Source organism: uncultured Agrobacterium sp. (genome assembly GCF_913777885.1).
GTDB lineage: Bacteria > Pseudomonadota > Alphaproteobacteria > Rhizobiales > Rhizobiaceae > Agrobacterium.
Window position 1 is genome coordinate 115344 of sequence record NZ_CAJYTV010000003.1, and the last position, 54065, is coordinate 169408.

General features: G+C 59.1%; 56 protein-coding genes, 1 other RNA gene and 1 pseudogene (1 of these 58 only partly in view). 33 read left to right on the plus strand and 25 right to left on the minus strand.

The window, feature by feature from the left end; translation table 11 throughout:
- Nucleotides 1–92 precede the first annotated feature (92 nt).
- Nucleotides 93–1538, minus strand: a complete 1446-nt coding sequence (locus QZ869_RS01500; RefSeq protein ID WP_296102155.1) for a homospermidine synthase — start codon at nt 1536–1538, stop codon at nt 93–95.
- 239 nt (nt 1539–1777) lie between these two features.
- Between QZ869_RS01500 and QZ869_RS01505 the strand changes: the two genes are divergently transcribed.
- Nucleotides 1778–2686, plus strand: coding sequence for a sensor domain-containing diguanylate cyclase (locus tag QZ869_RS01505; RefSeq protein WP_296102157.1), 909 nt, complete (start codon nt 1778–1780; stop codon nt 2684–2686).
- Nucleotides 2687–2737: 51 nt separating this feature from the next.
- On the opposite strand, the gene QZ869_RS01510 is transcribed toward QZ869_RS01505, so the two are convergent.
- Nucleotides 2738–3373, minus strand: coding sequence for an aminotransferase class IV family protein (locus QZ869_RS01510; protein ID WP_296016633.1), 636 nt, complete (start codon nt 3371–3373; stop codon nt 2738–2740).
- A gap of 198 nt (nt 3374–3571) precedes the next feature.
- On the minus strand, nt 3572–5422 hold the full coding sequence (locus QZ869_RS01515; protein WP_296102158.1) for a M3 family oligoendopeptidase: 1851 nt from the start codon (nt 5420–5422) through the stop codon (nt 3572–3574).
- Nucleotides 5423–5592: 170 nt separating this feature from the next.
- On the opposite strand from QZ869_RS01515, the gene QZ869_RS01520 reads away from it, so the two are divergent.
- Nucleotides 5593–7155, plus strand: coding sequence for a sigma-54 dependent transcriptional regulator (locus QZ869_RS01520; RefSeq protein WP_296102159.1), 1563 nt, complete (start codon nt 5593–5595; stop codon nt 7153–7155).
- A gap of 315 nt (nt 7156–7470) precedes the next feature.
- On the plus strand, nt 7471–9243 hold the full coding sequence (locus QZ869_RS01525; protein ID WP_296038421.1) for a DUF882 domain-containing protein: 1773 nt from the start codon (nt 7471–7473) through the stop codon (nt 9241–9243).
- Here QZ869_RS01525 and QZ869_RS01530 read toward each other — a convergent pair.
- Nucleotides 9230–9832, minus strand: coding sequence for a hypothetical protein (locus QZ869_RS01530; protein ID WP_296102160.1), 603 nt, complete (start codon nt 9830–9832; stop codon nt 9230–9232). The two genes, QZ869_RS01525 and QZ869_RS01530, sit on opposite strands and share 14 nt — an antisense overlap.
- On the opposite strand from QZ869_RS01530, the gene QZ869_RS01535 reads away from it, so the two are divergent.
- Nucleotides 9831–11627, plus strand: a complete 1797-nt coding sequence (locus tag QZ869_RS01535; RefSeq protein WP_296102161.1) for a hypothetical protein — start codon at nt 9831–9833, stop codon at nt 11625–11627. The genes QZ869_RS01530 and QZ869_RS01535 overlap by 2 nt on opposite strands.
- Before the next feature lie 391 nt (nt 11628–12018).
- Here the strand turns inward: QZ869_RS01535 and pyk are convergent, their stop codons facing one another.
- The gene (pyk, locus tag QZ869_RS01540; protein WP_296016489.1) at nt 12019–13458 is read right to left on the minus strand and encodes a pyruvate kinase; all 1440 of its coding nucleotides are present in this window, start codon (nt 13456–13458) and stop codon (nt 12019–12021) included.
- Nucleotides 13458–13940, minus strand: coding sequence for a DUF1036 domain-containing protein (locus QZ869_RS01545; protein WP_296016490.1), 483 nt, complete (start codon nt 13938–13940; stop codon nt 13458–13460). Before QZ869_RS01545 ends, pyk begins: the two co-directional genes overlap by 1 nt.
- A 206-nt stretch (nt 13941–14146) precedes the next feature.
- Here QZ869_RS01545 and QZ869_RS01550 point away from each other — a divergent pair, with 206 nt between their 5' ends.
- The 3 genes from QZ869_RS01550 to QZ869_RS01560 all read left to right on the plus strand — a co-directional run bounded on the left by QZ869_RS01550 (nt 14147) and on the right by QZ869_RS01560 (nt 15661).
- Nucleotides 14147–14935 carry an N-formylglutamate amidohydrolase gene (locus tag QZ869_RS01550; RefSeq protein WP_296102163.1) on the plus strand — a complete coding sequence of 263 codons (789 nt, stop codon included), beginning with the start codon at nt 14147–14149 and terminating at the stop codon, nt 14933–14935.
- 14 nt (nt 14936–14949) lie between these two features.
- Nucleotides 14950–15255: a DUF1244 domain-containing protein gene (locus QZ869_RS01555; protein WP_296016496.1), complete on the plus strand. Its 306-nt coding sequence runs from the start codon at nt 14950–14952 to the stop codon at nt 15253–15255.
- Nucleotides 15256–15406: 151 nt separating this feature from the next.
- Complete coding sequence (locus QZ869_RS01560; protein ID WP_296016498.1) at nt 15407–15661, plus strand: DUF2312 domain-containing protein; 255 nt, start codon at nt 15407–15409, stop codon at nt 15659–15661.
- A 353-nt stretch (nt 15662–16014) separates the two neighbouring features.
- Here the strand turns inward: QZ869_RS01560 and QZ869_RS01565 are convergent, their stop codons facing one another.
- From QZ869_RS01565 to QZ869_RS01585, 5 genes are all read right to left on the minus strand, one after another.
- Nucleotides 16015–16620 carry a hypothetical protein gene (locus tag QZ869_RS01565; RefSeq protein WP_296102165.1) on the minus strand — a complete coding sequence of 202 codons (606 nt, stop codon included), beginning with the start codon at nt 16618–16620 and terminating at the stop codon, nt 16015–16017.
- Between the two features lie 100 nt (nt 16621–16720).
- On the minus strand, nt 16721–16846 hold the full coding sequence (gene ykgO, locus QZ869_RS01570; RefSeq protein WP_003497670.1) for a type B 50S ribosomal protein L36: 126 nt from the start codon (nt 16844–16846) through the stop codon (nt 16721–16723).
- A gap of 134 nt (nt 16847–16980) precedes the next feature.
- Complete coding sequence (locus QZ869_RS01575) at nt 16981–18060, minus strand: 5-(carboxyamino)imidazole ribonucleotide synthase (protein WP_296096857.1); 1080 nt, start codon at nt 18058–18060, stop codon at nt 16981–16983.
- The gene (gene purE / locus QZ869_RS01580; protein ID WP_296102167.1) at nt 18057–18557 is read right to left on the minus strand and encodes a 5-(carboxyamino)imidazole ribonucleotide mutase; all 501 of its coding nucleotides are present in this window, start codon (nt 18555–18557) and stop codon (nt 18057–18059) included. The genes QZ869_RS01575 and purE overlap by 4 nt, the downstream gene beginning before the upstream one ends.
- 41 nt (nt 18558–18598) lie before the next feature.
- Complete coding sequence (locus tag QZ869_RS01585) at nt 18599–18802, minus strand: DUF465 domain-containing protein (protein ID WP_296016511.1); 204 nt, start codon at nt 18800–18802, stop codon at nt 18599–18601.
- 236 nt (nt 18803–19038) lie between these two features.
- Between QZ869_RS01585 and QZ869_RS01590 the strand changes: the two genes are divergently transcribed.
- A complete protein-coding gene (locus QZ869_RS01590) occupies nt 19039–19215 on the plus strand; it encodes a DUF465 domain-containing protein (protein WP_296016512.1) in 177 nt (58 codons plus the stop codon).
- Nucleotides 19216–19358: 143 nt separating this feature from the next.
- On the opposite strand, the gene QZ869_RS01595 is transcribed toward QZ869_RS01590, so the two are convergent.
- Nucleotides 19359–20123 carry a sulfite exporter TauE/SafE family protein gene (locus QZ869_RS01595; RefSeq protein ID WP_296102169.1) on the minus strand — a complete coding sequence of 255 codons (765 nt, stop codon included), beginning with the start codon at nt 20121–20123 and terminating at the stop codon, nt 19359–19361.
- Nucleotides 20124–20305: 182 nt separating this feature from the next.
- On the opposite strand from QZ869_RS01595, the gene QZ869_RS01600 reads away from it, so the two are divergent.
- From QZ869_RS01600 to QZ869_RS01620, 5 genes are all read left to right on the plus strand, one after another.
- Entirely contained in the window at nt 20306–20959 is a 654-nt protein-coding gene (locus tag QZ869_RS01600) for a thiamine phosphate synthase (protein WP_296102171.1), read from the plus strand.
- Between the two features lie 8 nt (nt 20960–20967).
- Nucleotides 20968–22257 (plus strand): tetratricopeptide repeat protein, encoded by a 1290-nt coding sequence (locus QZ869_RS01605; RefSeq protein ID WP_296038396.1) that lies wholly within the window; start codon nt 20968–20970, stop codon nt 22255–22257.
- 209 nt (nt 22258–22466) lie between these two features.
- Nucleotides 22467–23267 (plus strand): inositol monophosphatase family protein, encoded by an 801-nt coding sequence (locus tag QZ869_RS01610; RefSeq protein ID WP_296102172.1) that lies wholly within the window; start codon nt 22467–22469, stop codon nt 23265–23267.
- A 371-nt stretch (nt 23268–23638) separates the two neighbouring features.
- Nucleotides 23639–24664 carry a flagellar motor protein MotA gene (locus tag QZ869_RS01615; RefSeq protein ID WP_296102174.1) on the plus strand — a complete coding sequence of 342 codons (1026 nt, stop codon included), beginning with the start codon at nt 23639–23641 and terminating at the stop codon, nt 24662–24664.
- A gap of 2 nt (nt 24665–24666) precedes the next feature.
- Nucleotides 24667–25698 (plus strand): peptidoglycan -binding protein, encoded by a 1032-nt coding sequence (locus tag QZ869_RS01620; RefSeq protein ID WP_296038398.1) that lies wholly within the window; start codon nt 24667–24669, stop codon nt 25696–25698.
- 33 nt (nt 25699–25731) lie between these two features.
- On the opposite strand, the gene QZ869_RS01625 is transcribed toward QZ869_RS01620, so the two are convergent.
- The gene (locus tag QZ869_RS01625; protein ID WP_296096852.1) at nt 25732–27540 is read right to left on the minus strand and encodes an ABC transporter transmembrane domain-containing protein; all 1809 of its coding nucleotides are present in this window, start codon (nt 27538–27540) and stop codon (nt 25732–25734) included.
- A gap of 237 nt (nt 27541–27777) precedes the next feature.
- Here QZ869_RS01625 and rpmE point away from each other — a divergent pair, with 237 nt between their 5' ends.
- Nucleotides 27778–27999, plus strand: coding sequence for a 50S ribosomal protein L31 (rpmE, locus tag QZ869_RS01630; protein WP_093004267.1), 222 nt, complete (start codon nt 27778–27780; stop codon nt 27997–27999).
- 1469 nt (nt 28000–29468) lie between these two features.
- Nucleotides 29469–29612 (plus strand): hypothetical protein, encoded by a 144-nt coding sequence (locus QZ869_RS01635; protein ID WP_296016543.1) that lies wholly within the window; start codon nt 29469–29471, stop codon nt 29610–29612.
- Between the two features lie 511 nt (nt 29613–30123).
- On the opposite strand, the gene QZ869_RS01640 is transcribed toward QZ869_RS01635, so the two are convergent.
- From QZ869_RS01640 to QZ869_RS01650, 3 genes are all read right to left on the minus strand, one after another.
- Complete coding sequence (locus QZ869_RS01640) at nt 30124–30636, minus strand: DUF1465 family protein (protein ID WP_296016545.1); 513 nt, start codon at nt 30634–30636, stop codon at nt 30124–30126.
- 352 nt (nt 30637–30988) lie between these two features.
- Nucleotides 30989–31186, minus strand: coding sequence for a DUF1192 domain-containing protein (locus QZ869_RS01645; protein WP_296038401.1), 198 nt, complete (start codon nt 31184–31186; stop codon nt 30989–30991).
- On the minus strand, nt 31183–32466 hold the full coding sequence (locus QZ869_RS01650) for an MFS transporter (protein ID WP_296016549.1): 1284 nt from the start codon (nt 32464–32466) through the stop codon (nt 31183–31185). The genes QZ869_RS01645 and QZ869_RS01650 overlap by 4 nt, the downstream gene beginning before the upstream one ends.
- 250 nt (nt 32467–32716) lie before the next feature.
- On the opposite strand from QZ869_RS01650, the gene QZ869_RS01655 reads away from it, so the two are divergent.
- Nucleotides 32717–32872 (plus strand): hypothetical protein, encoded by a 156-nt coding sequence (locus QZ869_RS01655; RefSeq protein ID WP_165457088.1) that lies wholly within the window; start codon nt 32717–32719, stop codon nt 32870–32872.
- A 112-nt stretch (nt 32873–32984) separates the two neighbouring features.
- Here the strand turns inward: QZ869_RS01655 and QZ869_RS01660 are convergent.
- From QZ869_RS01660 to QZ869_RS01670, 3 genes and pseudogenes are all read right to left on the minus strand, one after another.
- Nucleotides 32985–33275 (minus strand): annotated as a pseudogene (locus QZ869_RS01660) (2TM domain-containing protein).
- Nucleotides 33276–33328: 53 nt separating this feature from the next.
- Nucleotides 33329–33457 (minus strand): helix-turn-helix domain-containing protein, encoded by a 129-nt coding sequence (locus tag QZ869_RS01665; protein WP_296016552.1) that lies wholly within the window; start codon nt 33455–33457, stop codon nt 33329–33331.
- Between the two features lie 213 nt (nt 33458–33670).
- Complete coding sequence (locus QZ869_RS01670) at nt 33671–34696, minus strand: class I fructose-bisphosphate aldolase (RefSeq protein ID WP_296102176.1); 1026 nt, start codon at nt 34694–34696, stop codon at nt 33671–33673.
- Nucleotides 34697–34849: 153 nt separating this feature from the next.
- Here QZ869_RS01670 and QZ869_RS01675 point away from each other — a divergent pair, with 153 nt between their 5' ends.
- Nucleotides 34850–34978 carry a hypothetical protein gene (locus tag QZ869_RS01675; protein ID WP_296038403.1) on the plus strand — a complete coding sequence of 43 codons (129 nt, stop codon included), beginning with the start codon at nt 34850–34852 and terminating at the stop codon, nt 34976–34978.
- 135 nt (nt 34979–35113) lie between these two features.
- On the opposite strand, the gene pgk is transcribed toward QZ869_RS01675, so the two are convergent.
- The 4 genes from pgk to tkt all read right to left on the minus strand — a co-directional run bounded on the left by pgk (nt 35114) and on the right by tkt (nt 41562).
- Entirely contained in the window at nt 35114–36316 is a 1203-nt protein-coding gene (pgk, locus tag QZ869_RS01680) for a phosphoglycerate kinase (protein ID WP_296102178.1), read from the minus strand.
- A gap of 101 nt (nt 36317–36417) precedes the next feature.
- Nucleotides 36418–38235: a potassium/proton antiporter gene (locus tag QZ869_RS01685; protein ID WP_296082997.1), complete on the minus strand. Its 1818-nt coding sequence runs from the start codon at nt 38233–38235 to the stop codon at nt 36418–36420.
- A 194-nt stretch (nt 38236–38429) separates the two neighbouring features.
- The gene (gap, locus tag QZ869_RS01690; protein ID WP_296102180.1) at nt 38430–39440 is read right to left on the minus strand and encodes a type I glyceraldehyde-3-phosphate dehydrogenase; all 1011 of its coding nucleotides are present in this window, start codon (nt 39438–39440) and stop codon (nt 38430–38432) included.
- 139 nt (nt 39441–39579) lie between these two features.
- Nucleotides 39580–41562: a transketolase gene (gene tkt, locus QZ869_RS01695; protein WP_296016566.1), complete on the minus strand. Its 1983-nt coding sequence runs from the start codon at nt 41560–41562 to the stop codon at nt 39580–39582.
- Nucleotides 41563–41927: 365 nt separating this feature from the next.
- Between tkt and QZ869_RS01700 the strand changes: the two genes are divergently transcribed.
- The 7 genes from QZ869_RS01700 to QZ869_RS01730 all read left to right on the plus strand — a co-directional run bounded on the left by QZ869_RS01700 (nt 41928) and on the right by QZ869_RS01730 (nt 46747).
- Nucleotides 41928–42200 (plus strand): DUF4164 domain-containing protein, encoded by a 273-nt coding sequence (locus tag QZ869_RS01700; protein WP_296016568.1) that lies wholly within the window; start codon nt 41928–41930, stop codon nt 42198–42200.
- Nucleotides 42201–42213: 13 nt separating this feature from the next.
- Nucleotides 42214–42591, plus strand: coding sequence for a cell division protein ZapA (locus tag QZ869_RS01705; protein WP_062427933.1), 378 nt, complete (start codon nt 42214–42216; stop codon nt 42589–42591).
- 82 nt (nt 42592–42673) lie between these two features.
- Nucleotides 42674–42831, plus strand: a non-coding RNA gene (ssrS, locus tag QZ869_RS01710) — 6S RNA.
- 279 nt (nt 42832–43110) lie between these two features.
- Entirely contained in the window at nt 43111–44373 is a 1263-nt protein-coding gene (locus QZ869_RS01715) for a hemolysin family protein (protein WP_363315090.1), read from the plus strand.
- Nucleotides 44373–44969: a 5-formyltetrahydrofolate cyclo-ligase gene (locus QZ869_RS01720; protein ID WP_296083000.1), complete on the plus strand. Its 597-nt coding sequence runs from the start codon at nt 44373–44375 to the stop codon at nt 44967–44969. Before QZ869_RS01715 ends, QZ869_RS01720 begins: the two co-directional genes overlap by 1 nt.
- Nucleotides 44966–45790 (plus strand): TIGR00282 family metallophosphoesterase, encoded by an 825-nt coding sequence (locus QZ869_RS01725; RefSeq protein WP_296016576.1) that lies wholly within the window; start codon nt 44966–44968, stop codon nt 45788–45790. Before QZ869_RS01720 ends, QZ869_RS01725 begins: the two co-directional genes overlap by 4 nt.
- 117 nt (nt 45791–45907) lie before the next feature.
- A complete protein-coding gene (locus QZ869_RS01730; RefSeq protein ID WP_296102181.1) occupies nt 45908–46747 on the plus strand; it encodes an MBL fold metallo-hydrolase in 840 nt (279 codons plus the stop codon).
- Nucleotides 46748–46849: 102 nt separating this feature from the next.
- On the opposite strand, the gene QZ869_RS01735 is transcribed toward QZ869_RS01730, so the two are convergent.
- Entirely contained in the window at nt 46850–47353 is a 504-nt protein-coding gene (locus QZ869_RS01735; RefSeq protein ID WP_296016580.1) for a pyridoxamine 5'-phosphate oxidase family protein, read from the minus strand.
- 205 nt (nt 47354–47558) lie between these two features.
- Between QZ869_RS01735 and QZ869_RS01740 the strand changes: the two genes are divergently transcribed.
- On the plus strand, nt 47559–48305 hold the full coding sequence (locus tag QZ869_RS01740; protein WP_296102184.1) for a YebC/PmpR family DNA-binding transcriptional regulator: 747 nt from the start codon (nt 47559–47561) through the stop codon (nt 48303–48305).
- A 132-nt stretch (nt 48306–48437) separates the two neighbouring features.
- Here the strand turns inward: QZ869_RS01740 and QZ869_RS01745 are convergent, their stop codons facing one another.
- Nucleotides 48438–49439 carry an LLM class flavin-dependent oxidoreductase gene (locus tag QZ869_RS01745; RefSeq protein WP_296102185.1) on the minus strand — a complete coding sequence of 334 codons (1002 nt, stop codon included), beginning with the start codon at nt 49437–49439 and terminating at the stop codon, nt 48438–48440.
- A gap of 212 nt (nt 49440–49651) precedes the next feature.
- Here QZ869_RS01745 and ruvC point away from each other — a divergent pair, with 212 nt between their 5' ends.
- From ruvC to QZ869_RS01785, 8 genes are all read left to right on the plus strand, one after another.
- Nucleotides 49652–50164, plus strand: a complete 513-nt coding sequence (gene ruvC, locus QZ869_RS01750; RefSeq protein ID WP_296102187.1) for a crossover junction endodeoxyribonuclease RuvC — start codon at nt 49652–49654, stop codon at nt 50162–50164.
- Between the two features lie 52 nt (nt 50165–50216).
- Nucleotides 50217–50834: a Holliday junction branch migration protein RuvA gene (gene ruvA, locus QZ869_RS01755; protein ID WP_296083007.1), complete on the plus strand. Its 618-nt coding sequence runs from the start codon at nt 50217–50219 to the stop codon at nt 50832–50834.
- 75 nt (nt 50835–50909) lie between these two features.
- Nucleotides 50910–51191 (plus strand): AbrB/MazE/SpoVT family DNA-binding domain-containing protein, encoded by a 282-nt coding sequence (locus QZ869_RS01760; RefSeq protein ID WP_296078588.1) that lies wholly within the window; start codon nt 50910–50912, stop codon nt 51189–51191.
- Nucleotides 51188–51592 carry a PIN domain-containing protein gene (locus QZ869_RS01765; RefSeq protein ID WP_296102189.1) on the plus strand — a complete coding sequence of 135 codons (405 nt, stop codon included), beginning with the start codon at nt 51188–51190 and terminating at the stop codon, nt 51590–51592. Before QZ869_RS01760 ends, QZ869_RS01765 begins: the two co-directional genes overlap by 4 nt.
- Nucleotides 51589–52629, plus strand: coding sequence for a Holliday junction branch migration DNA helicase RuvB (gene ruvB / locus QZ869_RS01770; RefSeq protein ID WP_062598848.1), 1041 nt, complete (start codon nt 51589–51591; stop codon nt 52627–52629). The genes QZ869_RS01765 and ruvB overlap by 4 nt, the downstream gene beginning before the upstream one ends.
- 2 nt (nt 52630–52631) lie before the next feature.
- Nucleotides 52632–53525, plus strand: a complete 894-nt coding sequence (locus QZ869_RS01775; protein WP_296102191.1) for a metallophosphoesterase — start codon at nt 52632–52634, stop codon at nt 53523–53525.
- A gap of 54 nt (nt 53526–53579) precedes the next feature.
- Nucleotides 53580–53798: a DUF2945 domain-containing protein gene (locus tag QZ869_RS01780; RefSeq protein ID WP_296020594.1), complete on the plus strand. Its 219-nt coding sequence runs from the start codon at nt 53580–53582 to the stop codon at nt 53796–53798.
- A gap of 86 nt (nt 53799–53884) precedes the next feature.
- A protein-coding gene (locus QZ869_RS01785) for a DinB family protein (RefSeq protein ID WP_296096823.1) crosses the window boundary here: on the plus strand, nt 53885–54065 show its 5' end (the start). It continues 386 nt past the right edge of the window; the window shows 181 of its 567 coding nt (coding positions 1–181); it begins with the start codon at nt 53885–53887; its stop codon lies beyond the right edge, outside the window.

A 54065-nucleotide genomic window follows, 5' to 3' on the forward strand; every position in this document is an offset into this window, starting at 1 on the left:
GGACTCACAAAAGCGCAAGCGTGGCAAAACTGCATCAATCGACAGCGTAAAGGGCTCAGGTTTCGCCTGAGCGCCTTCTTTTCGTTTGCGGCTCAGCGCACCAGAATGTTGCGGAACTGCCAGGGATCATCCTTGTCGATATCGTCCGGGAAAAAGCCGGGGCGGCCGTCCAGCGGCGTCCAGTCCGTATAGTGTCCCTCTACAGGGCCGAGATAGGGTTTCTGGATTTCGAGGCAGCGGCGGTAATCCATTTCATCCGCCTCGACGATGCCCACTTGCGGGTTCTCCAACGCCCAGACCATGCCGGCCAGAACCGCGGAGCTGACCTGAAGGCCGGTGGCGTTCTGATTTGGAGCAAGCTTGCGCGCCTGTTCGAGCGTCAGGCGCGAGCCGTACCAATAGGCATTCTTCTCATGGCCATAGAGCAGCACGCCGAGTTCATCGGCGCCATCCACCAGTTCCTCTTCCGTCAGAACATGCTGCACGCTTTGAGCCTGTCCGCCATTGCCGAACATCTCGTAGAGAGACAGCACCGCGTCGTTGCAGGGGTGGTAGGCATAGTGGCAGGTGGGGCGGAAGGCGACTTTGCCATCCTCGTCGCGCACAGTGAAGTAATCGGCAATCGAGATCGCCTCGTTGTGGGTAACGAGCAGGCCATATTGCGCCCCGTGCGTCGGACACCAGGTGCGCACGCGGGTGTCGGCACCGGGCTGTTCCAGAAAGATTGCGGCTTTCGATCCCTTTTTGTGCTTTCTGGCGTTCTTCGGCTTCCACTTTTCGTGGCTACCCCAGCCAAGCTCTGCGGGCTGCAGGCCTTCGGCGATGAAGCCTTCCACCGACCATGTGTTCCAGAAAGTGCCGAATGGTTTAGGCTCGCGGGCGCGCTGCGTGTCGCGCTCCGCCACATGCACGCCCTTGACGCCGAGTGTGTGCATCAGCTTCGCCCAGCCCTCGCGGTCGCCCGTTGCCGGCTCTTCGATTTCGAGCTTGAGATCTTTCGCCAGATTGACGAGCGCCTGCTTGACGAACCAGGAAACCATGCCGGGATTGGCGCCGCAGGTGGAAACGGCGGTCGTACCGCCGGGGTGCTTCTTCCGCGCCTTCAACATGGTCTGTCGGAGGTGATAATTGGTGCGGGCGGAATTGTCTGCCTCTCCGTCGAAATAGAAGCCGGGCCAAGGCTCCACGACGGTATCGATATAAAGCATCCCATGCTTGCGGCACAGCTTCATCAGATCCACCGAGGAGGCATCGACCGATAGATTGACGCAGAAGCCCTGACCGTCGACGCCTTCTACCAGCGGGGTCATCACGTCCTTGTAGTTATCCTCGGTCAGATGGGTGCGGATATGACGGATGTTTCTCTCGGCCAGATAATCGGCGATGTCTTCGCGCGGATCGATGACCACCAGTTTCGTCCAGTCGAAGGTGAAATGCCGCTCGATCAAAGGAAGCGTGCCACGGCCGATGGAGCCGAAACCGATCATGATGATGGGGCCGGTGATGTCCCCGTAGATCGGGTATGCTGCTTCCGTCATTTACAATGTCCTTCCAAGACAGGTTTCGAACCAGATTATTCATTCGTATCAATAAAATACAACCACATGACGCGGATATGAAGCCTAACTTCATTCTCTCTTTACTATGGAGAATGACGCATCGTTTTTTGTAATCGTAATTTTGCCATGAGAGATATAATATCATGACTATAAGCGCCCATGATGGACGCTGGCCGGATTTCAGGTGACGAATGTTCCGTCATGATCAGCAGACTTACATGGATAGTCTTCTGGAGCGCGTGTCAGCGCTGCAAGATTTTACCCCCGTCCTCATTGCACTTTACGACACGGAAGACCGCGTGCGCTACGCCAACCGCGCTTTCCGCGAAGCCTTTCATCTTTCCGAAGACAGCTTTCCCACATGGGTCGACATTATTCGGATGAACCATCGCGACCGTGTAGGGCTTATCATTAACACGAAGGATTTCGAAGCCTGGCTTTTGTCGGCGCAATCCCGGCGCGGCAAGCAGCCTTTTCGCGGTCTCGAACTCGACATGCATGACGGTCGCTGGATCTGGATGACGGAGACGGTGGAAACCGATGGCTGGATGCTGTGCGTGGGCAGCGATATTACCGCCCTTCGCCAGAATCAGCGCAGCCTGAGACAGGATCTCGACCTTGCCATGCGTGCGGCACAGACCGACGAGCTGACGGGAACCTCCAATCGACGTTTCGTTTTCGCAAAACTCGCCTGTCACGCCGAAGCCGTCGACAAGGAGATGGAAATGCCCTTCGGCATCTGCATCATCGACATCGATCTCTTCAAAGGGATCAACGACCGTTTCGGTCACCGCGGCGGTGACGCGGTGTTGCGCGATTTCGTCAAGCTGGCGCATTCCACCATTCGCCGCCCGGATTATTTCGGCCGCATCGGCGGCGAGGAATTCATGCTGGTGATGCCGCGTACGGGGCTCGACGAGTGCGTTTCGATTGTCCGGCGCATTCTGGAAAAGGTGGCAGAGACACGCCCCTTTGCCGATTACCCGGATTTTTCCTACAGCTGTTCTGCCGGCGTTGCGCTTTACAAGGCGGGTGAGGGCGCCAACGAACTCTACCACCGCGCTGACCGCGCGCTCTATCTCGCCAAGCAGAATGGCCGCGCACGTCTGGAATCGGTCGTCGACTAGCGTTTTAACACGCTGTAGCCGACGATGCTGTGGGGATGACGCGCCGCAGGATCAGACCAGTTCAGCCGGAACAAGCCCATGCAGCGAATTTCCGACGAATATCTTACGACCTTGCAGATCTTCAGGCTTCAACGCCTGCCCGCGTGCCTTCCTCTCACGAATGAGGTCGGCGCGAAGCACGCCTGGCAAAATGCCGCTATCGAGCGGCGGAGTCAGCAATTGGCCATCCGGACCTTCGACGAAGAGGCTGGTAGCGGAGCCTTCGCAGATTTCGCCGCGCTCGTTGAGAAGCAGGACTTCGTCGGCTTCCTTGGGCGAAAATTCCGCGCGGGCGGCATCATAGGGCTCGCGGCGCGACGACTTGTGCCGGTAGAAGGTGTCGCTTGAATCCAGCCTGGTCTTTTGCGCTATCTTCAGCCGCCAGACAGCATCGGGGGCGACCGGAACGAAAGGCTCGGCTGCAATCTCCATCTCGCCCTTATAGTTCATCACCAATGCGACTTTCATCGGAACGTCGCCATTCACGGTCGTCTTCAGAGCGGAAGCCGGATCCTTCGGGGCGCGGAAACCCAGCGCATCGGCTGAACGCAGCAGGCGGCGCAGGTGTTGCTCCAGCCTCTGGAAGCCGCTTTGCGGCTCCCAGCGCAATGTTTCCCTCAAGGTCAAATCTGCGGGCTTGCGCTTCATGCTCATCGTCCGTCTTCAGCGGATGGCGATCATATCGATCGACCCGTCACGCTTGCGTTTGTGTTATGCCGACTGTCGAGAGTGAGAGCCGCGTGGGCACCCTTGTGTGGCGCGTGTCTCGAACCTCGATTCCAATCAGGTATAAAAACCGGCGAAGCTTGTCCGAAATGGGAGCGTCGCCGGTTTTCGTCGCATAAATTACTTGGCCGCCTCGTCCAGCGCTTCCAGTTCGTCGATCAGGCCTTCGATCATAGACAGACCCTTGCTCCAGAAGGAGGGGTCTGCGGCGTCCAGCCCGAAGGGCTTCAGAAGCTCCGAATGGTGCTTGGTGCCGCCTGCCTTCAGAAGCTCGAAGTACTTTGCCTGGAAGCCCTCGTCGGCATTCTGGTAGACGGCGTAGAGCGAGTTCACCAGGCAGTCGCCAAAGGCATAGGCATAGACGTAAAAGGGCGAGTGAATGAAGTGGGGGATATAGGTCCACCAGGTCTCGTAGCCTTCCGAAATGCGGATGGCCGGTCCGAGGCTTTCTTCCTGTACCGAGAGCCACAATTCTCCAATCTGCTCGGAGGTCAGTTCACCTTCCTTGCGGGCGGTATGAACCTTGCGCTCGAATTCGTAGAAAGCGATTTGGCGGACCACGGTGTTGATCATGTCCTCCACCTTGCGCGCCAGCATGGCCTTGCGCTCGCGCGGATCGGTGGTGGCTTCCAGAAGCTTGCGGAAGGTCAGCATCTCGCCGAAGACGGAGGCCGTCTCGGCAAGGGTCAGTGGCGTGGCGCACATCAGCGCACCCTGCTCACCGGCCAGAACCTGATGCACGCCGTGGCCGAGTTCATGGGCAAGCGTCATCACATCACGCGGCTTGCCGAGGTAATTGACCAGAACGTAGGGGTGAGCGGATGGCACGGTCGGATGGGCGAAGGCACCCGGCGCCTTGCCTGGGCGGGCCGGTGCATCGATCCATTCCTCGTCGAAGAAGCGGCGGGCAATATCGGCCATTTCCGGGGCGAAGGCGCCATAGGCGGACAGCACCATGTCCTTGGCTTCACCCCAGGGGATAATGGCATTGGAGGTATCCGGGAGCGGCGCGTTGCGATCCCAGTAGTTCATCTGCTCCATGCCAAGCCACTTCGCCTTCATCTTATAATAGCGGTGCGACAGGCGGGGATAAGCCTCACGCACGGCAGCGGCCAGTGCATCCACGACCTCGCGTTCGACGCGGTTTGCCAGATGCCGGCTATCGGCAATGTCTTCGAACTTGCGCCAACGATCGGAAATCTCCTTGTCCTTGGCGAGCGTATTGGTGATCAGCGTGAAGACGCGCAGGTTGTCCTTGAAGGTGGCGCCGAGTGCTTCTGCCGCCTTGCGACGCGTCTCCGGGTCCGGCTCCTGTAGCATGTTGAGCGTGGGTTCCAGGGGCAAGCTTTCGCCGTCGATCTCGAAACGCAGATCGGTCATCGTCTCGTCGAAGAGGCGGTTGAAGGCCGCCGCACTCGTCATGGATTTTTCCAGGAATAGCTGCTCCATTCTGTCATCCAACTGGTGCGGCTTGTCCTTGCGCAGGTCCACCAGCCACGGCTTGTAGTGAGCGGCAAGCGCATCCTTTTCGAACGCCGCGTCGATCAGCGCATCGTCGATGCGGTTCAGTTCCAGCGGGAAGAACAAGAGATGCGAGGCGATGTCGGTAAGCTTTGCCTGGGCATCGCCATAGAGCTTGCCATTGGCCGGGTTGGACGTATCGGAGAAGTAGGTGAGGCCGGCAAAGGAGCCGATGCGGCCGAGAATATCGTCCAGCGCCTCATATTCCTTCAGTGCCGCGCCGATGCCCTCATCGCCGGAACGGCTGGCAGCGGTTTCCAGCTTGCCCTTCCACTTCGTCTCGAATGCCCTGGCATCGGTCTGCGCCTTTTGCAGGTCACTCTTGTATTCGGCGGACTCTGCTGAGGGGTAAAGATCGGAAAGCTTCCAGACCGGCAGGTCGCCAAGGGCAGCGCTACCGCTTTCGGCAGGCGAGAGGGCCGGGCTTTGGATCGATGTCTTCAAGGTCATGAAACGCGTCCTTCTTGTCTTCGTAACGAAGCATATGGGTGCCTCTGTTTCCCGCGGCAATGCTTAAAATGCAAGCAATTCTCAAAACCCGATGTTCAAATCTGCCGTGTCAAAGTCGATCCAAAGGGCCTGCATGATGCGGGTCCATAAACCGGAAACCGGAGATCGAAATGACCACGCATGTTCTCATCGTCGATGATGATCCCGTTCAGCGCCGCGTCTTGAAGCAATCCGTTGAGAGCAGCGGCTATCGGTGCCTTGCGGCTGAAAGTGCGAAGGCGGCGTTCGAGCTTTTGAAGACGCGCGGCGGCGAGATCGGCGTCGTCATCATCGATCTGACGATGCGCGGCATGGATGCCCAGTCCTTCATCCGGGGAACGCATGATCTCGGCATTGCCGTACCGGTGATCGTTGAAACCGGGCAGGGCGGTATCGATGTGGTCGTCGAGGCGATGCGTGTCGGGGCGGTCGATTTCGTCGTCAAGCCAGCCTCGCCGGAGCGCTTGGGCACGGCGATTGCGGGAGCGCTAAAATCCGGCGATCAGCCGGCTGTGCGCTCGCTCCGACGCGCCCGCCACAGTGCGCTTGCCCTATCCGATATCGTTTCGGCAAGCCCGGCCATGACGCGGGTGGTGGATCTTTCGAAGCGCGCCAGCCATTCCACAATTCCTGTGGTGCTGGAAGGCGAAGCGGGGGTGGGCAAGGAAACGATCGCCCGCGCCATCCACGCCTCAAGCGACAGGGCGGCCAAACCCTTCGTCATCTTCAATTGCTCTGCGATTTCGCCGGAACTGGTGGACAGCACGCTATTCGGCGGCGAGACGCCTGATTTTCGCGAGAGCGGCGAGCGTCAGACCGGAAAATTCCTTGAGGCCGATGGCGGCACACTGTTCATCGATGAGATCGGCGATCTGCCGCTCGACGTGCAGGTGAAGCTTCTGCGCGCCGTTCAAAGCGCAGAGATCGAGCCTGCAGGTGGGATCAAGACGACGGCCAAGCGTCGCAAGGTTAACGTTCGGCTGATCTCGGCCACCGCAAAGAACCTGATCGAGGAGGTGAAGGAGGGTCGCTTCCGCGAAGATCTCTATTACCGTCTGAATGTCTTTCCCATCACCGTTCCGGCTCTTCGCCGCCGCAGGGAAGACATTCCTTTCCTGGCGCGCGCTTTTGCCGAGCGCTTCTCCATCGAGCAGAAACTGCCTCATGTCCTCGGTTTCAGCGCGTCTGCGCTGGCGTTGCTCACCGCCTATGATTGGCCGGGCAATACACGCCAGCTGGAGAACGCCGTCTTTCGTGCCGCCGTGATGGCGCAGGGTCACGAACTGCTGCCGAGCGATTTCGCTCAGATCGTCAAGCAGGTCACTGGTTTCGGAGAGGGCGAAGAAGACAGGCGTGATCCTCACGCAGAACGGCATGCGATCGTTGACCCGCCCAAGATCGTCGCGGTCGAGCCCCAAGCTGCACCCGCTTCGGTCCCGGCAGCTGAGGTCGAGGCTGAGGTGGCGCATGACGGCGTCTTTCCGGGCGGCAGCCTGATTGCCAGCACCGATGAGACGGGCAACGTCCGCACCATTGCGCAAATCGAGGAGGAGCTGATCCGTTTTGCGCTGCGATTCTATCGTGGCCAGATGAGCCAGGTTGCCCGCAAACTCGGCATTGGGCGCTCCACTCTCTACCGAAAGTTGAAGGATTATGGCATTGATCCCGACGATCCGCTGCGTGATGCAGCGTGAATGCGGGTGCCGACGGCTAAATTAGCCGTTGGCATTTTTGTTAACTCCTGAGCAACGATATTCCCTTACCGTTCATAAACCTCTTGTTAGTTGTCTGTTCACTATATAGAGGAAGGTTGTATGTGTGTGGCAAATTTGCCATCGTGTCACCGTAATTGAGGTTCAAGTGGGACAATGTGACAAATTGTCTGCCAGGCGGGGATCGAATTGCCATATCTAAATCGGAATAACGCGCATGCGACCGAGCCTGCGCGCGGCTTGATCAAAGATATATGCACGAAGCTGTCGGCACGCGCTGTCACTGTCGCGTGCCTTATGCTGGCCGCACTGCCTTTCTTCGCGCTTTCAGCGGCGCAGGCCTCTGCCGAGACACGCAGTCTCAAGCTCTATTATATCCACACCAAAGAAAAAGCCGTCATCACATTCAAGAGAAACGGCAAGTACGATCAAAAGGGCCTGCAGGAGCTTAACCGTTTCTTGCGCGACTGGCGCCGCAACCAGCCCACCAAGATGGATCCGCGCCTTTTCGACCTCGTTTGGGAGGTCTATCGTCGCTCGGGCGCAACCGACTATATCAACGTCGTTTCCGCTTTCCGCTCGCCAGAGACCAACGGCATGCTGCGTTCGCGCACCAAGGGTGTCGCCAAGCATAGTCAGCACACGCTCGGCAAGGCCATGGACTTCTTCATTCCCGGCGTGAAGCTCGCCCGTTTGCGTGAGATCGGCATGCAGATGCAGATCGGCGGCGTTGGCTTCTACCCAACCTCCGGCTCGCCTTTCGTGCATATGGATGTCGGCAACGTTCGCGCCTGGCCACGGATGAGCCGCCAGGAGCTCGTTCGCATCTTCCCGAACGGCAACACCATTCACTTGCCTGCCGATGGCAAGCCGCTGCCGGGCTACGACCAGGCTCTGGCCGATTACAAGAAGCGCGTCAGCTCCTCTTCCATTCAGGTTGCCAGCACCGCTGGTTCTGGACCCGCCGCATCGTCTTCCGGCGGCAAGCGCAAGACGCTTCTCGCAGCGCTCTTTGGCGGTGGCGACGAGGACGAGGATTCCGAAGAAATCGCAACACCCGCAGCACCGGCTGGCCGCTCGCCTGCCCCTGCTGCTGTAGCGGAAGAGGCGGAAGAAGCTCCGGTTGCTGTTGCCTCTGCTGCGCCGGTTCCGAGTGCCGTCAACGCACCGCTTCCGACAGCACGCCCGGCTTTCCGCGGCGAAGAGGGTTCGAATGGCCTTGCGACGGCGCTTTATTCGCCGGGTCGCAGCGCCGCCCAGGATGCGCTTCAGGCCGCGACCACGCCGACACCGACAGCCGCACCGGCTGAACAGAAATTCGCCGATCTCGCAGAGGTCTCCGTTCCGGTTCCGACGCTTCTTGGACCACGCGGCATGCGCGGCGATGCTCAGGCTTCGGTCATGACCGCCTCGCTCGATCCTGAAAACGCTCCTGCCGATGCGCTGGTCGCTCATGTGCCGGTCCCTGCCAACCGTCCGGCTGTCGCCGAAGCGTTGCTTGCCTCGGCAAGTACCGAAGCGGAAGGACAGGACGACGAGGCTGACGCCCAAGCGTCGCTCTCTCCGACGGTGATTGCCGCGCTCGAACAGAGCGGACAGGATGCGCGCTCCGCCATCGCGACTGCCGGAATGCCGACAGCGGCACCATTCCCGGCATCGGCTTACGCTGCTCCGACGCCAAAGGAAGCTCCTCGCCAAGTGGCGAAGCTCGAACCGATGGTTGCTCCGAAGCAACAGACATTCGGTGACGAATTCGATCCGAAGCCTGCGGCCAACGCCAATAGCGGCCTCAATGCCGGTCTGCCGACCAAGGGCGGGCGCCCGAGCAAGCAGGATGCCGTCGTGTCGCAGCAGGCCATGGTCAGCGGTGGACGCCTGACACAGGAAGCGATTTCCGACTGGGCGCTTAGCCAGAACAAGGGTGCAACCGTTCGTGCGGTCAAGGCACCGCGTGTCAGCAACCGTATCCTTAGCCATGACATGTCGGCCTCTGCCGCCAATGCAAGTTTCCGCCAGGGCGCCAAGGCAATCGACTCCAGCCGCTTCAGTTCGCCAGTCAGAATGCCCTGAACCTAAGGCCCGCCCGGGCCTTGGAGTAAGGTCCGCGCAGACGCGTATCGCGGCTTAAAACAGCTGTGAAAATCATCAAAGCGTGTCGCGCGGATCGAAAAGATCGCGGCACGCTTTTTCCGTTGCGCACCCGATGCAGGATCGTTGCCACCGTTTCAATCTCATGTCTGCACACAGTCCGTATCTGAAGTCCGCGACACAAGGCTTGCGTGGAGCTGCCTGACGCGCTGAGGGCCACCTTGACGCCCATGCTCGGCGCTGTTAACCCTTCGTTAGTTGCTTTGGTCGTCGCGGCAAGAGTTGTGCGTTTATTGCCGCCTGCAACAGTGTTCACAGTTGGCGCAAAGGCAGTGGTCGGTTTGATCACAGCAGGCATGAAGCATTTTTCAATGCGCCGGTTCTGACGAGCCATGTCCCAGATAAATTCGCTGCTCGTGTTCGAGGTCGAGGTCGAGGTCGTGCCTGTAGGCGCCCTTGCGGCTGCCGTGTCCATCCGTTTTTTTCCGTCCATCGGCGGAGAACAGGCGTGTTCAGGCGACCACCGTGACATGAGCATGATCGATAAGTAATCGACGGTATTCGCGCTCATGACCATTATTGCCAATCTCGCCCCCCGGCAGATCGCCACGCTCTCCACCTCCGTCATTGCAGGCCTGTCCTCGGCCGATGTGGATCAGCTGAGTGCGGCCCAGATCAAGGCGCTGACGAGCGCCCAGATCGGTGCGCTCAATACGTCCGTTATTTCGAGCCTGTCTGCAAGCGAGGTCGGGGCGATCGCACCGAAGTCGATCACCGGCCTGACGCTTGGCCAATTGAGCGCGATTGGCACGGTGCAGCTGTCCGGCCTGACCGCACAGCAGGTCGCCGCGCTCTACACGAGCCAGATGGAGGGCCTCTCCTCGTTCCAGATCGCGGCGCTGGATACAAGGCAAGTTGCGGCTTTGACCGGCGCCCAGCTCGCGACATTGTCTTCCTCAGAACTGAACAGCTTCAGCGACGACGAACTGACCGTGATCAAGAAGGCCTCCATGTCCGGTCTTTCGACGGCTGCTCTTGCCGGTCTTTCCGCGGCAAAGATTGCCGTATTGACCACGCAGCAGATATCTTCGCTGACATCAGCGCAGATGGGGGCATTGACGAGCGCGCAGTTTTCCGCGCTGACGGCGGAGCAGTTCGGCGCGCTGACACCGAAGCTTATCACCGGTCTATCGACTGCCGTCATCGCCGCACTGCCAACGGAAAAGCTTGCAGCACTGACCACCCGTCAGGTCGCGGCGCTGACGACAACGCAGTTCAATGCATTGAGTTCTGCGAGCATCGCAGCCCTTGGCGCCGCACAGGTGGCGGGATTGACTGCGGGGCAGGCGGCGACGCTGTCTGCCGCCGAACTCAACAGCTTCAGCGCGGACGAAATCGCCTCGATCAAGAAGAACGTGATTGCGTCGCTGGGCACCTCCACCATTGCGGGACTGTCCACCGGTCTCCTTTCAGCCTTCACGACCGGACAAATCGGAGCGTTGTCCTCTGCTCAGTTGCAGGCCCTCACCGTCGCCCAGCTCTCGGCGCTCAGCGGTGAACAGCTCGCATCCCTGAAGGGACCGCAGATCGCCAGCCTTTCGACCGCCACCATTGCCGGACTGGACGACGATACTCTGGCGAGCCTGACCTCGCGGCAAATCGGTTCGCTGACCGCGGCACAGTTTCAGGCACTCAGCTCCGGCGACATTGCGTCGCTGAACGAGAGCCAGATTACCGGGCTTTCCGCGTTGCAGATGGCAACCTTCTCTGCGGAAGAGATCAACAGCTTCACCTCAGCGGAAATCGCCGCCTTGCAGAAGAGGGCGCTTCCCGGATTATCGACGGCGGCCATCGCCGGATTGTCCACCGGGCTTTTGACTGCGCTGACGACCAGCCAGATTTCGGCGCTGTCCACGGTGCAGATCAAGGCGTTGACCTCCCAGCAGCTCCAGGCGCTGACGCCTGCTCAATTCGCGGCTTTGTCGCCGCAGCAGGTCGCCGGTCTTTCCACCTCCGTCATTTCCAATCTGACGACACAAGTTCTGTCGGCCATGAGCACGAAGCAGATTGCGTCTCTGACGAGCGAGCAATTCGAAGCTCTCAGTTCCGGCAGCATCGAGGCGCTCACCCAAGCGCAGGTGGCTGCCCTGAATGCAAAACAACTGGCAACCCTTTCGGCCGCGGAACTGAACAGCTTCACCGCCGACGAGATCGCGTCCATCAAGAACGCAGCGCTCAAGGGGCTCAGCACGACATCGCTCAGCGGCATGGACTCCACCCACCTCTCAGCCTTTTCGGCAACGCAGCTTAGGTCGATGAGCACAGCGCAGGCCAATATTGTGATTGCAGCCTATCAGGAACATTGACCCATTGATGCGTGGTCTTACCATGCGCAATCGTCGCCAGGACGTTTTTCAGTCTTGGGAACGCGTGAAGCGGGCTCTGATTTTTTAAACCGATGCACCGTGTTTGCCGGAAGTGAGTCCGGCTCGGGCGGGTGTCGTCCCGCTGGGTAGCGCGTGGATATTCATCAAAAAAGCCAGCGTGTCGTGAGACGCGCTGGCTTTTTTGTTCGTTGCGGGCTCTCGGGCCTTCGCCGAGATATAAGCGGGAGGCTCGATCCTTTAGACGCTTGGCCTTGGAACGAAAGAGGGGTAGGCCGAGCTTACCCCTCCGATACCTGTTCAAAGAGTGAAGCGATCTTCGACGACAGCTTCCATCGCGAAAGCGTAGTCCCGCTTATCGCAGAATACGCTCTTAAACGCCGCTCTGGCCGTCCTGCCCGATATAGGCGATGCGAACCATGTTGGTAGCGCCGGGCGTGCCGAGCGGGACACCGGCCGAGATGATGATGCGGTCGCCGGGCTTGCCGAAGCCTTCCGCCACGACGATGCGGCATGCGCGGTTGACCATGTCGTCGAGATCGCTCGCGTCGCTCGTGACCACGCAGTGCAGGCCCCAGACGACAGAGAGACGGCGGGCCGTCTGGATGATCGGCGAGAGGGCGATGATCGGAACCTGCGGACGCTCGCGCGCAGCGCGAAGGCCGGTGGTGCCGGACGAGGTGTAGGTAACGATTGCGGAAAGACGCAGCGTTTCGGCAATCTGGCGGGCAGCAAGCGAAATGGCGTCCGCGCCGGTTGCTTCCGGCTGGGCGCGCTGCGCGTAGATGATGTTGGAATAGTGCGGATCCTGTTCCACGGTGCTGGCGATGGAGGCCATGGTGGAGACGGCTTCGACCGGGTAATCGCCGGACGCGGATTCGGCAGACAGCATGATCGCATCTGCGCCTTCGAAAACGGCGGTTGCAACGTCGGAGACTTCGGCGCGGGTCGGAACCGGGGCGGAAATCATCGATTCCAGCATCTGCGTGGCAACGACCACTGGCTTGCCGGCGCGGCGGCAGGCGCGGGTCAGCTGCTTCTGGATGCCGGGAACGGCTTCGAGCGGCATTTCGACGCCAAGGTCGCCGCGGGCCACCATCAACGCGTCGGACAGTTCGATGATCTCTTCGATGCGTTCGATGGCCTGCGGCTTTTCGATCTTCGACATCAGGCCGACGCGGTTGCCGGCAATCTTGCGCACTTCCGCCAGATCTTCAGGACGCTGGACGAAGGAAAGAGCGACCCAGTCGACTTCCTCGGTCGCCAGAACGGCGGCGAGGTCGGAACGGTCCTTGTCGGTCAGAACGCCTACGCCAAGCAGCGTGTCGGGCAGGCTGATGCCCTTGCGGTCGGAAATCTTGGTGCCGGAGACGACGGTAGTGACGATGCTCTTGCCGTCGCATTTTTCAGCGCGCAGATGCAGCTTGCCGTCATCGATGAGCAGCCGGTCGCCGGGCTTCACGGATTCGAGGATTTCCGGATGCGGCAGGAAGACGCGGTTCTTGTCGCCAGGGGCCTCGTTGTTGTCGAGCGTGAAGGTCTGACCAGCGACGAGGTCGACCTTGGTATCGGCAAACTTGCCAACGCGCAGCTTCGGTCCCTGCAAATCCGCCAGAATGCCGATCGGACGGCCGTTGCGGCTTTCAACAGAGCGAATACGCTGGATCAGCGTGCGCATCAGATCGTGGCTCGCATGGCTCATATTGATGCGGAAGAGATCGGCGCCGGCAAGATGAAGCTTCTCGATCATCGCCTCTTCTGCCGAAGCGGGGCCGAGAGTTGCAAGGATTTTGACTTTGCGGTTACGCTTCATCAGTTCTGACTTTCCTGTGTTCCTGGCGTGTCCGAAAGCTGGACCATCCAGCTTCCCTGCCTGCCCGTATCGTATTCCTTGAAGCCCATGCGCTGGAAGCTGCGGGCATAGCAATCATCGACACCGGTGATCTTGAATTCGTTTTCTGCCACGCACATGTTGACGTCGCCGGTCCAGCGACCGCCGCGGGCGGCATCTTCAGCGTAGAGGTAATAATAACGCGATTGCAGCTCACCCTCGATCAGGGTCGCGCATGTGGAAGCAGGCACCTGCCACCAGCCTTCGCTGACCCAGCCTTCCTTTGCGCGGTAACCAATGGCAACGCCCACAAGGTTTTGCGTGCTATTGCAGACGCGGAAATCCGCCCATGCCGGCTGCGCTGCGAGAAGGGGAGAAGAGAGGACGGCGGCTGCGGTAAGAGTGCGGATCGCGCGCCGGTGCTTCTTGAGGAGAGCGGAGAATGTGTATGTCACGGCGTCCATCCGGATTCCATGGTTATAGTGAAAACACTTCTAGGCGCGGAGGCCCAAGAATGTCAACGCGAGTTTAATCGATTATATTGTCAGGTGGGGTCTCTGGTGCGGTGCTGTCGATGGCCGTTTGTCCGTGCAAACTTGCGCGTGGCGTCAAGCCATGCCATCAAACGTCTCTCCCAATCGCTGTCCCAAATTCAATCCAGAAATCAATTATGCCAGACTTTCAGCCATACGAAATCATAGAAGGCGATTATGACAAAGGCATGGTTTTGCTAGCAGACCACGCCATGAACCTTCTTCCAGAAGCTTACGGCAATCTCGGTCTACCGCAATCCGCCTTCGAGCGCCATATTGCTTATGACATAGGTGTGGAAGGTTTGACGCGAATGCTGGCGGGAAGCCTTGGCGTGCCTGCCGTGATGGGCCGGTTTTCCCGCCTGCTGATCGATCCCAATCGCGGGGAAGACGATCCCACGCTGATCATGAAGATTTCCGATGGCGCGATCGTGCCGGGTAATCATCCGATCACCGACGAGGAGTGGCAGAAGCGGCTAAACTCCTATCACCGCCCCTATCACAATGCCGTGGACCGTGTGCTGACGAAGACAGCGGAAATGTCCGGCAAGGCGCCGCTGGTGTTTTCGCTGCACTCCTACACTCCGTTCTGGAAATCCGTTCCGCGTCCCTGGCACGCGGCTGTTCTGTGGGACACGGACCATCGTGCCGTTCATCCGCTGATTGATCATCTGAGATCCGGCGGCGACATTCTGGTGGGCGACAACGAGCCTTACGATGGCGCTCTGAAGGGCGACACCATGTATCGCCACTGCATGTTGAAAGGCATCCCGCACGCGCTTCTCGAAGTGCGCCAGGATCTGATCGGCGAGGAGGCGGGGATTGCTGCCTGGGCCGATCGCCTTGCTCCCATTTTCGCCGCAATGAATGACGATCCCACCCTGCACGAATATCAGCAGTTCGCTTCGCGGACTGGTCCTTATTGAAAGGCGACATCGATATGAGCGAGCTTGACGACAAGCAGAGAACCGAGTTCGAGGCGGCCGCCTTTCGCCGGCTGGTGAACCACCTGCGGGAGCGGCCCGAGGTGCAGAATATCGACCTGATGAACCTTGCTGGTTTCTGCCGCAACTGCCTGTCCAACTGGTATGCGGATGCAGCAAAGGATGCAGGCACCGATCTCAGCAAGGACGAGGCCCGTCAGATCATCTACGGCATGCCTTATGAGGACTGGAAGCGTCTGCATCAGCGCGAAGCAAGTGACGGCCAGAAAGCCGCCTTCGAGGAAAACCGCCCGAAGGAATAGCGGGCACGCACCGGAATCAGCTTGACGTGAGGCCTTTCCGCGGGCAGTTCACCAGCCGGGAAATTTGGCTGCCTTTCACGGGCAGCAGGCGGCCATGCCGCCGCACACCGAACGGGCTCCTGAACGAGCCGAGATATTAAAGGATCATCGAATGGACGATACACCCACAACCGAAACCGTCGCCGCCGCCGAACTGCGTCAATTCATCGAGCGTGTCGAGCGCCTCGAGGAAGAGAAAGCGGCAATCCAGGGCGATATCAAGGATGTCATGGGCGAGGCCAAGGGCCGTGGTTACGACACCAAGGCGATCCGCACCATCATTCGCCTTCGCAAGAAGGACGCCAATGAGCGTATCGAGGAAGAGACCATTCTTCAGACCTATATGGCAGCACTCGGCATGGAGTGAGCCTCGGGCTCAGCCATGGTTGATCTGTTAAATCGCCGCTTCTGCGGCGATTTTGCTTTGTGGCGTTGGTTTAGGCGAGAGAGTCGATCCTTACAGTCGGATCGTTGTGCGCGTGCTAACATTGCCCTCCGTCATGCTCGGGCCTGACCCGAGCATCCATCTATCTTCGATCTGCTGGCAGGCTATGCGTCGTCGGGTCAAGCCCTAGGATGACGCCGCGAATGGGGTCGATGTTGGTGTGATACGGCTAAGGTGCGGGCTCTGGGCAGTTGCCGCAAATCGGCAGTGAATGCGCAGATTGCCAAGCGGCCCTTAACGACACCTGACACAGCGCAGCAGAAGCACCAAGCCGGTTAACTCCGCGTACCCGCCAGCTTCTCCGAAAGCTCGCTCATTTCCTTCTGCGCGTCCTTATCCGCAGGATAAAGTGCCAGATAGCGCTCCCAGACTTTCATTGCCGTCTCATTGCGCTCGGAGCTTTCGAGAATATTGGCGAGGCCTGAAAGCGCAGGGAAGAATCGGGGTTCTTTTTCCAGCGTGCTGTTGAGGTCCGCCATAGCCTTGCGGGTGTCGCCGTCTGCCAGATGGACCATGGCGCGGCGGTACCAGGCGCCGGCGAAGTCGGGGTCGAGGAAGATGGCCTGATCCAGGAAGTCGTAAGCCGCAGCACTGCGCTTTTCGTCGCTGGCTTCCTCTGCCCATTTCATCAACAGGTTGATGGTGGGGCTGCCGGAATCGCTCCACTGGCCAACGATTTCGGTGGCGATGACGCGTGCCTTCTTGGCGTCGCGCTCCTTCTTCAGGTTGTTGAAGAGATCGCCGACGGGATCTTTGGGAGCAGGCTGCTCCGTTTGAGGCGTTGCCGCTACGGGCTCTGCGGCATGGGCGGTAAAGGCCGTGGCCGAGGCAAGCGGGCTGAGCGAAGCGAGGAGAAAGGCACAAAAACGAAATTGGCGCATGCGGATCACGATAATCCGTATGCGCCAATTAGGAAATCGAATTCTGTCTGCTATCAACAAAGTGAACCGCTTTTTCAGACGGAACACCTCAGAAACGCAATCAGCCCTGACGAGCCTTGAAGCGTGGGTTCTGCTTGTTGATGATGTAGACGCGGCCCTTGCGGCGAACCAGACGGTTGTCGCGGTGACGAGCCTTAAGCGCTTTGAGCGAGTTCTTGATCTTCATTTTTCTGGTCCGCAGTTTGGCGGGCTTTCGCACGCATAATCTAAACAATCAAAAGCGCGCAACGGGGCGCGCCTTTTTCGGTTGGCAGGCAGATACCCTGTCGGCACCGGCCTGTCAACACGCTACGCAAGCTTTTACCGGGAAAACCCCGGCTTTCCAGCGTTGGTGAGTTGCGTCACATGGCCCATCTTGCGGCCCGGACGGGCTTCCGTCTTGCCGTAAAGATGCACGAGACAGTCTTTTTGGGCAAGCCATTCTGGAACGCTGTCGATGTCGTCGCCAATCAGATTGGTCATCACACAATCGGAATGACGCTGAGTGCTGCCGGGCGCGAGCCCTGAGACTGCGCGGATATGCTGCTCGAACTGCGAAACCACACAAGCCGCTTCCGTCCAGTGGCCGGTATTGTGGACACGCGGCGCCATCTCATTGGCAACCAGCGAACCATCCGCCAGCACGAAGAACTCGATACCGACGACGCCGATATAGTTGAGCGCAGCAAGTAGCTTCTGCGCCGATTCCACCGCGACCGCCCTAGCCGCGTCAGAGAGATCGGCGGGGATCGTCGAGGTATGGAGAATGCCGTTCAGGTGAACGTTTTCGGCCGGATCGTAACAGGTGACGGTGCCATCCTGAAAACGCGCAGCGATGATGGAAATCTCACGCTCGAAAGCAACGAAGCTTTCCAGAATCAGCGGCACCTTGCCAAGCGCATCGAAGGCACCGGTCAGGTCTTCGCCGCCCTTGAAGACGCGCTGGCCCTTGCCGTCATAGCCCATGCGCCGGGTCTTCAGCACGCCTTTGCCGCCAAACTCCGCAAGTGCCGCTTCCAGGCCCGCCTGATCGTCGACGGCGCGGAAATCTGCTGTCGGAATGCCGCAACCATTGAGGAAGCGCTTTTCCGTCAGGCGATCCTGCGAGGCGCTCAGCGCCTCAGCCGGTGGATAGACCGGCACGGAGGCGGCAAGCGTTTCCGCGGCAACGACGGGCACGTTCTCAAATTCGTAGGTCACGACATCGCAGAGGCTTGCGAGTTCGGCCAAAGCCTTCTCGTCATCGTAAGCCGCGACGATCTGGCGATTACAGACCTGGGCCGCCGGGCAATCGGCCTGTGGCTCCAGCACGACGGTGCGGAAGTTGAGACGGGCGGCTGCCATGGCCAGCATGCGGCCAAGCTGGCCGCCGCCGATGATACCGATGGTGGAGGATTTCATTGCGGCGCGTCCATGGGGTATTCAGCAACGATCGCAGTCTGGCGGGCGCGGTAATTGTCCAGCCGGTCGGCCAAATCTTCATCCGAAAGCGCCAGCACGGCGGCAGCGAGAAGGGCTGCGTTGATGGCGCCTGCCTTGCCGATGGCAAGTGTGCCGACCGGAATACCTGCCGGCATCTGCACGATCGAATAGAGGCTGTCCTGACCGGACATGGTTTTCGACTGAACGGGCACGCCAAAGACCGGAAGAGGCGTGAGCGCCGCCGTCATGCCTGGCAGGTGGGCGGCACCGCCTGCACCGGCGATGATGACCTTGAAGCCTTCGTCTTTCGCATTCGTTGCGAAATCGAACATCCGTTCCGGCGTGCGGTGGGCGGACACGATGCGCGCCTCATATTCGATGTCGAGCGCGTCCAGCGTATCGGCGGCGTTCTTCATGGTTTCCCAGTCCGACTGGCTTCCCATGATGATGGCGACGGGCGGAATTTCGGTGGTCAAGCGGCCTCTCCTTGTCCAGAGACTTTGGGCGTCAGGGTTTATCAGGCGATGATATCCGGGATGATCTGATCTTCGATCTGGGTCATCTTGTCTTTGATCGCCAGCTTCTTCTTTTTCATTCTTTGAATTCTGAGCGCTTCGCAACTGGTCTGGATCATCGCGTTGATGGCCGCGTCGTAGTCCTCGTGCTCCTGCCTCAGCCTTGCCAGCGTAAGCCGGACGTCCGCCTGTTCCTGGTCGGGCATCTCGTCGTCCCCATTGTAATGAACCGGACCGCCATCCGGCATGTTTGTTATTCGTCCTCGTGCCTGTACCATCAAATGGCAGTAACGGGAAGTTTTCCTTGCCAGCATTTTTGCCGCACTATTGCCTCGATTTCGCCTTCGACAAACCTCGCTTTCCATGTCACATTGGTGTCGTAAACCTGAAACTCCAGCGATTGGAGAGCTGGAGGTAGGTTCAACTAGGAAGGACGTGCCGCATGACCATTCAGGCTCATATTGCATCGCTCGAAAAGAAACACGGTGCTCTGGAGGAGGAGCTCGAAAGTATTCTTGCTTCCCCATCTTCCGACGACCGGGAGATTGCAGACATTAAACGCAGAAAGCTGCGCCTGAAAGACGAGTTGCAGAGGCTGAAAGCGACCACGAAACATTGATTATCAATGATTATTGAGGCCGCAGGGCGCTGGCGGCGCCTGAGAAGCGGCAAAAGTTCGAGGCCCTGGTTGCATAGCGCGATCAGGGCCTTTTTGCTGGCGGCGTCTTAAAGAAAAAGGCGCTTTTTCCAGTCGCTGCACCATCAGGCAGCGAGGCCATCCCATAAGAGCTTCAGGGCAGCGATGAAGGCCATGCCGTACATCAGGGGGTAGAAGACGGCAGGCTTCATATATTTGACTACTTTGGCACCGGCAAATGTGGCAATCATCGCCACCGGCAGAAGCGTCGCGGAGGTGGTGAGGTTGGTGGAATCCAGCGCACCAAGTGCAAAATAGGGGATGAGTTTGACCGCGTTCATGATGGCGAAGAAACGCACGCTCATTCCGGTATAGGTCTTGGGGTCCAGTTTCAGCGGCAGCACATAGATCTGGAAGGGTGGGCCGCCCGCATGCGCCACGAAGCTGGCATAGCCGGAAAGGCTGGACCAGAGCGTCGCCGCTGCCGGTCGTTGCGGCTTTGGTGCAATCTCATGTCCGCCGCGCATGCGGTAGGATTCATAGAAATAGCGCAACACGAAGATGATGGTGACGGCGGCTACCACGAGCCGCATGGCATTGGGCGAAATCAGCGTCGAGGTGGCCCAGCCGAGCGCGATGCCCGCAAGGGCGCCCGGCAGCATCAAAAGCAGCGTCTTGCGGTGGTTATGGTGGCGCCATGCCCAGAGAGCCACCAGATCCATGACGATCAGGATGGGCAGGAAGATGGCTGCCGCCTGCACCGGCGGCACGGCAAGCGCCATCAGCGGTACGCCCATGAGAGCCAAGGCACCGCCAAGCCCGCCTTTCGACAGGCCGACCAGAATGACGGCGGGTATGGCAACAAGGAAGAAATGGAGATCGAGAGACATGGCTGAGACTTGATGAGCGAGGCGATGGGAGGTGAATTTCCAGGCGGGCAGGAGCGGAAAGACCGCAAAGAGTCCGGCGATCGACTGTTGATCCTTCGTGCAGTCCGGTTTATCGGAAAAGGGATGTGAAAACGAGTGCAGATTGGCGATGAAGCGTTCTTTCTGCGGGAAATGGAAAAATCATGGGTTCTCCTGAAGATCGCTGCCGCCTGGTTCTGATCGTGCCGCAAGGCGAAGATGCTGGCCTGCAAGCCAAGGCGCTGGAGGATGCCCTCAGGGGCGGCGATGTCGCCTCCGTCATCATTCCGCAATACGCGCTCGATGACGACAGGTTCCAGAAGCGTGCGGAAGTGCTAGTGCCGATCGTGCAGGCGGCAGGGGCGGCGGCATTGGTAGCCGGTGACAGCCGCGTGGCTGGCCGGGTGAAGGCCGACGGTCTGCATGTGGTGGGCGGCCTGGAGCCACTTGCCGAAGCTGTTGAAAAATTCACGCCAAAGCTGATCGTCGGCGGCGGCAATGCCGATGATCGGCACAAGGCGCTGGAGCAGGGCGAAGCGAACCCGGATTACATCTTCTTCGGCAAGCTGGAAGGCGATATCAAGCCCGAGCCGCACCCGAAAAACGTCGCACTTGGCGAATGGTGGGCGTCGATGATTGAAATTCCGGCGATCGTCATGGGCGGTTCGGATGTGGCTTCGGTGGTTGCGGTGGCCGAAAGCGGCGTTGAATTCGTGGCCCTGCGTCAGGCCGTCTTCGGCCATGCGGGTGGTGCGGCGCAGGCCGTTGCAGAAGCCAATGCATTGCTTGACGAAAAAGCGCCACGGTTTGGCGGTTGATACGGGCGATGATCCTTCGCTTGCTTCGCCTTTCCCGATCGGCCTCGCTTCTGGCCCTTGCTTCCGCCCTGATCGCGGCACCTGCCTTTGCGCAGGGGCAGGGCGATAGCCAGCAGCCCAAGCCACAGACACGTGCTGTCGGTCAGCAGCCAGCGCCGCAGCAAGGCCAGCCCCAAGGCCAGCCGCAGCCGAATGCCGATCTTCTGCCTGGTCTTCAGCCACAGGCAGGTGGGGGTGAGAGTGCAGGCGGCGAGGGTGCTAGTGACGAAGATACCGATTTCGGACCGGCGGCAAGCCAGGCACCGGACGTATTGTCCCGACCGGCTGACAAGGATGCCGACCCGCTGCGCAAAGGGCGCGTCACCGGTGGAGAGCAGAAGGATTTGCAGCCCTCCCAAGGTGTCACCGTTTATCAGCGCATGGGTGCGGAGCTTCCGCCACTGCCGGCGGAAAAGGAATTCAAGGGCAAGGTCGATGAGGCCTATGGTCATTATCAGCGCGGCGAATATGTGCAGGCTCTGGACAAGGCGCTGACCCGCGCGCAAGAGGGCGACGCGGCGGCGCAGACGCTGGTGGCGGAAATGATGAGCCGCGGCCTTGGCATCGCCCGCGATGAAAAGACTGCCGCCTTCTGGTACGAGCAGGCCGCCAAGAACGGCGATCCGGTCGCCATGTTCAAATACGCGCTGATCCTCATGGAAGGCAGGCTTGCCAAGCACGATAAGACGCTGGCGGACGACTACATGCGCCGCGCTGCCGAATCCGGAAATCCGGAGGCCGCCTTCAACTGGGCTCAGATACTCGTTTCGCAGACGCCAGGGCCAGCGGGTCTGATGGCGGCACTGCCTTTCTACGAAACCTCGGCGGAGAAGGGCGTGGCGGATGCGCAATATGCCGTTTCGCAAATCTACCTGAACGTACCCGAAGTGCCGAAGGACAAGAAGGCGAAAGCGCGCGAATGGCTGACGCGGGCGGCAAAGGCAGGCTTCGATACCGCGCAGGTCGATCTTGGCATCTGGCTGGTCAATGGTACGGGTGGTGAGCGCGATCTGGAGGAAGGTTTCCGCTGGCTCAACGGAGCCGCCCAGCGGGGCAATGTGGTGGCGCAGAACAAGGTCGCGCATCTCTACATCCAGGCGCTGGGAACCCGCCCGGACCCCGTCGAGGCAGCCAAGTGGTATGTGCTGTCGCGCCGCGCTGGCCTTAAAGACCCGGCACTGGAAGATTTCTATCTCGGCATCGAGGACGATCAGCAGAAGAAGGCGATCGATGCAGCCAACAAGTTCCGGCCCAACTGACGGCAAAACCGCCGCACAGTGTTTCGCGACATGCTTCGTCTCATCGCATGTGGTTACCGTAAAACCGACTCACACTTTTACGCGGCATGCTTTAGCCTTGAATTTCGGCGCGTTTTGTGGTCTTGAACCCGCAAACCTAAAATAGAAACCGATATGCCTGCCTGTCCGCTTCTGTCCGGCAGGTTCAGCCACCTTCCAGGAATGTTTTCATGGCCCGTTCAGCCCTTCTCAATGTCATGGTTCAGGCCGCCCTGAAGGCGGGAAAGTCTTTGGCGCGTGACTTCGGTGAAGTGCAGAACCTTCAGGTATCGGTCAAGGGACCGAGCGACTTCGTTTCTCAGGCCGATCTTAAGGCCGAAAAGATCGTTCGTGACGAGCTGATGAAGGCGCGTCCCACCTATGGCTTCCTCGGCGAAGAAGGCGGCGAGGAAATCGGCACCGATGGCGCGCATCGCTGGATCGTCGATCCGCTGGACGGCACCACCAACTTCCTGCATGGCATTCCGCAATTTGGCGTTTCCATCGGTCTGGAGCGTAGCGGCGAAATCGTCGCAGGCGTCATCTTCAACCCGGCAACGGATGAGCTCTACACCGCAGAGCGTGGCGGCGGGGCATTCCTCAATGACCGCCGCATTCGCGTGGCAGCCCGCAAGCAACTTTCCGACAGCGTCGTCTGCTGCGGCGTTCCGCATCTGGGGCGCGGCAACCACGGCAAGTTCCTCGTCGAGCTTCGCCACGTTATGGGCGAAACCGCGGGCGTGCGCCGCATGGGTGCGGCAGCGCTCGATCTCGCTTATGTCGCAGCTGGCCGCTTCGACGGCTTCTGGGAAGCGGAACTGTCGCCTTGGGATATTGCTGCGGGCATCGTTCTCATCCGTGAGGCTGGCGGTTTCGTCTCCGACATGGGCGGCGCCAACAGCATGTTCGAAAGCCGCAGTGTGGTTGCCGGCAACGAGTATATTCAGAAGGCTCTGCTGGAAGTGGTCAACCGCCCGGTTCCGGGTCGCTGATAGGGCTTAGAGTTGCCCCTGTGCCGAATTCCTGTGCTTGTCATAGGAATCCAGTCAGTCCAAGTCTTTGGTCTGGAGCAATGGTTACTCGTCGCGCCGACGCGCGACGGCCAGATTCCTGTGACAAGCACAGGAATGAGGGTGGTTGAGGAGACCTTGCTCTAACACTCGCCGCTTCCACCATGATGCCCATGCGTTCGATCTCGTACCTTATGATAGAACAATAGCTGAGCCTTCCTCTCAAAAAGCTTTGTTCTCTCAAGGCTTTTACACTTCAATTCGTCGTATTTTTACTCTAGCTTCCGCTCCGAACCATGCTGACGCCTCAAGTCCTGGGGCAATGGTCGTGGCAGCATCAGAGGAATGGGTTTATGGCGGATACGGAACTGCTCGATGTCGGCGTCGAGAAACCGCTGACGAAAGACTATCACCACAAGCTATCTAGTCCGACGCCGTTCCTGTGGACGATGCTGATCTTTCTCATCATCGTGGCCTTCATCGCTGCCATTTTGTTCCGCCAGGCAGAAGCGGCCTTCATGAGCAATCCGGGCCTCAACGGTTTCATTCTCGGCGTTCTCGCCATCGGCGTCATTCTGGTGTTCACGCAGATCTTCAACCTGCGTCCCGAAGTGCGCTGGTTCAATAATTTCCAGGCTGCCGGAAGCGTCGACAAGGCGGGCCGTCCGCCAAAACTTCTAGCGCCCATGCGCACGTTGATCGGCAAGCGCGGCGAAGTGCGCGTGTCTGCCGTCACTCAGCGCTCGATCCTCGATTCCATCGCCACGCGCCTGGATGAGCAGCGCGATACGTCGCGTTATATGATCGGTCTACTGGTCTTTCTCGGTCTGCTCGGCACCTTCTGGGGTTTGATCGGCACGATTGGTGCCATTAGTGGTGTTATTCAGGGGTTGGACCCGAGTTCCGGCGACAGCTCCGATATCCTATCGTCGCTGAAATCCGGCCTGACTGCGCCACTCTCGGGTATGGGCACGGCGTTTTCGTCCTCGCTGCTCGGTCTTTCCGGCTCGCTCATCCTCGGTTTTCTCGATCTGCAGGCCGGTCGTGCGCAGAACCGGTTCTATACGCAGCTGGAAAACTGGCTGTCTTCCGTCACCGATACCGGCGCCGATCTTCTCGTCGATGGCAAGCGTGCCGCAGCCAGCAGCGTGGTTGGCACCGAGCGTTCGGTTGCCGCCATGCATAATCTTGCCGAAGGCATTCAAGGGCTAGTCAAGAATATGCGCGGCGAGCAGCAGATGCTGCGCGACTGGATCGAAGCGCAGCAGGAGGAATCGAAGGCGCTGCGCCGTACGCTCGACCGTCTGACCGCACGCATTGATGCCGACCAGAAGGCGGCGTCCAAACGTTCCCTCCCGCACGATAACGGGAGCGATTGACCATGGCGCTTGCGCGCAACCGCCGCCGCGACAGAGGCGTGGATTACTGGCCAGGCTTCGTCGATGCGCTGTCGACGCTTTTGATGGCGATCATGTTCCTGCTCACCGTCTTCGTGCTGGCGCAGTTCGTGCTTTCGCGCGAAATTTCCGGCAAGGATGAGGTTCTGACCCGCCTTAACAGTCAGATTGCCGAACTGACCGAGTTGCTGGCGCTGGAAAAGGGCAGCAAGCAAGATATTGAAGACACCCTTGCCAATCTGCAATCGACACTGGCCGCATCCGAAAGCGAGCGCTCGCGCCTGCAGGCGCTGCTCGATGCCGGTGCCGGAAACAGTTCCGCTGCCAATGCCCGCGTCGGTCAGTTGACGAATGAGCTGGAGGATGCGCGCGAGGCCGGTGCGAGAGCATCGTCACAGATCGAATTGCTGAACCAGCAGATTGCAGCGCTCAGAGCCCAGATCGCCTCGGTGGAAGCCGCCTTGCAGGCGTCGGAGGCCAAGGATGCCTCATCTCAGGTCAAGATTGCCGATCTAGGCCGCCGCCTCAATGTGGCGCTGGCGCAGCGCGTGCAGGAATTGAACCGCTACCGCTCGGACTTCTTCGGGCGCCTGCGTGAAATCCTCTCCGACCGCGAGAACATCCGCATCGTCGGCGACCGCTTCGTCTTCCAGTCCGAAGTTCTGTTCCCATCGGGCGGAACGGATCTCAATCCGGAAGGGCAGGTGGAGATGGCAAAGCTTGCCACGGCGCTCATCGATCTTGCCAAGGAAATCCCGCCGGAAATCAACTGGGTGCTGCGGGTAGACGGTCATACCGACAATGTGCCGTTGTCAGGCTCCGGACGCTTCCGCGACAACTGGGAGCTTTCGTCGGCCCGAGCCACATCGGTGGTCAAGTTTCTGATTTCCAAGGGTGTGCCGGCCAACCGTCTGGTCGCAGCAGGCTTTGGCGAATATCAGCCGCTGGCGGAAGGCGACACACCGGACGCGCGTTCGCAGAACCGTCGCATCGAGTTGAAACTGACCGAGCGCTGAGCGGGGATCAAGAGGGAGCGCGCCTGCGCGCTCTCAGACGGACTTCGCCAATGGAATGTCGTCGTTGACGCCTGTGTTGAATTGCAGGCGCGCAAGCTTGGCATAAAGACCGCCCTGGCGGATCAGGCTTTGATGGGTGCCTTCCTCGATGATGCGGCCTTCATCCATCACCAGAATGCGGTCGGCCTTCAGCACGGTCGCAAGCCGATGGGCGATGACGATGGTGGTGCGCTTGGCGATGAGCTCATCCAGCGCCTTCTGCACCAGTGTTTCGCTTTCGGCATCGAGTGCCGAGGTTGCTTCATCGAGGAGCAGGATCGGCGCGTCGCGCAGAATGGCGCGGGCAATGGCGATGCGCTGGCGTTGGCCGCCGGAAAGTGTGACGCCACGTTCGCCCACCACGGTATCGTAGCTTTCGGGCAATCTTGCAATGAAGCCATCGGCCTGGGCGGCTTTCGCAGCAGCCTGAACCTGCTCACGCGTCGCATCGGGTCTGCCGAAGGCAATATTGTCGTGAATGGAAGAGGCGAAGATCGCGACATCCTGCGGGACGATGGCCAGCCTGGAGCGCAAGTCTTTCAGCGTGACAGTGCGGATATCGGTACCGTCGATGGTGATGAGACCCGATTGAGGATCGTAGAAGCGCATCAAAAGCGAAAAGACAGTGCTTTTTCCTGCACCCGAAGGCCCGACAATCGCCACGGTTTCCCCGGAGGCGACCCGGAAGGAGAGGTCCGAGATGATGGGCTTGCCGCCGCCTTTCGGATAATGAAACGCCACGTGCTCGAAGCTTGCCTCGCCCCGTGGCGGAACGGGAAGCGACACGGGTGCAGCGGGTTCTTCGACCGGAGACCTTTCTTCCAGCAATTCGGACAGGCGCTCGGCGGCACCACCTGCCTGCGACAGCTCACCCCAGACTTCGGAAAGCTGACCGAGCGAGCTTGCGGCGATGACCGAATAGAGCACGAACTGGCTGAGCGTGCCGCCGGAGATCGCGCCGCTCAAAACACTCTGCGCGCCATACCAGAGGATCGCAACGACGCTGCCGAAGACGAGACTGATGGCGACAGCCGTCAGAATGGCGCGGGCGCTGATTGCAGCACGCGCACCTTGATAGGCCTTTTCCACTGCCGCATCGTAACGGCTGTTTGCCAGTTGCTCGGCATTGAAGGACTGGATGGTGCGGCTTGCCGCAATCGTTTCGGAGGCGAAGGCGGAGGACGCGGCTAGCGTATCCTGCGTGTTTCTGGAGCGTAAGCGCACCGACCGGCCAAAGGCAATCAGCGGAAAGACAATGAAGGGGATGGCCAGCAGCGCAAGACCTGCAAGCTTCGGACTGGTATAGACCATCATCGCGACCGCCCCGAGACAGAGCAGCGTGTTGCGCAGCGCCACAGATGCAGACGAGCCAAAAGCGGAGCGGATCTGCACAGTATCGGCGGTCAGGCGCGAGGTCAGCTCGCCGGAATGGTTCGTATCGAAGAAGGCCTGCGACAAGGAGGTGAGGTGGGCAAAGACATCACGGCGCAGATCGGTGACGACACGCTCGCCGATAATCATCACATAATAATAGCGCATGGCGCTGGCGAGCGCGAGAACGATGGCGATCGCCAAAAGCATGGCGAAATAGTTGTTGATCATCGCGCCGTCGGTGGCTTCAAAGCCGTGATCGATAATGCGGCGAACGGCAAGCGGCAGGGCAAGCGTAGTGGCGGAAGACAGAACGAGTGCGCAAAGTGCGGCGGCAACCAGTCCGCGGTAGCGCTTGAGATAGGGAAAGAGGCTCGCCAGAGGTTTCAAGGTTCTGCGCCCTGCCGGCTTCTGTGCCTCAATGTCTGCCACGTCCATCACTCCTTCATGCCGCAGAGGCGGTAACGCCCGGCGGCAACGCTTTTTTCGCGTCTTGATATGTGTCTTGCCGTGACCGGCAGGCACTTGTTATCTCGGCGCCCTTCATGTATAGGCTCCGCATCAAATTGGGAAGCCATGGCCGAAAGGCTCATGGTTTCATTTATTGAATCGGCTCAGTTGACGCAATTGCGGCAAATGGTCCGCACCCACTTACGCAGGAAGATTGTCATGAAGGCTGAAATCCATCCCGACTATCACATGATCAAAGTTGTCATGACCGATGGTACCGAATACGAAACCCGTTCGACCTGGGGTTCCGAGGGCGCAGTTATGAACCTCGAAATCGATCCCAAGTCCCATCCGGCCTGGACTGGTGGCAACCAGCAGCTGATGGACCGCGGCGGTCGCGTTTCCAAGTTCAACAAGCGTTTCGGCGGCCTCGGCCTCTAATCCGTTTGACTATGGACTACAAAACAACCTCGGAGCGATCCGGGGTTTTTTGTTGCCTGCAGTATCGGCCTGAAAATTGGAATCGATTTCCATAAAGCACGGTGCGTCGATCAAAGACGATAGAGAACTGTGCGTCTGATGGGAGGACAAGCAGAGCTTCGGAAACCGGACGTTTTGCTTTCGGCGGCACGATCCGTTTGCGCACCCTCATTGGCCTTGCGCGACGACCATTTCGACGCGGGAGCCGTGAGCTATACCGAAGGAGCGGTTTCAGCACTTGGGACTATTGTGGCCCTGCTGATATCGCCGCCGCCCTCGTTGCGGTGGCGGGCGTCGTGATGGTGATGACGGCTTTCGGCAGCGGAGGGAGTTCGCAAAGTCATCGAAGCACGTGCCGGCCAATCACTGTAGCGAAGGGACAAGTGTTCCAAGCCAATCTTGGTCCGGCGCTTCCGGTAACACGGAGAGATGGCTCACTCCGTCCACTGTCATGCGATGCATCGAGGGGAGAGGAGACTGGGGCCTTTCAGAACGTGATCCTGAAAGGCAAATCCTCTGAGCGGTGGTGACTTCAAGCTTGCGCGTAATAAACTTCAATCAGACTCTGTTTTGGTTCTTCCTTGCTGTCATGTGATAGCAAGTTGCTTTGGCCGGTCGACGGGTTCATGGCGTCGATAAGCCCTCGTAGAATGCGGTCTCTTTGAACCTCGACTGCTCGGTTATATGCTGCGGTCTCTGCGGCATCCTCCTGAGCGGCAAGGGCGCGCTGTGACGATCTCGATTTGATAATGTCGACGCCGTAAACATCCTCAGCTTTATCGGACAAAGCGGCCGTCGCAGGTCGTCTCGCTGGCACTTGAGAGGATGGTGCCGTTGTAGCGGGAGAGCTTGTGCGTGGCGGCAAGTCTCTGCCTGTCTGAGATTGAGAAGAAGGGCTGGCGTCTTTGTTCTCAACCTGCGCCGAAGAACTGGGGCGGCTACCCGCTTCGCCGCTGACTGGCGTTTCAGTTGCAACTGGCTGGGAATTGTCGCTCTCTGGCTGTTGTTGTGCGCCGGTCGGTGCGGCCTCGCTGTTTTGAACAGGAGCATCTGACGGAGCCGGCTGGGAGCTGGAATTATTGTTCTCTACAGCCGAGGGGGCATCCTCATCACCTGCCTGGCCCTGAGCAGGGGATGGTTCCTCTGCGGCTGGCTGAGACGGCGTAGGAGAATACGTGGCGTCGTCGGTATCGGTGTCATTGTCTTCGGCGGGAGCAGGGGTGCTCGCCATTGGCTGGGAATTGTCGCTCTCTGGCTGTTGTTGTGCGCCGGTCGGTGCGGCCTCGCTGTTTTGAACAGGAGCATTTGACGGGGCCGGCTGGGAGCCGGAATTATTGTTCTCTACAGCCGAGGGTGCATCCTCATCGCCTGCCTGGCCCTGAGCAGGGGATGGTTCCTCTGCTACTGGCTGAGACGGCGTAGGAGAATACGTGCCATCGTCGGTATCGGTGTCATTGTGTTCGGCGGGAGCAGGGGTGCTCGCCGTTGGCTGGGCAGAGGAACTCTGGCTGGTGGGGGTGGATGATGACGGAGCTTCGCTCTTCGCCGGCCCGGATGTGCCGGTGGCGGACTGAGCGCCTGACGATCCAGAAGTGGAGCTTTTCGTAGAAGATGCGGGAGACGGAGGGAGTAATGCTTCTAACACTGCGGCACACCAAGTTAATATTGGACCGATAGCTAGGCCGCACCCCCACAAATTTCAGTATATTTTCGAGTTAAGATTTTAATCAATGAAGTCAGCTTGCCGAAAGACGCTCCGCTATCGTTGACAACTCCTTAATGCGGCTTCGGCTCGAAATCTGGCCTATCTCGGAAACTTAAGATGCGCCGGGTGATCGCTTCGTCAGACGTGGCGGCAACCAACCTGTTGGCTATCGCATCGCGCGTGTCCGGAACGTTTTGATTCAACACAAAACAACAGATCCAGGATGGTACCCGGTACTTTACGAAGCCGCCCAATGAGAGGTTGGCACGCGGCCTCCGGCTCAGAACGGTGGGTAGCTGCGAGCGAGCTTTAAACTGCGGCCAAACAAAAAAGCAGGCCGGAGCCTGCTTCTTCAAAATCATGCGATAGGAATTGCGCGATCAGTTGCTGTTGAAAGCGGTGCGCAGCAGGTTGAGCTGGGCCTGAACGCTGTTCTCGTTGTCGGGAACCTTCGCCTCGGTGGGGCGGTAGATTTCGCGGTCGAGAAGGGCAACGCGGTTCTGGAGGCGCAACGAGCGCTCGACCAGATCGCGGAAGGATTCCGGCAGATCGTTCCAGCCTGGGGCGTTGCGGTCGACGTTAAAGTTGTCGAGGCGCACCTTGTTCTTTTCGTTCAGAACCTGATCGCGGGTCATTTCGCCATTGTTGACGGCGCGCTGCAGCAGCAGCCACGATGCCATCTGCATCAAGCGGGTGGTGAGGCGCATAGATTCTGCGGCGTAGAGAACCGAAGCCATGCGCGGGAGAACCTTGGATGCCGCGCGACCGGAGCCGTCGAGGTAGCTTGCCGTTTCTTCCACCAAGCCCATGCCCTCGGCATAGAGAGTCTTGAACTGGTTCGAGGCTGCGGCGCGGCCGGCGAAGCTGATGGTATTCAAAACCTGTTCCGACATTTCTTTAATCCCTGCTTACGCATGATACGGTGAGGCAACGGAGTTAGCGGGTAAATTGTTCCGGCCTTTGTATTTTCAGGATGATACCAATAGCTGAAATGCGCAAGCTGATTATTAAAGAAAGGTTAATACCCACAGTTTTGCAGGTTTTCCAACAAGATAAAAAAAGAGCCGCAAAAGCGGCTCTCAAGGTAAAACAGGGAGAAAAATCAGACCAATTCGCCGATAGGAGAAACTGCCTGAGGTTCAGCAGAACTGAACATGTACAGTAATCTCTCAGAAAGCTTAATATTTGGTTAATGGTAAATGAAAAACTGTCGCTCTCCGTAACGTTTGTCGGCCGCATTGGCTTTCATCTGGCGCTAAACAGACTTTCAGCCGCCTTGCGACCCGCGGACTTCTTCTCTCGCTCCTGTTCCAGCCGTTCGATCTCGCCGGTCAGAATGTTGATGCGGGCGGTCAGTTCGTCCACGGAAAGCAGCGTCAGATCACTGCCGACAATGTGGGTCGCGCCTTGCTTTTGCGGAAGATCCTCATCGAAAATACTCATATTCCTGCTCCCTTTTGCAAATCTGCTTCCTCTTCAGGATATTGCGGGGCTCTCGGATCAAGCGAGGCACTTTCGGGTGTCAACAGCGGTGCAGGTGCTGTCGGCATAGTGGAGAAGTTGTCCTTCTCCTCGGTCGTCAGTGCCGCGCGCTTGCGTGAGCGGAAGATAGAATAGGCGGTTATCATCAGATGTGAAGTCGCCGTTACAAGGAACAGCGCATAGGGTCCGAAATAGGTCATGATCGGACCGCCAAGGGTCGGGCCGATGATGGTGCCGATGCCGTAGAGCAGCAGCAGGCCGCCCGAGACCTTGACGAAATCTTCGGAGGACGCAAAGTCATTGGCGTGCGCGACCGCGATTGGGTAGAGCGCATTGGCCGCCGCACCATAGACCGCAATCATGCCGATCAGCACATAGACATGCGATGGCTGGACTGTGGCGATCGCGAGGCCTGCGACAGCGCAAAGCGCCGCCAGCCCCGCCAGCACGAAGCGGCGGTCGATACGGTCGGAAAGCTTGCCAGCCGGAAACTGGGCGAGCGCACCGATGAATATGGTGGAGCTGACCATGATGGCGATGGTGGTGGGGTCAAGACCGGCGCGCGCGCCGAAGACCGCCGACAGTGTACCATAGGCGCCGTTGGCGATGCCGATCAGCAGGATGCCGACGAAGGAGACGGGCGAATTGCGATAGAGCGCCGGCAGATCGAGTTTCACCTTCTTCAAAGGCTGCGGGCTCTCCGCCTTGGAGAGCATGGCAGGCAGAATGGCAACGCAATAGATGATGGCGCAGACCATAAAGAGCGAAGTGTTGCCGACATGGCCAAAGGGAATGACCAACTGACCTGCGACCACGCCGAACAGCGTGATAGCGATATAGAGCGAGAAGATCGCGCCGCGGCTTTCGTTGGTGGCGCGCTCGTTAAGCCAGCTTTCGATGATCATGGACGTGCCGGCGGTACAAAAGCCGGTAAGTGCGCGCAGGCCCACCCAGGCGACGTCATCGATGAAAAGCCCGGTTAACAGCACGGTAAGGCAAATCAGCGCCACGAAACTGCCGAAGGCGCGGATGTGTCCCGCACGGCGAACGATCGCGGGTGCCACGAAGCAGCCGATGACGAAGCCCGTTGCCCACGACGTGCCGAGAAAACCGAGAACCTCGTTGGAGTAACCCTCCGCAGAACCGCGCACCGGCAGAAGCAGGCCTTGAAGGCCGTTTCCGAGAAAAAGGAAGAGGGTGCTGGTCAGGAGAGCGAATACGGGAAGAATATTTCTGCTCATAAAGTCACTCTCATGCCGATGCTATTGCGGGTATCACGTGCCAGTGGATTCGCTTTGGAGGCCGTTATGGTGAGCATAAAAATGTCCGCTCTGTGACGACGTCGAAATGAGTTTGACATTTGGCTTGCGGATGCTGCAAGCCCTTAAACAGACATTTGCGAGTGAACTGTCAGCGCTTGCCGGCGGTTCCCGCAGAACATGGCAGAAACGGCGGCGCGGTGCTTGCCGGATTGAGCCAAAAGGTTGCGCGATGACGAAGGCGATCGGCCTTTTGCTACTTCTTGCCATGGGCATCCAGCTTATCCGCCCGCTCGGTTTCCCGGGTTTTAGACGACGTGCCGATTTCTGGAAGATCGCCGTGGTGGCCTTCGTGTTGTGGACGCTGGTGCTGCTTTTGCGGCCTTAAACTCATGCCGGCTACCCGCACCCCTGCCGGCTGGCAGGGGCGTGGCAGTCCATCCAGTCAACGCGATTAGCTAAGGCGCCGACGGCAATTTTCGAACAGGCTGTGAGGCGGATCAGAGTTCGCGGCCGAAATGTTCTTCGACCTTCTTCTTTTCCCATGCGGCATTGAGGAAGGGGACGAGGTCGAAGGTGGTCAGCCCGTTCAGAGCCAGGGCAACGCCCCAGCCGAGTGCCGGCCAGATGGCCCGGAACTAATGAGGGCTGGTGACGAGATTGATCACGACCAGCATGGCGATGACCACGACATATTGCGCCACGTGCAGATAGAATTTCTTGATCTTTCGCACGCGTTCGAATGCGATGGCTTCCTCGGCTTCTCTTGCGTTGACAGCAATGCTTTGCATGTCCGTTTCCTTTTCCACGGTCAGTTGCGACACGTCGATCTTGAAGACGGATGTTAGAGCGTTTCGAGGCTCGCCGATTGGCCGCGTTCGATGCGCTGGATGGTACGCACGCTGAGCCCACTGACGGTTGCCAATTGCTCTTGCGACCAGCCGCGCTGCAGCCTGAGTTTCTGTACCAGCATCATTCTCTCCAAGGTTCGACGAGGCCAACATTCACGCAAACCGCCGCCGGACACCACGTCATCCGCCCGACTGTCGGGTTGCTGTCGGGACGGTGACGGGCTTGTTATGGCGCATAGTGCGACGGGCGGTGCGAAATTTGAAGAGAGTGGGAAAAGGGTGCCGCAAAAAAGCCGCCCGGTGGGGCGGCCTCCATTGAGGATTGTGCTCGGACGTCAGGCCGCTTTTTCCAGCTCCTGCTTCCAGTCTCCAAGGGCCGCCAGAGAATTCATCTCGGCGCGATGGCGGAAGGCGCGTTGGCCGGCGGCAACGTTTTCAGCCTTGCCGCCCCAAGCGTGAAGTGCGGTTTCCTGTAGCGCGCGGCCATAGGAGAAGGTGACGGACCAAGGCAGATCATACCCGGCATTGATCGCCGAGAGGTGGGCGGTGGCTTCCTCCGAGGTCTGGCCGCCGGAGAGGAAGGCGATGCCGGGGACTGCGGACGGCACGGTGGCCTTCAGCACCTTCACGGTCTTTTCCGCGACCTCTTCGACGCTTGCCTTGCGGGCGTTCTTGCCGTCGATCACCATATTGGGTTTCAAGATCATGCCTTCCAGATTGACGCGGGCGTCATAGAGATCGGTGAAGACGGTGCGCAGCACCCATTCCGTTACCTCGGCGCAGCGATCGATACTGTGCGTGCCCGGTTTGCCATCCATCAGCACTTCCGGCTCGACGATCGGCACGATACCGGCCTGCTGGCAAAGTGCTGCATAGCGGGCCAGCGCCTGCGAATCCGCTTTGATCGATCCCCAGGTCGGAAGCCCATCGCCGATATTGATGACGCCGCGCCATTTGGCAAAGCGCGCACCGGCGTCGTAATAGGTCTTCAGGCGGTCCGCCAGGCCATCCAGGCCTTCGGTCACAGTCTCGCCGGGGAAAAAGGCCTGCGGTTTTGCGCCCTTATCCACCTTGATGCCGGGAATGGCGCCTGCCGCCTTTATGATATCGACTAAGGGTGTCCCATCGGCTGCCTTCTGGAACAGCGTCTCTTCGTAGAGGATGACGCCGGAGATGCATTTGGTCATCGCAGCATCTGTGCGAAACAGCATCTCGCGATAGTCACGACGGCTCGTTTCGGTGGATTCCAGGCCGATGGTATCGAAACGCTTCTTGATGGTGCCGGTGGACTCATCGGCCGCCAGCAGTCCCTTGCCGCTCGACATCATCTTCAAGGCAATGTCTTCCAGACGTTCAGTCATTTCCATTCTCCCTGTGTATGACCATACCCGAGTACCAGACGGAGGCAGAAAGATGGCGGTCTTCGCCTACGGAAGCGACCGAAGAATATTCAATCGTTTGAATGTTTTACGGGCGTGGTTGAGCGGTGAAATTGCAGACTGAGAAGACGTTTTTTGAGACTTTTGGTTCCACCGTCATCTGCGGGAGAGGAAGAAGTGCAGCGGTCCAAGGAAGGCGCTCTGCATGTTCTACAGGCTCTTGGCGTCTTGCTGGGCGTCATGCCGATGTATCGGCGTCCGTAGAAGGAGATGCGCCGTGGCTGCACTCTCGGATCATGCCAGTCGAAGGCGTGGTAAGGGAGGTACCGTCCTGCCCTAAGCCAAGAGCCAACGCCGGTTGCGGCGTTGGCAAGGAGTGTCTAGGGGGCGAAGCGCCGTTTACTTCTGCTCTTGCAGAATGGCGACGCCTGGAAGCACCTTGCCTTCCATCCATTCAAGGAAGGCGCCGCCAGCCGTCGAGATGTAGGTGAAGTCTTCCGCCACACCTGCGTGGTTGAGTGCTGCGACCGTATCACCGCCGCCTGCGACGGAGACGAGCTTGCCGGACTTGGTGCATTCGGCGGCGTGACGTGCTGCGGCAACCGTTGCCGTGTCGAACGGTTCGATTTCGAAGGCGCCGAGCGGGCCGTTCCAGACAAGCGTTTCAGCGCGCGAAGTCCAGCCGTTGATGGCTTCGACCGACTTCGGGCCGACATCCAGCATCATGGCGTCTTCGGGGATGGCGTTGATATCGACGACTTCGTTGGCGGCATTGGCCTTGAACTCGCGGGCAACCACGCCGTCATCCGGCAGCACGATGGCGCAGCCAGCGGTCGCGGCTTCGATCATGATCTGCTTTGCGGTTTCGGCGAGATCATGCTCGCAAAGCGACTTGCCGACCTGGGTACCGCGGGCAGCGAGGAACGTGTTGGCCATGCCGCCGCCGATCACCAGCGCATCGACCTTCTTGACGAGGTTCGTGAGCAGATCGATTTTGGTGGAGACCTTCGCGCCGCCGACGATGGCAACGACCGGGCGGGCAGGGGCGCCGAGGCCCTTTTCCAGCGCTTCGAGTTCGGCCTGCATGGTGCGGCCAGCATAGGCCGGCAGATGGCGGGCAAGACCCTCAGTGGAGGCATGGGCGCGGTGGGCAGCGGAGAAGGCGTCATTGACGTAGATATCGCCGTTCTTGGCGAGTTCTGCGGTAAAGGCCGGATCGTTCTTTTCCTCGCCCTTGTGGAAGCGGGTGTTTTCCAGAAGCAGGATATCGCCATCATTCATCTTGGCAATCGCATCTGCTGAGGCTTCACCGATGGAATCGCTGGCAAAGAGCACGCTATGGTCGAGAACCTCTTCCAATGCCGGTGCGATCAGGGACAGGGACATGTCCGCGACAGGCTCACCTTTCGGACGGCCGAAATGAGCAAGCAGAATGACCTTGGCACCCTTTTCGGACAGTTCGAGAATGGTCGGAGCAACGCGCTCGAGGCGGGTCGTGTCCGTTACCTTGCCGTCCGCGACCGGCACGTTGAGATCGACGCGGACGAGAACACGCTTTCCGGAGATGTCGGTGAGGTCGTCAAGGGTCTTGAAGGCGGGCATAGATCGATCCTGTCATGGTGTTCAAACAATATTTCGGGCGCGACCATACTATGCCTGACCGGCTGTGCAAGGCGTTTTCGTCACGATGCAATGACGCGCTTTCACTTCGTGTTCAGGCGGGCTTTGCGCTTTTCCCGACGGTGTTCGCGGGCGCGGTGGATGATGTCTTTGAGGCTGATGAAGATCGGCAGTGTGGTGGCGGGCGCGACTGGCTCCAGTGAGATCCCGATGCTTGAAACGGCGTGTGTTTCATCAAGATCCCGAACGATCAGGATCAGCGAGCCAAGGCGGATACGGTCGGCATATTCGGCCTTTCCGCCAAGGCGGGCTTCGATGAGCTCGCCCACGGTGAGGGACTGTTCCTGCGCGGTAATCAGGCCGGGTCCATAGGAGGCGTCCAGCTCTTTGGCCGGACGTTGCGGCGCAATGGAGAAGGTGCCGAAAAGATCCTCGTCGTCTTTGGTCACGGGCTTCGCGCTGGCAAAGAGCCGGTCCAGAAGCCGTGCATAGCTTGGCATGACGAAAATATAGACCAGATCGTTTTCCCGGAGCCTTCCTGCATATTGATAACGGATGGACTTGCCATCGCGCACCACCAGAGACGGCATCGCCCAGCGGGGAATGCGCTCGCCCTGCAGAATGGCGCTGCCCTTGGCCACGCGGTAGGAGATAAGCTCGTGGGTGGCCGTGCCCGGTAGATCCACTTCCAGCTTGTCCACCTCGCCCATGCGGGGCGGCACGACGAGGCCAAGGCGGGTTGCGACGGGCTTGATGGTCCACCCCTGTAGCAGAAGTGAGACGAGCACGATGATGAAGGCGGCGTTGAAGTAGATCTCGGCATTGTTCAGCCCGCCGAGCGTCGGCAGCAGCGCCAGCAGAATGGAAACCGCACCACGAAGACCGACCCAGGCGACGAAGCTTGTTTCCTGCTGGGTGTAGTTGAACGGCATCAGGCTCAGCCACACTGCAAGGGGCCTGGCGATGAAGATGAGGAAGAGGGCGAGCAGGACGGCGGGCAGGATGATGGCCGGAAACTGCGAGGGTGTGGCCAGCAGACCGAGCATCAGGAACATGATGATCTGCGCCAGCCATGTCATCCCTTCATGGAAGCGACGGATCGCGCCCTTGGCGAAAATCTTGCGGTTGCCCGCAACGATGCCCGCGACATAAACGGCGAGAAAGCCACTTCCATGCAGCGCGCCGGTAAAGGAGAAGACGAGAAGCGCCAGCGCCAGGACAAGGATGGGTGCGAGCCCGCGATCCATGGTGAAGCGGTTGACGACGTTGACGATCATCAGGCCGCCAAGAATGCCAAAGATCAGGCCAAGGCCCATTTCCTTGAAGAACATCAGGATGAAACCGCTGTCGAAGCCGGCGAGCCCCTTGCCACGGCTCACCACCTCTACCAAAGCGATGGTGAGAAAGATCGCCATGGGGTCGTTGGTGCCGGATTCAACCTCAAGCGTCGAGCGTACCTGATCGCGGATATGAATGCCGCCGATGCGCAGCAGGAAGAAAACGGCTGCGGCATCTGTGGATGCAACGATGGAGCCAAGCAGCAGGCCTTCGAGCCAGGAAAGGCCGAGGAGCAGGGCGGCTGCACCGGCAAAGAACACGGCGGTCAGCACCACGCCAAGCGTCGCGAGTGTCACGGCCGGTCGTGATGAGAGCCGGAATGTCTGTAAAGGCGTACTGAACCCGGAATCGAAGAGAATGACTGCCAGCACCAGAGAGCCCAGCATATAGGCCACCGCGCTGTTGGTGAACTCTATGCCGATGCCATCCTTTCCTGCGACAAGGCCGATCATCAGGAAGAGCAATAGCAGCGGCGCGCCGAAGCGATAAGCAATCAGGCTGGAGAAAGCGGCCGCAAGAACGAGGACGGTGGCAACCAGCAGCAAGAGATAAAATGATTCCAATGCCCTAACCTCTTACACCCGCACGCGTGGATCCGGCGCGCAGTGCCACATCTGCCGATGCCGAATCTTGTCAGCGATTGTTCAGTGCCAAAATGGACCAGAGCAAGGCGAAGCACGGGCGCTGGCTTCGTGCCCATGAAAAAACCGGCAGGATTGCTCCCGCCGGTTCTGTGATCCGTTGGCTTGATGCCAGCTTAGATGGTCTTGGCGAAAGCCACTGCCGTGTCGGACATGCGGTTGGAGAAGCCCCACTCGTTGTCGTACCAGGACAGAACGCGCACGAAGTTGCCTTCCATGACCTTGGTCTGGTCGGTAGCGAAGATCGAGGAGTGGCTGTCGTGGTTGAAGTCACGGCTGACCAGTGGCTCGTCGGTGTAGCCGAGAACGCCCTTCAGTGCGCCGTTCGACGCAGCCTTGATGGCGTCGTTGATTTCAGCGACGGAGGTTTCTCTCTTGGCGACGAACTTGAAGTCGACGACCGAAACGTTCGGGGTCGGAACGCGGATGGACGTGCCGTCCAGCTTGCCCTTGAGATGCGGCATGACGAGGCCGACGGCCTTGGCAGCACCGGTCGAGGTCGGGATCATGGAAAGGGCTGCGGCGCGGGCGCGGTACAGATCCTTGTGCATGGTGTCCAGTGTCGGCTGGTCGCCCGTGTAGGAGTGGATCGTGGTCATGAAGCCATGGTCGATGCCAACGAGGTCATCGAGAACCTTGACGACCGGTACCAGGCAGTTGGTGGTGCAGGATGCGTTAGAGATGACGAGGTGATCCTTCGTCAGCTGGTCGTGGTTGACGCCGAAAACGACCGTGAGATCAGCGCCGTCAGCAGGCGCCGAAACGATGACGCGCTTTGCGCCAGCGGTCAGGTGCGCGGCAGCCTTGTCGCGGGCGGTAAAGATGCCGGTGCATTCCAGCGCGATATCGACGCCGAGTTCGCCATGCGGCAGGGTTGCTGGATCGCGAACGGCGGTCACCTTGATCGGCTTGCCGCCACCAACGATGATCGAGTCGCCTTCGACCTTCACTTCCGCCGGGAACTTGCCGTGGATGGAGTCGTAACGCAAGAGATGCGCGTTGGTCTCGACTGGGCCGAGGTCGTTGATGGCAACGACTTCGATATCGGTGCGGCCGGACTCAACGATGGCGCGAAGGACGTTACGGCCGATACGGCCGAAGCCGTTAATGGCTACTTTTACAGTCATTTACAGTCTCCCGATCAATAATTTACGTCTGGATGGAATGGCATGTGGAGGCGATGGCAAAACTTGGGACTTCCCACCGCTGGCGGCAGTCGGGCCGAAGGTCAGGCGCGCAGCACGCCTTGTCCTCCGGCCAGAGGGATCAGCCGAGCTTCTCTTCGGCTGCGGCGACAACCGCTTCTGCAGTGATGCCGAAATGCTGGAACAGGTCCTTGGCCGGCGCGGAGGCACCGAACGACTGCATGCCGACGAAAGCGCCGTCATTGCCGATGAAGTAGTCCCAGCCCTGGCGAACTGCTGCTTCGACGGCGATCTTGACTGGCGCGTTGCCGATAATGGCCTGGCGATAGGTCTCCGGCTGCTCCTTGAAAAGTTCAAAGCAGGGAACGGAAACGACGCGGGTAGAGACGCCCTTGTCCTTCAGCGTGGCAGCGGCCTTCAGCGCCAGCTCAACTTCCGAACCGGAGGCAAAGATCGCAACCTTGGCATCGCTTGCCGAAACCAGTTCGTAGGCGCCGTAGGCCACGAGATTCTTCTCTTCATAGTCCTTGCGGGCTGGCGTCAGGTTCTGACGGGTCAGCGCCAGTGCGGAGGGGCGATGCTTCTCATGCAAGGCAAGCTGCCAGGCTTCTGCGGTTTCTGTCTCGTCCGCAGGGCGGAAGACCAGAAGGTTCGGAATGGCGCGCAGCGCTGCAACCTGTTCCACCGGCTGGTGGGTCGGGCCATCTTCGCCAACGCCGATCGAGTCATGCGTCAGAACGTGAACCACGCGGATGCCCATCAGAGCGGCAAGACGGATCGACGGACGGCAATAGTCCGAGAAGATCATGAAGCCGCCGGAGTAAGGGATCAGACCGCCATGCAGCGCGATACCGTTCATCGCAGCGGCCATTCCGTGTTCGCGGATGCCGTAATGCATGTAACGTCCGGAGAAGTCCGTCGGCGTGATCGACACCATCTGGCTGGTCTTGGTGTTGTTGGACGGCGTCAGGTCGGCGGAGCCGCCCAGCGTTTCCGGCACAACGCCGTTGATGACTTCGAGCGTGTCTTCGGATGCCTTGCGGGTGGCGACCGTCGGGTTGTTTGCGGCAACCTTTTTCTTGAAGGCATCGATGGCGCTATCGAAGTTGCCGGGCAGGTCGCCAGCAAAACGGCGCTTGAACTCGGCCTTCTTCTCAGCGTCAGCCGCTTCCAGGCGCGCTTCCCACTCCTGACGCGTCTTGGTCGAGCGCAGACCGGACAGACGCCATGCGTCCAGCACGTCTTGCGGAATGACGAAGGCTTCCGATTCCCAGTTCAGGTGCTTGCGGGTGGCGGCAATCTCTTCCGCGCCGAGCGGCGAACCGTGAACCTTGTGGGTACCAGCCTTGTTCGGCGCGCCAAAGCCAATGGTGGTCTTGGCAGCGATGAAGGTCGGACGGTCGGACTTATGGGCTTCTTCGATGGCCGCGGCAATCGCTTCCGGATCGTGGCCGTCGATTTCGATCGTATGCCAGTGAACTGCCTTGAAGCGTTCGATCTGGTTGGTGGAGTCGGACAGGCCGACTTCACCGTCAATGGTGATGTTGTTGTTGTCCCAAAAGAGCACAAGCTTGTTCAGACGCAGATGGCCGGCAAGCGCGATCGCCTCATGGCTGATGCCTTCCATCAGGCAGCCGTCGCCGCACAGCACATAGGTATAATGGCTCTGCAGATCGGAGCCGAATTCTTCTTCGAGCTTACGCTCGGCAATCGCCATGCCCACAGCATTGGCAATACCCTGGCCGAGAGGGCCGGTGGTCGTTTCGATGCCGGTGGCGTGACCATATTCCGGGTGGCCGGCGGTCTTGGAGCCGAGCTGGCGAAAGCGCTTGATCTCGTCGATCGTCATGTCCTCGTAGCCCGTCAGATACAGGCACGAGTAGAGCAGCATGGAGCCGTGGCCGGCAGACAGCACGAAGCGGTCGCGGTCTGGCCAATGTGGCGCCTTGGGGTCGAATTTCAGGTAGCGGGTAAAGAGAACGGTGGCGACATCCGCTGCTCCCATCGGCAGGCCGGGGTGGCCGGAATTGGCCTTCTCCACAGCATCCATGGCAAGAAATCGGATTGCATTGGCCATCCGGTCGTGTTTGTCGCGAGAAATCATGGCTTTTCCGTCTGTTCCGGGTGAAAGGAGATAGTCGGTCTGACTATCCAAAAAGCGGGTTGATCCATATCAGGTGGGGCGGCTCTGTCAACAAATCCAGCCTTTGTTGCGGTTCGATCGGCAACAAAAATCGTTTCGCATCCGCCTCATGTGCGTTCGGCCGATCTTCCTCTCAAGCTGTGGCCATAATCAGGCAGGATGGCGTCACGAGATCGTTGCCAAGCCGCATTCATCCACAGCGCAAAGTGCTTGAATGTATTGGTTTGATTGACGCAGGCTCAAAACGGGTAATATCGTGTGCTGGCCTTGAGTGACATCGGGCGGCAACGATTCGGGCTTGCCGCTTATGCGGTTTGGAAGAAACGATGACGGCGGAAAAGACCATACATGTTGCGCTGTCGGAGCTGAGCTCCGCAATCACCAGCCTTGAAAACGCCCTGGATGTGCGTCTCGAACGCCAGCGCGAAAGCGCAGAGGTGGAGAGTGAAGTCAAGCGCGTCCATGTTGATCGCGCCCGCCTTGCGCAGGAACTCGACCAGTCGCAATTTCGCGCCAACCGGCTGGAAGAGGTGAACCGCGAGGTTTCGCGCCGTCTGGTCACTGCCATGGAAACCATCCGCGCCGTGCTGGACAGATAAGAGGAGACGGCCCATGGCTCAAGTCACCGTGATGATCGACGGAAAAGCCTACCGCATGGCATGCGAAGCCGGGCAGGAAGACCATCTGACCGATCTCGCCGCGCGTTTCGACCGCTATGTCGGCCATCTCAAAAGTCAGTTCGGCGAAATCGGCGATCTGAGACTGACCGTCATGGCCGGCATCATGATCACCGACGAAATGTCAGAACTGTCGCGCAAGATCGAAGCCCTGGAAAACCAGGTGGCCTCCCTGCAGCAGAACCGCGACGGCATGGCCGAGAGCAAGGCGAAGGCGGATGAGCAGATCGTTCTCGCCATTTCCGATCTCGCCATGCGGCTCAACGGCATCACCGAAAAGCTGGTGGAGAGACCGAAGCCTTCGGTGAATTAAACCTGTTGCCGCGTATCGGCTGCGATCAAGATTGTCTTCGGTAGCCTCTTTCGAAACATAACGATCCATCATATATAGAGCGTGCGTTCTGCGCTTCTCGACAGGAACCACAATCCCTGGGGCCATACTCGATCCAAAGGGAGCTGTCCCTGGCCAGCCTCGTGGGGCTGGACACACGGTGCCCACCTACGTTTGTAGGCACCCAGGATCGTAAACATCCATCGGTCGTCGCGGACGCACTTTATCATTTTTAGCCTATGCGGCTTCGCCCGTTTGAAGGCGTTGCAACAAACCATCGGTTTTAAATCGCGCCCTTTTGCGTGAAGGGCGACGCCCATGATTATTTTATTGGTTTCATGATGAAAGCTTTGCAGTGGCACGATGTTGTCATTGCATTGATGGAACAATTCTTTATTATTCGGATTGGTATGTCCGTTCAGCCTGTCCTAAAGGCGAATGCGGTTGCAACCGCGACGTGCCGTTCAACAGCCCAAAGAGCTAAACTTGTTTACTGAAATTATGATCGTGGTCCTGCTCACCGTACTGAACGGGGTGCTCGCCATGTCCGAACTTGCTGTCGTCTCTTCCAGACCGGCGAGACTTAAAGTGCTGGCCGCTCAAGGCAGCAAGGGCGCCACAATGGCGCTCAATCTTTCTGAAAATCCCGGACGGTTTTTGTCCACCGTGCAGATCGGCATTACGCTGGTCGGCATTCTTTCCGGTGCCTTCTCTGGCGCTACACTCGGTACTCGCTTCACAGCCTGGCTCATCGAGCAGGGCGTGCCGGACCGTGCCGCCGATGCGCTTGGCGTCGGCGTCGTGGTCGTTGCCATTACCTATCTGTCGCTGATCGTCGGCGAGCTGGTGCCAAAGCAGATCGCGCTACGCGACGCTGAAAAGGTCGCCGCCCGCGTAGCTCCCGCCATGGTGTTCCTGTCCAAGATTGGTGCGCCGGTCGTCTGGCTTCTCGATAAGTCGGGCAAAATCGTGCTGGCTATTCTCGGGCACAGCGGTGAATCAAACGCTTCTGTTACCGATGACGAAATCCGCACGGTTCTGGCGGAGGCGCACAGCGCCGGCGTGATCGAGACCGAGGAGTCGGCGATGATCACCGGCGTTATGCGTCTTGCCGACCGTAACGCCAGAGGCCTGATGACCCCGCGTCGAGATGTGGAAGTCGTCGATATCGAGGACACGGCTGAGGAAATACGCGAGCAGCTTCGCGGCACGCAGCGGTCGCGCCTTCCGGTGCGCAATGGCGCTTCCGACGAAATTCTCGGCGTGCTTTTCGCCAAGGATGCTTTCGATGCGCTGGCTTCCGGCAAGGAGCTCAACATTCGCGAGTTGCTGCGCGAAGTGCCGGTCGTGTCCGACCTCACAAGCGCTGTCGATGTGATCCAGTCGCTGCGCCGTTCCACGGTGCATATGGTTCTTGTTTACGACGAGTATGGTCATTTCGAAGGCATCATCAGCTCCGGCGATATTCTGGAGGCCATCACCGGCGCCTTCCAGGAGGAGGACGATGAAGAGCCTGCGATGGTGCAGCGTGAAGACGGCAGCTTCCTCGTGGCCGGCTGGATGGCGGCGGACGAATTTGCCGATCGCATGGGCTTCCAGATCGATGAGGATGCCGAGTTCGAAACGGTTGCCGGTTTGGTGCTGGACGAATTCCGCCGCTTACCGGAACTTGGCGAGCACATCACGCGCAACGGCTGGCGCTTCGAGGTCATCGATCTTGATGGTCACCGTATCGACAAGGTCCTTGTCAGCCGGGCCGCTTAATGAGCAACGCTGCTTCGCTTACAAAAGCGCAATTGCGTCTTGAGCGTCTCGCCCTGCGGGACGCTCTTTCTGTTGAAGAGCGGAGTGAAAAAAGCGCCGCCATGGCTGAAAAAGCTGTGGCGGCATTGTCTTTTTCTGCCGGGACTGTGATCTCAGGCTTCATGCCCATCCGTTCCGAAGCAGACACCCGGCCGCTGATGGAAGCTTTGCGCGACAAGGGCGCCACACTTTGCCTGCCGGTGATGCTTGACCGCGAGACCATCGTCTTTCGTGAATTCGTTCGAGATGCAGAACTGGTAAAGACCGGCTTTGGCACCAAGGGGCCGGATGAGAATGCGTCGGTCTTGGACCCGGATATCCTGCTTGTGCCTCTCTCGGTCTTCGATGGTCGCGGCCAGCGTATCGGCTATGGGGCAGGGCATTACGACCGCGCCATTGCGCGCCTACATGCAAAAGGCCTGGAACCCTTGCTGATAGGCATTGCATTCGACTGCCAGGAAGTGCCATCAGTGCCGGCAGAAGCGCATGACGTCGCGCTGGACGCGATTTTGACCGAAAGCGGCATGCGGCATTTCACTGGCAGGGCAGGGGCATGAGACTACTTTTTCTCGGGGATATGGTGGGCAAGACTGGACGCACGACCGTCTGGGAGAAACTGCCGGGACTGATCTCCGACCTGAAACTGGATTTCGTCATCGTCAATGGCGAGAATGCCGCTGGCGGTTTCGGCATTACCGAAGACATCTATCTGGAAACCATCAATGCCGGGGCTGATGTGGTGACCACCGGCAACCATGTCTGGGACCAGAAAGAGGCCGTTTCCTTCTGTGAGCGGCACGACCAGTTCCTGAGGCCAGCCAACTATCCGAAGGGTACCCCCGGCAAGGGATCGGGCCTCTTTTATGCCCGCAATGGCGCGCGCGTGCTGGTCGCCAACATCATGGGCCGCGTCTTCATGCATCCTGAGTTGGACGATCCCTTTAGCTCCGCCGAAAGCATTCTCGCGGCCTGCCCGCTGAAGGAGCAGGCGGATGCGATCATCTTCGATTTTCACGCCGAGGCCACGAGCGAAAAACAATGTTTCGGCCATTTCGTCGATGGCCGCGCCAGCTTCGTCGTCGGCACCCATACGCATGTGCCGACTGCGGATGCACAGATCCTGAACGGCGGAACGGCCTATATGTCAGATGCGGGCATGTGCGGCGATTACGATTCCTCGCTCGGCATGGAGAAGGAAGAGCCGATCAACCGGTTTATCTCGAAAATGCCGAAGGGCCGTTTCGAGGCGGCAAGCGGTCCTGCGACGCTGTGCGGCGTTGGGGTGGAGATTTCCGATAGCACCGGCTTGGCGGAGAAGATCGCGCCCTTGCGAATTGGGCCAAGGCTGGCGGAGACTGTTCCGGCGTTTTGGGCTTGAGTGTTTGCGTCCACCCCGCAATGACAACAATGTGAGCGCAACCTACCGCTAACAGCTAGACGAACCCTCATCCTTGCCGCATCCTTCCCTGCATTCGCCTTTCTGGGGAGTGGTGCCATGCGTCGCATATCCATGCCTGCATTGATCGCCATATTGTTCAGCGCCGCCTCGGTTGCCGCGCAGGAACCTCCCGATCGCCCTCCCGTCAGCCAGTGCCAGGCGATTGCGCAGGCGCTTCCCAAGGTCACTTTCGCCAGCTTCAAGCCATCCGATATCACGAAGGCTGAGCTCAGCGACCGGGAAGAGGTGAAGATCCAGTATATCGGCCATTCCACCTATACGATCGAGTCACCCGAAGGCGTGGTGATTGCCACCGACTATAACGGCGTCTACCGCCCGCCGGTCATGCCGACAGTAGCGACCATGAACAATGCGCACACCACCCATTACACGCTCGCACCAGAGCCTGAGATCAAACATGTGCTGCATGGCTGGAGCGATGTGCCGGGTGAAAAGGCCGTTCACAAGCTGGAAGTGGGCGATGTCTATATTCGCAATGTGACCTCGGATATTCGCAACCGCTGGGGTGGCGGTGGTCTGCTGACCAAGGACGGCAATTCGATCTTCATCTTTGAAGTGGCCGGGCTCTGCATCGGCCACCTCGGGCATCTGCATTACGAGTTGACGGAAACGCAATATGCGGAAATCGGCCGGCTGGATGTGCTGATGGTGCCGGTCGACGGCGGGCTGACGATGGGGGCGGACAGCATGAGCCGCATCGTCAAGCGGTTGCGCTCCGCGCTCATTTTGCCGATGCACCAGCCGAGCGCTCTGGAGCGGTTTCTCGTGGCCTTCGGACCTCAGTTCAAGATCGCCTATGCCAGTGACCCGATAATCCGGGTATCGATGCGAAACCTTCCCCGCCAGCCGCAAATACTCGTGCCGCAAGGCATGTAGCAAACGTCAGCCACGACCGATCGGTGCAACGGCCACGCCTGTGCAAAAGCGCCGCGCATCCCAGAGATGCACGGCGCTTGCGGTCGTCAGTCGACGATCGGATCAGGCGAAGGTCAGGTGCTGTCGAACGCCGACATCCGGCATTTTTTCGTCCGACATATTGGCTTTCGCGATTTCCCAGCCGAATTTCAGCGTGCTGTCGGTGGAGGCCCAGATGTCGGCGTCATCGACATGCAGAGCCAGCATCACCAGTTGAGGGTCGCTCTTGCCGTGTTCGTACCAGGCGGCGGTAACGGAGTTCCAGTATTCCTCGAGCTTGGTCTTATCGTCACGGACTTCCAGCTTGCCCGACAGGCAGGCGTGGTAGTCGTGATCCTTGCCGATAACGCAAAAATGCGCGCGCGAACCGGACTTCAGCGACTGGACGAGATCGGTATCCCGCTTGGAGAAGAACCAGATGGTGTTGGTCTTCGGGTCCGCATGCGGCGCCATGGGCTGCATGTGGCTGTGGAGACCTTCCAGGCCCAGCATGCCCGCATGGACGGAATTGATCTCGTCCCAAAGCTGACGGGCGGGTTGTTCGCGTGCTTCAGTCAGGCTTACCATTCAGTGATCTCCTTGCGGTTCCTGTTCCTTCCGGCAGCGATCCGGTCATGATCTCGCCGCCTGTGATCACAACGGCGGGAGAGGATTTCTGTTCCTTGCAGCGCTGTCATGTGGATGCGAGAAGAAGGGGGGTACGGGCTTGAACAGCCGCCATATCGCCCTTATAAGGCCCCCAATCCAAACAAACGATCCGATCAGGGGTGCCATGGCTGGCCATTCACAGTTCAAGAACATCATGCATCGCAAGGGGAAACAGGATTCGATCCGTTCGAAGATGTTCTCCAAGCTTGCCCGTGAAATCACCGTTGCAGCCAAGTCCGGTCTTCCGGACCCGACCATGAACGCTGCTCTTCGCCTGGCTGTGCAGAACGCCAAGGCGCAGTCAATGCCGAAGGACAATATCGACCGCGCCATCAAGAAGGCGTCCGGCGCGGATGCGGAAAACTACGATTCTGTGCGCTATGAAGGCTACGGTCCTGGTGGCACGGCAGTCATCGTCGAGGCGCTGACGGACAACCGCAACCGCACGGCATCCAATATCCGCTCGATCTTCACCAAAGCTGGTGGCGCACTTGGCGAAACCGGTTCGGTGTCCTTCTCCTTCGACCGCGTCGGCGAAATTACCTACAAGGCATCCGTTGGCGATGCTGACAAGGTGATGGAAGCGGCAATCGAAGCCGGTGCCGAAGATGTCGAAAGCGGCGAAGAAGGCCACACGATCATCTGCGGCTTCGAAGACATCAATGAAGTTTCCAAGGCGCTCGAAGCGACGCTTGGCGAAGCTGACAGCGTCAAGGCAGTCTGGCGTCCGCAGAACACCGTTCCGGTGGATGAGGAAAAGGCCCAGTCGTTGATGAAGCTTATCGGCAATCTCGAAGACGATGACGACGTGCAGAACGTCTATTCGAACTTCGAAGTGTCCGAAGAAGTCATGGCGAAGCTGTCTGCTTGACACTCTCTGGCTCCGTCCGATGTGAGGACGGCAATCGAAAGCGACAGATCAAAAGCACTAAGGCCGGATTTGCTCCGGCCTTTTTCATTTTCAATGGTGACAGTGGTAGAGGCGTGTCAGAGCACAGTCGGCTCAAGCCGCCTTCTTCACGCCTCCGCGCACCTCGGCGAAAACTTCAACCGACCGCAGCCGCTTATTGATGTCGTGGATCGGCATGGAGACGATCAATTCGTCTGCGCCGGTCTCGCCCAGGAACTGCTGAAGCTTGCGATCGATGGTCGCGTGCGAACCGACGGCGGCGTAGCGCAGCGTGTGTTCCACCGTGATCCGCTCCATATCGTTCCAGTAACCGTCCATGCTGTCCACCGGCCGCGGGAAGGGCGTGCGGACATTCTTGCGCAGATTGACGAATTGCTGTTGCGCGGAGGTGAAGAGATGTCGCGCCTCCTCGTCCGTATCGGCACCGACCCCCATGATGCCGACCATCATGTAAGGCTCCGATAACGTCGCGGATGGCTGGAAGCGCTCGCGGTAGATGGCAATCGCATCCATCAGCATGTCCGGGGCGAAGTGCGAGGCGAAAGAATAGGGCAGGCCCAGCGCCGCGGCGAGATGGGCGCTGTAGATGCTTGAGCCCAGAAGCCAGATCGGCACGTTGGAGTTGACACCCGGCACGGCAAGGATTGCCTGGTCCGGCTCGGGGGAGCCGAGATAGCGTTGAAGCTCAACGATGTCATGCGGGAAGTTTTCCGCTCCAGCGTCGAGATTGCGGCGAAGCGCACGCGCCGTGCGCATATCCGTACCCGGTGCCCGACCGAGGCCGAGATCGACACGCCCCGGCAGCAATGCTGCGAGCGTGCCGAACTGTTCGGCAATCACGAGCGGCGAATGGTTCGGCAGCATGACGCCACCCGAGCCGACGCGGATCCGAGAGGTCGCGGCACCCACATGGGCAATGACAATGGACGTGGCGGCGCTGGCGATGCCTGGCATGCCGTGATGTTCGGCAAGCCAGAAACGCTCGTAACCGTTCTCTTCCGCCTTGATGGCCATGCGGCGGGAATTATCGAGCGCCTTGCTTGCGTTCTCTCCGTCGCCAATCGGCGAGAGATCGAGAATGGAAAAGGGAATCATGGCATGCTCCTTGCGGCATTTCTTTGTAAGGAAATGTAATGCGAAGTGTCGCATTTGCCATAGTCGTCGCAGCGAATTGATCCATGGTTCAAAAAAACTGACGGGCTGATGACGCGTAGGGCGTGGCTCCAGTCCGGCTTTTCTCATTGAATGTTTTTGTTTTGTTCACTTATGGCTGGCAGGTTTCAAGCCCACAGGATAGGGTTTGACACATGCAAAACGCGATTCGAATTATCGGCATTGATCCGGGCCTAAGGCGTACCGGCTGGGGCGTCATCGAAACGATTGGCAACAGCCTGCGTTTCGTTGCCTCCGGCACTGTGACGTCCGATGCCGAGATGGACCTCGCGTCGCGCCTTTGCCAGTTGCATGACGGGCTGGCGGATGTCGTGCATTCCTATCAGCCAGATGAAGCAGCTGTTGAACAGACCTTTGTCAACAAGGATGCTGTGGCGACGCTGAAGCTCGGACAGGCGCGTGGCATCGCCATGCTCGTTCCTGCGCGCGCAGGTCTTCATGTTTCCGAATATGCACCGAATGCGGTCAAGAAGGCGGTGATCGGGGTCGGCCACGGGGAAAAGCAGCAGATCCACATGATGCTCAAAATCCTGATGCCGAAGGCCGAGTTCAAGGGCAACGATGCCGCCGATGCGCTGGCGATCGCCATCTGTCATGCACATAACCGCGGTGGCGAGCGGATGCGCCGCATTCTCGCCGCCGGCTAGGCAGACTCTTTTCGGCTTTAAGCTCTCTCTCTCAAACATCACGGACGCGACGATGATCGGCAAACTCAAAGGCACCATAGAAGAAATCGGCGACGACTACGTTCTCGTTGACGTTCATGGCGTCTGCTATGTGGCGCATTGCTCGGCACGCACGCTGTCGCGGCTTGGCTCTGTCGGCGAGGCGGTCGTGCTGTTCATCGAGACCTATGTGCGCGAGGACCAGTTGAAGCTGTTCGGCTTCATGAGTGCTCTGGAACGCGAGTGGTTCAACCTGCTGCAAAGCGTGCAGGGTGTGGGCTCCAAGGTGGCGCTTGCCGTGCTGTCGACGCTCTCGCCATCCGAACTTGCCAATGCCATCGCGTTGCAGGACAAGGCCGTTGTGTCGCGTGCGCCTGGCGTCGGTCCGAAGGTCGCGATCCGCATCGTCACCGAGCTGCGCAACAAGGCCCCTGCTTTTGCCGGAGAAGCGTCAGGTGCCATCGGGCTCAAGCAGGAGATCGGCGAAGGGGCGGCGCCTGCGCCGGTCGCCGATGCCGTCTCGGCTTTGACCAATCTCGGCTATTCGCGCGATCAGGCTGCCAACGCCGTGGCGGCCGCCTTGAAGAATGGCGGGGAGGGTGGAGACAGCGCCAAGCTGATCCGACTGGGCTTGAAGGAGCTTTCACGGTAGATCTGATATTTGTATTTTTGGCGGATGAATGATAATATTTCCGCCATATGATGTTTTTTCTTACGGGTGCATATCATGGGATGGGAAGTCGTCGTTTCGTCAAAGGGGCAGGTAACGTTGCCTAAAGACATGCGTGAAGCGCTCAACCTTCGCCCCGGTGATCAGGTCGTCTACTCCATCATTGATGGCGAAGTGGTGCTGACGCCAAAGAATATTGATTTCAATGATCTCGCTGGCCTTTTAGGTAAGCCTCCCAAGGGCCGTGCCACCTTGGAAGAAATAGACGAGACCGTCAGCAAGGCTGCAGGCCATAGCGTCGTCGATACCGATGATGATCAGGCGGATGCCGCTGCATGATAGTGTATGGCGTGGATACGAACGTCGTTCTTCGTCTTTTCGTTGATGATGAACCAGACCAACGGGAAGCAGCACTGCGTTTCGGAGCAGGGATTGGCCGCGACTACACTGTCTTCGTAACGCTTCTCACTCTGATCGAGCTCAGTTGGGCTTTGAAGTCACAATACGGTTTCAATCGACGACAGATCAGCTTGGCCATTCGCAAGTTGCTGCACACAAGGGGTTTGGTCGTTGAAGGACACGATAAGGTCGTCAAAGCCGTCCGTCTGGTTGAGCGCCATAATGCCGACTTCACGGACGCGCTTATCGCCTGTCAGTCGCTCGGCGAAGGCTGCAAAACCATTTACACCTTCGACATCAATGCAGCGCGGAAAATACCCGGAATGGAACTTTTGACATGAGTGAGGCTGCACGGCTGATTTCTTCTGAGAAACGCGGCGAGGATATCGACACCACGCTGCGCCCGCAGACGCTGGATGATTTTACCGGCCAGGCGGAGGCGCGCGCCAATCTGAAGATCTTCATCGAAGCGGCGAAGAACCGTGGCGAGGCGCTGGACCATGTGCTCTTCGTCGGCCCGCCCGGTCTTGGCAAGACGACGCTGGCGCAGATCATGGCGAAGGAGCTTGGCGTCAACTTCAAGTCGACCTCCGGTCCTGTCATCGCGAAAGCTGGCGATCTCGCCGCGCTGCTGACGAACCTTGAAGAGCGTGACGTTCTGTTCATCGACGAAATCCATCGGCTGAGCCCGGCGGTGGAGGAAATCCTCTATCCCGCCATGGAAGACTTTCAGCTGGACCTGATCATCGGAGAGGGTCCGGCGGCGCGCTCGGTGAAGATCGATCTGTCGAAGTTCACCCTCGTTGCCGCCACCACACGCCTTGGTCTTTTGACCACGCCGCTTCGCGACCGTTTCGGCATTCCGGTGCGCCTGTCTTTTTACACGGTGGATGAGCTTGAACTGATCGTGCGACGCGGTGCGCGGTTGATGGGGCTGCCGATGACGGATGAGGGTGCGCGCGAAGTTGCGCGCCGCGCGCGCGGAACGCCGCGTATTGCCGGGCGCCTGCTACGCCGCGTGCGCGACTTTGCCGAAGTGGCCCGCGCCGAAGCCGTAACCCGCGAAATTGCCGATCAGGCGCTGACGCGGCTTCTGGTGGATAATATGGGTCTCGATCAGCTGGACATGCGCTATCTGACGATGATCGCGGTGAATTTCGGCGGCGGGCCGGTGGGCATCGAGACGATTGCTGCTGGGCTTTCGGAGCCGCGCGATGCGATCGAGGACATCATCGAGCCCTATATGATTCAGCAGGGATTTATTCAGAGAACACCGCGTGGCCGTATTTTGACCGCGACGGCGTGGAAGCATCTCGGTATGCAGCCGCCTAAGGATCTCGAAGCGGCGCAGTTTCGCCTTTCTCTCGAGGACGAGTAAATTTGATCACGCGCCGTGCGCTTCTTAAAATGGCCGCGACTGCCAGCGCTGGCTTCTTTTCGCTTGGAGCTTACGCAGGTGGGGTAGAGCCACTGTTGCGGCTTGCGACCACACGCTACCGCATCACGCCGCCGAATTGGCCGACGGGGCAAAGCCTGCGTATTGTCGTGATCGCCGATCTGCATGCCTGCGAACCATGGATGTCGCCAGAGCGGATCTCTCGCATTTGCAACCATGCCAATACGCTTGGCGGCGATATCATCCTGCTGCTGGGGGACTATGTCACCGGCATGCAGCGCTTCATCACAGATATCGTCGCGCCAGCGCAATGGGCCAACGCGCTGTCTGCCTTGCGGGCACCCTATGGCGTACACGCCGTGTGCGGCAATCACGACTGGGCGCAGGACCCTGAGGCGCAGAGGCTTCGGCTGAAGGAGACGGTTTCGCACCGGGCGCTGCGGGCCGTCGGCATAACCGTCCATTCCAATACCGCTATCCGCAGCGGATCCGAGGAGCATCCCTTCTGGATTGCCGGACTTGAGGATCAGTGGGCCTATCGCGAACGCGGCGAGGTCGCGGGCCTTGACGATCTTCCCGGGACGCTGGCGCAGGTTACCGATGATGCGCCGATCATTATGATGGCGCATGAGCCGGATATTTTCCCGACAGTGCCGGAGCGTGTGTCTCTGACATTGTCCGGCCATACCCATGGCGGGCAGGTCAATCTGTTCGGTTGGCGGCCCGTCGTTCCCTCCATTTACGGCGAACGTTATGCCTATGGTCACAAGGTGGAAAACAGTCGTCATCTGATCGTGTCTGGCGGTCTTGGTTGTTCGGGCGCGCCGATCCGCTTCCTGTCACCACCGGAAATCGTGGTGATCGATCTCGTCGGCTGACGGAACCAGACCGCCACCACCGCCCTTTCCCGTTCTTTCAATGGGAGAAGCTGCATGACGACGTATCGCAAAGGCACCAAGGTCAGCTGGAAGTGGGGCAATGGCAAGGGCGAGGGCAAGGTGGCCGAGAGCTTCACCGAGGATGTCGAGCGCAAGATCGACGGCTCGACGATCAAGCGCAAGGCAAGCAAGGACGAGCCGGCCTATCTGATCGAGCAGGACGATGGCGGCAAAGTACTGAAGAGCCATTCGGAGCTTGATAAGGCAAGTTGAGTCGCAGATCGCCGTCGCTCGTCAAATGGAGGCCGATGCGCTGATCGCGTCGGGCTTCATGACTTATATGCGAGAGGAGTGACGAGATGACGTATGATCCGACACGGGTTTTCAAAAAGCTGGCGCGCAACAACAGGCTTGCCAATCTTCGCCTGCACCAAGCGTGCCTGCAACTGACGGCAGAGGAACTGGTCGCTCCACGCACCAGCTTCTTTCCGACGATCCGTGAGACCCTCAATCACATCTATCTGGTGGACATGTTCTATC

Excerpts from the sequence above, each read along its gene's own strand:
- QZ869_RS01500 (WP_296102155.1), bottom strand. The coding sequence starts at position 1,538 with ATGACGGAAGCAGCATACCCGATCTACGGGGACATCACCGGCCCCATC.
- QZ869_RS01505 (WP_296102157.1), top strand. The coding sequence starts at position 1,778 with ATGGATAGTCTTCTGGAGCGCGTGTCAGCGCTGCAAGATTTTACCCCC.
- QZ869_RS01510 (WP_296016633.1), bottom strand. The coding sequence starts at position 3,373 with ATGAAGCGCAAGCCCGCAGATTTGACCTTGAGGGAAACATTGCGCTGG.
- QZ869_RS01515 (WP_296102158.1), bottom strand. The coding sequence starts at position 5,422 with ATGACCTTGAAGACATCGATCCAAAGCCCGGCCCTCTCGCCTGCCGAA.
- QZ869_RS01520 (WP_296102159.1), top strand. The coding sequence starts at position 5,593 with ATGACCACGCATGTTCTCATCGTCGATGATGATCCCGTTCAGCGCCGC.
- QZ869_RS01525 (WP_296038421.1), top strand. The coding sequence starts at position 7,471 with ATGCTGGCCGCACTGCCTTTCTTCGCGCTTTCAGCGGCGCAGGCCTCT.
- QZ869_RS01535 (WP_296102161.1), top strand. The coding sequence starts at position 9,831 with ATGACCATTATTGCCAATCTCGCCCCCCGGCAGATCGCCACGCTCTCC.
- QZ869_RS01530 (WP_296102160.1), bottom strand. The coding sequence starts at position 9,832 with ATGAGCGCGAATACCGTCGATTACTTATCGATCATGCTCATGTCACGG.
- pyk (WP_296016489.1), bottom strand. The coding sequence starts at position 13,458 with ATGAAGCGTAACCGCAAAGTCAAAATCCTTGCAACTCTCGGCCCCGCT.
- QZ869_RS01545 (WP_296016490.1), bottom strand. The coding sequence starts at position 13,940 with ATGGACGCCGTGACATACACATTCTCCGCTCTCCTCAAGAAGCACCGG.
- QZ869_RS01550 (WP_296102163.1), top strand. The coding sequence starts at position 14,147 with ATGCCAGACTTTCAGCCATACGAAATCATAGAAGGCGATTATGACAAA.
- QZ869_RS01555 (WP_296016496.1), top strand. The coding sequence starts at position 14,950 with ATGAGCGAGCTTGACGACAAGCAGAGAACCGAGTTCGAGGCGGCCGCC.
- QZ869_RS01560 (WP_296016498.1), top strand. The coding sequence starts at position 15,407 with ATGGACGATACACCCACAACCGAAACCGTCGCCGCCGCCGAACTGCGT.
- QZ869_RS01565 (WP_296102165.1), bottom strand. The coding sequence starts at position 16,620 with ATGCGCCAATTTCGTTTTTGTGCCTTTCTCCTCGCTTCGCTCAGCCCG.
- ykgO (WP_003497670.1), bottom strand. The coding sequence starts at position 16,846 with ATGAAGATCAAGAACTCGCTCAAAGCGCTTAAGGCTCGTCACCGCGAC.
- QZ869_RS01575 (WP_296096857.1), bottom strand. The coding sequence starts at position 18,060 with ATGAAATCCTCCACCATCGGTATCATCGGCGGCGGCCAGCTTGGCCGC.
- QZ869_RS01585 (WP_296016511.1), bottom strand. The coding sequence starts at position 18,802 with ATGCCCGACCAGGAACAGGCGGACGTCCGGCTTACGCTGGCAAGGCTG.
- QZ869_RS01590 (WP_296016512.1), top strand. The coding sequence starts at position 19,039 with ATGACCATTCAGGCTCATATTGCATCGCTCGAAAAGAAACACGGTGCT.
- QZ869_RS01595 (WP_296102169.1), bottom strand. The coding sequence starts at position 20,123 with ATGTCTCTCGATCTCCATTTCTTCCTTGTTGCCATACCCGCCGTCATT.
- QZ869_RS01600 (WP_296102171.1), top strand. The coding sequence starts at position 20,306 with ATGGGTTCTCCTGAAGATCGCTGCCGCCTGGTTCTGATCGTGCCGCAA.
- QZ869_RS01605 (WP_296038396.1), top strand. The coding sequence starts at position 20,968 with ATGATCCTTCGCTTGCTTCGCCTTTCCCGATCGGCCTCGCTTCTGGCC.
- QZ869_RS01610 (WP_296102172.1), top strand. The coding sequence starts at position 22,467 with ATGGCCCGTTCAGCCCTTCTCAATGTCATGGTTCAGGCCGCCCTGAAG.
- QZ869_RS01615 (WP_296102174.1), top strand. The coding sequence starts at position 23,639 with ATGGCGGATACGGAACTGCTCGATGTCGGCGTCGAGAAACCGCTGACG.
- QZ869_RS01620 (WP_296038398.1), top strand. The coding sequence starts at position 24,667 with ATGGCGCTTGCGCGCAACCGCCGCCGCGACAGAGGCGTGGATTACTGG.
- rpmE (WP_093004267.1), top strand. The coding sequence starts at position 27,778 with ATGAAGGCTGAAATCCATCCCGACTATCACATGATCAAAGTTGTCATG.
- QZ869_RS01640 (WP_296016545.1), bottom strand. The coding sequence starts at position 30,636 with ATGTCGGAACAGGTTTTGAATACCATCAGCTTCGCCGGCCGCGCCGCA.
- QZ869_RS01645 (WP_296038401.1), bottom strand. The coding sequence starts at position 31,186 with ATGAGTATTTTCGATGAGGATCTTCCGCAAAAGCAAGGCGCGACCCAC.
- QZ869_RS01650 (WP_296016549.1), bottom strand. The coding sequence starts at position 32,466 with ATGAGCAGAAATATTCTTCCCGTATTCGCTCTCCTGACCAGCACCCTC.
- QZ869_RS01655 (WP_165457088.1), top strand. The coding sequence starts at position 32,717 with ATGACGAAGGCGATCGGCCTTTTGCTACTTCTTGCCATGGGCATCCAG.
- QZ869_RS01665 (WP_296016552.1), bottom strand. The coding sequence starts at position 33,457 with ATGCTGGTACAGAAACTCAGGCTGCAGCGCGGCTGGTCGCAAGAGCAA.
- QZ869_RS01670 (WP_296102176.1), bottom strand. The coding sequence starts at position 34,696 with ATGACTGAACGTCTGGAAGACATTGCCTTGAAGATGATGTCGAGCGGC.
- pgk (WP_296102178.1), bottom strand. The coding sequence starts at position 36,316 with ATGCCCGCCTTCAAGACCCTTGACGACCTCACCGACATCTCCGGAAAG.
- gap (WP_296102180.1), bottom strand. The coding sequence starts at position 39,440 with ATGACTGTAAAAGTAGCCATTAACGGCTTCGGCCGTATCGGCCGTAAC.
- tkt (WP_296016566.1), bottom strand. The coding sequence starts at position 41,562 with ATGATTTCTCGCGACAAACACGACCGGATGGCCAATGCAATCCGATTT.
- QZ869_RS01700 (WP_296016568.1), top strand. The coding sequence starts at position 41,928 with ATGACGGCGGAAAAGACCATACATGTTGCGCTGTCGGAGCTGAGCTCC.
- QZ869_RS01705 (WP_062427933.1), top strand. The coding sequence starts at position 42,214 with ATGGCTCAAGTCACCGTGATGATCGACGGAAAAGCCTACCGCATGGCA.
- QZ869_RS01715 (WP_363315090.1), top strand. The coding sequence starts at position 43,111 with ATGATCGTGGTCCTGCTCACCGTACTGAACGGGGTGCTCGCCATGTCC.
- QZ869_RS01720 (WP_296083000.1), top strand. The coding sequence starts at position 44,373 with ATGAGCAACGCTGCTTCGCTTACAAAAGCGCAATTGCGTCTTGAGCGT.
- QZ869_RS01725 (WP_296016576.1), top strand. The coding sequence starts at position 44,966 with ATGAGACTACTTTTTCTCGGGGATATGGTGGGCAAGACTGGACGCACG.
- QZ869_RS01730 (WP_296102181.1), top strand. The coding sequence starts at position 45,908 with ATGCGTCGCATATCCATGCCTGCATTGATCGCCATATTGTTCAGCGCC.
- QZ869_RS01735 (WP_296016580.1), bottom strand. The coding sequence starts at position 47,353 with ATGGTAAGCCTGACTGAAGCACGCGAACAACCCGCCCGTCAGCTTTGG.
- QZ869_RS01740 (WP_296102184.1), top strand. The coding sequence starts at position 47,559 with ATGGCTGGCCATTCACAGTTCAAGAACATCATGCATCGCAAGGGGAAA.
- QZ869_RS01745 (WP_296102185.1), bottom strand. The coding sequence starts at position 49,439 with ATGATTCCCTTTTCCATTCTCGATCTCTCGCCGATTGGCGACGGAGAG.
- ruvC (WP_296102187.1), top strand. The coding sequence starts at position 49,652 with ATGCAAAACGCGATTCGAATTATCGGCATTGATCCGGGCCTAAGGCGT.
- ruvA (WP_296083007.1), top strand. The coding sequence starts at position 50,217 with ATGATCGGCAAACTCAAAGGCACCATAGAAGAAATCGGCGACGACTAC.
- QZ869_RS01760 (WP_296078588.1), top strand. The coding sequence starts at position 50,910 with ATGGGATGGGAAGTCGTCGTTTCGTCAAAGGGGCAGGTAACGTTGCCT.
- QZ869_RS01765 (WP_296102189.1), top strand. The coding sequence starts at position 51,188 with ATGATAGTGTATGGCGTGGATACGAACGTCGTTCTTCGTCTTTTCGTT.
- ruvB (WP_062598848.1), top strand. The coding sequence starts at position 51,589 with ATGAGTGAGGCTGCACGGCTGATTTCTTCTGAGAAACGCGGCGAGGAT.
- QZ869_RS01780 (WP_296020594.1), top strand. The coding sequence starts at position 53,580 with ATGACGACGTATCGCAAAGGCACCAAGGTCAGCTGGAAGTGGGGCAAT.